A 57671-nucleotide genomic window follows, 5' to 3' on the forward strand; every position below is an offset into this window, starting at 1 on the left:
GAAGCCGCCGATCCCGACCGCCAGGAGGGCAGCGGCCGCGACTCCGAGCAGGAGACGCTTGCGGCCGCGGCGCGCGGGAGCCTCCTCTGAGGTCTCCTCAGGGGCGGTGTCGGGGAGGGGCGCCTCCTCCGCGTCAGGCAACTCGACGTCGCGCACCTCCGCGATCGGCTCCGCGTCCCTCGTCATGTCGGTCTCCTCGGTTTCGGGACGATCCCAGTCGTCGTTCCAGGAGGTGTCGGATACGCGTCCGTCAGCCACCACCACCGGATCCGAGATCACCTCATTCCAGCTCAAGGTCGCCGGGTCGGCGGGCGAATCAGGTTTGCGCGCGTCGCTCAGGTCCCCGAGACGGGGGCCCGCGCCTGGACGCAGGAAGGCCGGAATGCCCGACCAGTTCCTGGCGGCCTTTTCGGGCGCATCCTCAGGGTCGGTCGCCGTCGTCGCAGCCTGCGGCGCCGCCTCCTCATCCGGCAGATCTGTCAGGATCCGGTCCTCCGTCTCGGGGACCTCCTCCCGGGGCGGGGCGGCGGCCTCCTCGGGACGTGCGCCCCCCCAGTTCAAATCCGCCATCAGCGCGTCGAGCACGGACTCCTCGGAACGCGGGGTCGCCACACGACGCGGCGCCACCGGGGGGTCCCAGTCCTGGACCTCATCCGAAACGGCATCCGTCTCCTCAAGGAGCGGGAGATCGAGATCGCTCTTCAGCTCTTGCGCAGGATCACCTGCCGCCGAAAAATCCTCCTCAGGGAAGAGCCCGCCCATCCCGGTCGGATCCCCGAAGGGAGTCGGCTCGGGGAGCGCGTGGTCATAGCCCGCACCGGCACCGGCGGTCTCCTCCTCCGGATCGGCATCAAGCGCGTCCTGATCGAAGGCGTCAAACGGGTCCGTCTCCGCCGCCGCGGCCGTTTCGGGCAGGTCGTCAGGGTCCTCATCCGGGTCAAACAGGTCCGGATCGAAGTCCCGCATATCCTCGAGCGGGTCATAGGCGTCCGCCTTCGCGGTGGTGACGGTTTCCGGGAGGTCCGGACCGTCCTCGTCAGACCCTGCGGCGCCGTAGATCTCCTCTTCCAGGCCCGGATCATCGTAGAAGCCCGCATCAAGCTCCGAGACGCCATCCGTCGTCCGGGCCAGAATGTCGGCGATCGGGGAGATCGGGGCGCTCGTGATCTCCAGACCGTCCTCGGAACGGGCGTCCAGATCGAGAAGGCTCAACGGCCGCTCGTCCGGACCCGTCTCCGGCGCGACCTCCTCACTGTCGAGACGGTCCAGGATCCGGTCAAGCCCGTCAGCCGCGTCCAGATCCTCCTGATCGACCGGATCTGGATCGGAACTGTCGGTCTCGGAGAGGATCGCCTCCTCCTGCGGGGCCGCGGCGGTCTCCGCCGCAGCGGTCCCCTGCCGCTCTTCCTCCGGGACCTCCTCCGCGCCGAGGCCGAACGGGAACGGGTCCTCGTCCGAGCTGTCGGTGAAGGCGCCCCCGACGAAGGCGTCGAGTTTCGCGATCGCGGTGTCCAGCCCGGCTCCGGTGAACAGATCCACCTTGCCGATCAGCTTCGGGTCATTCGGCGTTCCGAGAAGGATCGGTTGATCGCTCATGACCCCTCCCGTTCTCCTTTGATCATTGCTCATGTTTCCCCCTGAAATATCAAGCAATTACGGTTATCTGGTGACAGGTTCGACAAACATCACGCCGATCGGCCAGCCGGACCGGAGGATCACCTCGGGTCCTTTCGGGGCATTGCGCACGAGGTCCTGGCCGACCGCGTCGCTCGCCGCGGCGACCCCCGCGAAGAGGTTCTGGCGCGCGTCCGACGGCTCGGTCACGACGGAGTTCCCGTCCCCGAGGCTCACCACCTGCTGGCTCGGCTGTGCGGCCGAGGCCGCGTAGCCGGTGATGAAGGCGGCGGCGAGGATCGGCGCGTAGCGGCTGATGTAGCGACGGTTCACATCGCTCGCGACCGCGGTCTCCGCGCTGACTCCGTCCACCGCGAAGGCGGCGACCGGGACGCTGGTCCCGTCGGGAAGGGTCATGGAGCTGAACTCGACGACCATCTTGTCCACGCTCTCCGCGGTCGAGAAGCGACCGACCAGTCGGCTCCCCTTGAAGGGTCCGGTGGTCACCTCGACCAGAACCGGGCCCGGAAGATCGGAGCTCGAACTGGTCAGGGTCTCGGCGTAGAGGATGGCTCCGGCCGCGATCACCTGCTCCGCGGCGGGCTCCGCGGGCTCGGAATCGCCGGACCCGCCACGCGCCAGGGAGGTCTCCTCCAGCTGCGGCGGCGGCTGATCCTGAACCTCCATGAACCCGGTCTCCGTCATGGCCTTGGTGATCGCTCCCATCTGCTGGATCATCGCCTGAGAGTAGGGGTTCTGCTGGTTCTGCGGCGCTGTCGTCTCGATCCGGGGACGTGAGACGGTCGAGCCCGGGGCCGGGATCGCGCGCTGCTCGATCACGCGCGGCTCGATCCGCCGCTGCTCCGTCGTCTGCGACGGGGGCGCGGCGATCAGGCTCGGATCCGTTTCGGGGGCCTCACCGGCGTCGGCACGGTCGAACCGGTTGAGCGGCTCAAGCTGACCCTCTGGGACCGGGATGAAGGTCTCCCCCCGGTTCAGCGCGTCATCCGCGCGCTGGTCGTTGGCCTGTTCCAGAAGCTCCCGGAACCGGGGGTTCTCGGCCTGGACCGCACCGCCGGGGGTGGCGTTCAGGTTGGGCGCGCTGCGCATGGCAGATTCCGGATCCACCGCGCTCCCGGACAGGAAGAAGGAGGCGCCGAGGATCGTGAAGACCCCGCCTACGAGGATCCCGAGTTTCAGCCCCGGAGACATCCCCTTTTTCGCACGCTGATCCGCGAAGCTCTGCGGCTCCGCCTCCGGGATGTCGATCTGATCATCCGGGGTGTTGGTGTCGCTCATCGCATCCCCCTCAAGGAAGTTTCAGTTCTGCACGCACGATCCGCCCGTCCACGCTGAACAGGGCGACCGAGGCGGGCTGGATCCGGTAGACCCGGACCCCGTCCGGTCCGGACATGGACTCCGTCCAGGACGGGGAGAGGAGCGCGTGTCGCGATCTCACGTAAACACCCCCGTCATGTAGCCAGGCGCGGGCGTCCACCCCCTCAACCGGAACCCGGACCGCGCTGGGCGGGATGTCGACCCCGGACAGGGTGGCGAGCAGGAGGGAGTTCCCCGCCTCCTCAACCGTGCGCGAGGAGGGGCTGACGGCGTTGTTCAGTTCCGCGTTCGGACCGACACGCATTACCTGGATGTCATGCCGATAGTTCACCTGGGATTCCGAGATCCGGATCCGCAGCGTGACCGGCTTGTCCTCCCCCTGGAGAAGCGCCACGATGTTGGTGTGACCGATCCGCTTTTGCGGGCTGATCGTGAGGTTGTTCGAGTTCTCCCCGAGACGGACGGTCCGGAAGCTCTGACCGTCCCCGACCACAAACTGGTTGATCGGCCAGGCGGCCCCGGTCGCGTCATAAAAGCCGATCACGGAGGCGACGGAGGGGGAGACGTAGATGACCGGGGAGGCCTCTCCGGGCTCGAGTGAGACCAGGCCGGTGGTGTTGAGAACCTCCGGTTCGGGACGATCGAGGATCGCGCGCTGCTGTTCCTCATAGATCTGACGGTAGCGCAGGATCATCTCCGGTGTCATCGGAAAGATCTGCTCGATCGACTCGTTGAACCCCTCGATGCGCAGCGGGCTCATCTCCCGGTTGGTCGACAGCGGGTCCGACAGGGCCGGCGCTTCAGCGCCGGCCCCGGGACCCGACCCCGTGGCGGGGGGAGCGCCAGAGGGGGCCGGATTGCGTTCCGTCTGGGTCTCATAGCGGGACAGGATGTCCTGCTGAGACAGTGACGGCAAAGCGGTGGTAAGCAGCAGGAGGGCGGCGAGCCCGGATGCGATGGCGGGTCTTTTCTGCATGATGGGGTCCCCCTCCTTAGCGGCCCGTGCGCATGGTGATGCGGGTGATGCCGATGGCGCTCGGGCTCTCCCAGGTCGGGACCCGGGAGACGATCACCTCGGCGAGCAGCTCCTGGGTGGTCCGCTCGCTCGCGGACTGGTAGGTCACCCGGAGCGGGATCTGGAGCGTCCAGCTGTAGCGCCCGCGACTGTCTACGCCCCGACCGGTGATCACCGCCCCGTTGGCGATGGCGGTTGAGACGAGGTTGCGTTCCTGGATGAAGGTCAGGATTTTCGCATTCTCGAGGGCGAGCAGGAAGTTCTCATAGCCCTCCGGACGCTGGAAGTAGCGGCTCGCCGCCGCCAGGTCCTGACGCCAGTTCGCGAAGTCCATCGTCATGGCGGTTGTTACCGCCTCGACCGCGAAGTTCGTGACCTGGCCGTCCTGAAGGAAGGGCTGGTTGACGGCGACGAGCGGGATGATCCCGCCGTCCTCCCGTGTTGCGAAATACCGGGGCTCAGGCTTGCTCGTAAAGGCCCAGTAGGCCATCGAGACCGAGACCAGGGTCACGACCCCCATCACGCCGAGCGCCAAGGAGGCGAGATGGAAGCCGCGCTTGTAGGTCTCATACCGGTCAAGCTTGGCCTCACTCGCCCCGAACCTGTTCGTCCCCGCCATTCGTCACATCCCCGCCAAGCGAAAGAATTTCAAGAGGCACCTCGACAGAGCGATAGGTCCCGCCCGGGAACCGGATCGATCCGCCTTTTCGCACACCTTTCGCCTGGACCATAACATCAGCGTAGTTCCCCGCGTAAGGTGTCTTCTCCAGATACTTCTCGATATGCGTCGACTTTTTGTGGATAAGCAGGCAGTCCGGCCTCTCCCCGGGCTGGGCGGCCCGACCGAAGACCTTGGCCCGCTCCTTGTGCGGCATGCGGGCCCACTCGTCCGGCGGTATCGCGGCGATGACCCGATCCTGGGAGATCCCGAGGCGGATCCCGATCCGGTGCAGGCTGCGCACCGCCTCCTCCGCAGCGATCGTGTCCTCATAGGGGTAGGTCCCGAGGGCGATCTCGATCAGCTCGATCAGGCTGAAGGTCCTGGTCCCGAAGGAGACCGTTTCAACCTTGATGTCGGTCGTGAACAGGTGCTGGAACAGGCGGACATGGTCCTTGTCCTCGCTGACCTCGGAGGCCTGCGCGACAAGACCGTCGAGCATGTTGAAGGTTTCACGGGCCCAGGAGATCGCCGCCGCCTCGTTCTCCGGCAGCCCGTCGCGCAACAGGACCCAGGCCCCCGCGAGATAGGTCCCGTAGACGTCGATCAGACGACGTTCCAGCCCGTAGCCCGAGAGGGCGTTGAACATGATCTGGCAGGTGTCGAGCATGCGCCGGCCGCTCATGATCATCCGGGCCATGAACCGACGTGAGAAGTCCTCGGTCAGCAGGCGTTCGGCCGGCTCCTGGAGCCGCTCGACGAAGTCGTAATGGTTCAGGCCCTGAAGCAGATGCGCACGGCCGAAGCGGGTGTTGTCCGCCGCCTGGGTCAGCTGCGGCGTGATCGAACACATCAGGAAGGTGGAGGCGATCGCGTATTGACGCTGTCCCTTCCCGCCCGGGACCCCCTGGGCGACGACGGACTTCCCGGGGTCGGCGGAGTGACGTGCGAGCCGGATGATCCGGGTCATCCGGTTGCGGTCCTCCATCGTCTCCCCCTCCGCCTCATCAAAGATCAGGGGGAAAGCGTGCATGTTCAGCAGGTTCCGCAGGCCGGACTCGGTGCTGTCCGCCTTCACGTTGACCCCGTACTCGCAGAAGATCCGGTTGATGATATTGTTGATGATCCAGCTCTTGCCCACGCCACGCTCGCCGCTGAGCCACAGGTGGGGACGCCAGGGGAGGATGCCGCAGAGCGGACCGATCGCGAGCCAGCCGAAAAGGTTCAGGATCGACACGGCGCGGGTCTCGGGGGCCCAGTTCAGGTTCTCGATCAGCTCGAGCAGAGCCCAGGCCTCCGGGGAGTCCGCCGGAAGCGGGTTGTCAAAATCGGGCATCCCGCAGAACCGGCCGGAGATGTAATTCTTTTGGCCCCGGAAGGCGCGGATGCTGACCGGGCCATCGCCCTCGACCCAGAGTCCGCGACCGTTGTTGAACACGATCCGGTTCCCGTCCGTCCAGGCCCCCTGACCGGCCTGGTTCTCGGCCTTGTACTGGCCGACCCGGTAAGTGGTCTTCACCAGGGCGTTCACCGCGGACTCCCAGTCCGTCTTGATGATCCCGTTCCGATCGGCCGCGGTCGGGAAATGCCGCACCCACCATTCGCTCGGGGCCAGGTGAATGAGGAAGTTCGGGCGCATCGTCGAGGGGTTCAGGTCGAACACCTGTCCCGACAGCATGGACATGAAGTAGCTGACCCCGCTCTCATAGCCGAGGCAACGGAAGAACGGGTTCTCCATGACCATCTCGACCTGCGGGTCGCGTACGAGATCATCATTCCCCCCCTCGTCGGGGAGGACGACCTCCTCCTCGGTCAGATCCGTGACCGGGTGAGGCGCGTCCGGCGCACGGGCCGGCAGCGGATCCTCGGCGTCAAGGACGAGCGGGGCGGGGCTCGTTTCCGTGACCGGCAGGAGATCCAGAGGGTCCTCGTTGACACGGCTCTCCGCGGTTGCGTCCTGACTCATCTCCCCCATCTCCCCTCTCTCGTTCTCGCGCATAAGATCGTCCCAGATTCGGACCTGGACCGCCGTCTCGTCATGGTCAAAAGGGACCGGTTCGTCCGCCTCCTCGCGGACCGGTCGGTCGGTCTCGAGGTATTGAGGCTCCGGGGTCAGCGGGATGCCTTCATCCTGAATTTTCGCAAAAACGCGATCAGCCGACCAGCCCTCCGCCTCCGCGTCTGCCAGGTCCCAACCGTGCTTGACCCCCTCGATCGGGGTGATCCGGGCGAAGGAGATACGGGACGGGTCCGCCCCGGCGCGCATCAGCGCGTAGCCCAGGCCGTTGACGATCTCGCGTCCGTATTTCTTCTGCCGGTCGATCACCTCGCCGTCCGGCCTGCTGATCGGCGTGTCCGCGTCCGGCCAGACCCGCACCCGGACCGGGCCCTCGATGCCGGCGATCGCCGTGGCAAGTTCGGTCCAGTCCGCGTGCAGGGCGCTGCTGCCGCCCCCGAGCGGGGAGAGCACGATCCAGCGGTCCGCGTCCGGGGCGCTGCGGAGCAGGCGCCGCGCCGCGTCGGCGGTCTTCTCCCCCTCGACGATCAGGATGTCGCGCCCCCCGGCGCCGGTCCAGCCCGTCAGACATTCCATCCCGTAGACGGGACGCCGCGAGCCGACCGCAACGGAGCGCACCAGCCAGCCCATGCGACGTTCCGGATCGATCATCAGCTCGCGCGGCGCGGCCTCGGGCAGCTCGGCCAGACGGAAGGGCATGAACATCTTCACCCGCTTCTCCTGACCGTCCTCCTTCTTCATGAACTCAAGACGCAGGATCGAGAGGAGGAGCTGTCCGGAGGCGTTGCGGTATTCATGGACCATCTTCGGCCGATAGAACCGGGGTCCGGCGGGGGTCTCGCTGTTCCCCTCATGCCAGCCCTTCGCCACAAGGTTCGGGCGCGGTCTGCGCGCCCGCTCCGGGACCGGGAGGAGACCGTGATCCTTCAGATCCGCCGGGTGGGTGCTGCGGTCGCTGATGCGCGGACGGGGGCGGATCGAGGGGGCGGGCTTGGTGCCCTTGCGGGGCGCCTTCCCGTCCGGCTCCGGCATCTCCATGCCGACCTGGCGACCCGCCATGGCGAGCGCCTCCATGAAGGGGACGTTGAAGAAGTCCATGATGAAGGAGAACAGGTCCCCGTGGGCGCCACAGCCGCTGCCGAAGCAACGATAATAGCCCGCTTGCGGGTTCACGCTGAAGGAGGGGGACCGCTCATTGTGAAACGGGCAGCAGGCCATCCGCGCGACGGATCCGGCCCGCTTCGTGAAGGAGACCCCCGCCATCTCCTCGATGGCCCGGTCGATCGGCAACATGTCGCGGACCTGGTCCTTGAAGGCGCGGAGCTGATCGCGATAGCTGACGAGTTGGTCGGGTGATTTTTTCGCAGGACTCGGCATGCTCATCTCCCCGACAGGACGTGGTAGTAGTCGGACCCGCCGCTGCGCCATTCATGGGACGACTTGCAGGTGTCGCAGATCCGGTTCCCGGCCCCGTGCGAATGAAAGCTCGTTGCGCAACGCAGGCACTTTCTGATTTTCGCACCTTTCGCCTGCTCGAGCTCGCGCCGCTGCGGCAGGGAGAGACGGGACGCCTTGATCGCGACCGCGTTCTCCGCCCGGTCCAGGACATCCGCGATATCGGCGTTCGAGTGACGCAGGTGCCACATCTCGATGAGGGTCTCGATATCCTCCTCGGACCAGGGGCCGGTTCTGATTCGGGCCTCGTCCTCCTGATCCGCCGGGTCCGTTTCACCAGTCTTTCCCGAAAGATGTCGGTTCGTACTCAGTGTCATGCGGGCCTCCCGGTCTACGACGTGCGAAAAGCCTTATGACAGAGAAAGGCCGTGACATGCAAGCCCGTCCGTTCGGCCAGGCCATAAAGTTTGCGAAAAAAAATAACATCCGACGACCCTGATGAGCATCCTCCATGTCATGCAATCTCGGGAAAAGGATAGGATTGCCGCTCCTCCAGATGTCCAGACGTCCCAGAAATATGCGGAAGAGGCCTGTCACAGCGTCACGGCTGTCACAGCCTGTGTGACACCCCACTGTGACACCCCTAACCTTTTGAAAAACCTTATATTTATTTATATTTATGAGACGTGTCACAAAAAGAAAGATATATGTTCACGCACATACACGCACCCGCCCCTCACAGGCGCGCATACAGGCCCGCATACAGGCCCGCGCTCATGACAGACATATTTTCGAATTTCGGTGTGACGCTGTGACGGATTGAAAACAAAGGATTTTTCCGTCACACCATCAGGGATTTGGTCGGTTTTGTGACGTCGCGAGACGGATTTCGGGACTCTGGTGGGGCGAGAGCGGTCCGATCGACCCGGATCCGCCGCAGCCCTGGGGGGCCGCGCGGGCCGCCTGCGGATGCCGGCCAGGGACTGCGGCCCCCGACGGGGTCCCGGAGAGGGGGCGTCCCGTTCGCAACGCCCCCGGCGCCGGTCCCACCCGGTCGCGACCGTCATCCACATATTTGACATCCAGCGCCGGCGCGACATGTTGCGAAAAACGGGAATGCGGTGTATTTCTTGAGCCGAAGGCCGGATCTGCGCGCCTTTATCAACCAGGATACGCCCCGCACGGGCCCCTGAAACAGGAAGTGGGAACGGGAAAATCTCATGCACAAGACTCTTCTGAACACCCTGTCCGGCCGTTTCGCACGTCTCGGGCTCGTCGCAACCTCCCTGATGTGCTCCGCCTCCATGGCGATGGCGCAGAACAGCATGGGCGATATCGCGACCCGCCTGCGCACCCAGACCGGCCTGCTGACCGAATTCGTATCGGTCGTCGCCTTCATCCTCGGCGTCGGTATGGCGATCGCCGGGTTCCTGAAGTTCAAGCAGAACGCACAGAACCCGAACGACCCGTCTGCCAAGGTCTCGACCGCCTTCATCCTGATCTTCGTGGGTGCCGGGCTCGTCGCCATCCCGGCCGCGCTCGGAACCGGGATCGCCACCATCTGGCAGGGTGCCCAGCAGACCGACGCGAACAGCGGCTTCCGCGCCGTCGGGAACTGACAGGAACGGGGGCGGGATTCACCCGCCCCTTTCATTTTCTGGGGGGGGCCATGTTTCGAGACGTCCTGACCGGGCATCCGCGCCTTCTCAACCTTGGTGCGCGCGACCACGCCCTCATCAACGCCACCATGACCGCGGAGATCGCGACCGCCCTCAAATCCGGGGATTGGACCTGCCATGTCTGCGGTGTCCGCCTTGAGGGGCTCATGGAGATCGACCACCTGAAAGGGCATCGAAAATCGATCGCCGCCGAGCTCGCTCCGATCTGTCAGTTCTGTCATGATCTGCGACATCCGATGTGGGCGATGGCCCGAAAGAGGGCCTTCCCGGTCTACGCTCCGGACCTCGCCCAGAAGGAGCTGAGCCGCATGGCCTGGGCCCTGCTCGGGGAGATGACACGCGAGGAGGGGGGCGCGGTCTTCGAGGGGGTCCTGGGGGCGATCAGTGAGCGCGAGTCCGCCGCTTTCGACCTGCTCCAGGGGGAGAACATGGAATCCGCCCTCGAGGCGATCCTCGTGATCCGCGACCGGGAGGGGGCGGAGAAAGCGAAGCAGGTCGCAACAACCCTCGATGAGAGTCTGCGCTATCTGCCGGTCTGCGTCCGGGACGGCGAGCCGCTGACCCGATGGACCCCTGAGGGGTTCCGGCAGGTGCCGCTCGCGCTCTTTCACAAGGCGATGGGGCCCGCCCCGGACCTTGATCGGCTCGCCTCGGCCGCCGCAGAACTGCTCTCCGCCTGAAGGCGCGCGAACGGCGCTGTGGAGAACCCCCTTTTTCGTATTGGTCGCCCTGCCGGCTCAGGCTAGTGTTGCCGCGACCTTACGTTTTTTCGCAAGAGCCGGCTACATGAACCTTCGCCTCACCGATCTTGATCAGGACGACGTCACACCGATCGAGATGATGCGGGACCCGATTGGGGTTCTGCTCATCGACGACAAGGGCTGGTCCGCCGTCTCCGTCAAGGCGGGGGTATCGGAGACCGGGACCGGAACCCCGTCGGATCTCGCCGGGGGGATGAGCTGGGTCACGAACTGCGCCTATGAGACGATGCGTGCGGTCAGTATGGCGATCGGCCGGTCGGACGTCCGCCTCAAGACCTCGGACTGGTTCAAGCCGGATCTCGCGGAGATGCTGGACGACTGGGGCGCTGATCGTTACCCCAGGACCCAGCGTGCGGAGTTTCTCGCCCGCCTGACCGATCGGGTGATGCGGCTCAGCTTCGAGACGATCCGGGCGCACGGGGCGACCAGCGCGGCGCGCGAACAGGCGGTGTTGAGCCAGATCGAGCGGTCCGCCAGTCTCGCGACCGGGTTCCGCACCACGCTCGCCACCCAGATGGAGAAGGGGGCTCCGACCGACCGCAAGGTGGTCGCGGCCACCGTAGGCGCGATGAAGTTCGGCGCCTTCGCCCCGGAGGAGGCCTCGGTCTCGGACGGGGAGGTGCTGATGCGCCTCAGGCCGCCGCGGCTCTCCTATGCGGAGATGGTCCTGTCGAAACGGGTCCCGGCCGCCGGGAAATGGCAACAGGCGCATCTCGAGAGCAAGGATCTGATCACCGATCAGATGTTGTCCGCCCTGAAGGCGCTGGACCGTCCGGTCCTGATCTCCGCGCGGATCGTTCCGATCCGGGGCGCCGAGGACCCGATCCTGGCGACCTGGACCACCCCGAGCGGTCCCGGCTACGTGCGCAAGGCGTTCCCGCTCGAGGAGGTGGAGGTCCTGTTCGGGTCCTACCGGTTCCATGACCCGCTGGTCATGGTGGGTCCCGCCTGGAAGGAGCCGGCCGGCAAGGGGCTTCTCGACGCGCTGGTCAGCGCCTGCGGCGCGGCGGAGCTCGCGCATGCGAGCTGGTCCGCCGGTGTGGTGGCGGAGAACGTCCTGTGCGGGATGATGCGTCTCGGACGCGCCCCGAAGGGCGGGAACGAGGGGGTAACGGTTCCCGAAAGCGTCTGGATCGGCGCCCATGACCGGATCGCCATGCTTCCGATGATCCGCGCCCTGAGCGGCTTCGGCCTCACCCTCGTCGGCGGATACGCCGGAGGGGTCCGGTTCAAGGCGCCGGAGGATCCGGAGATGATCAGCTCCGCCGCGAATGCTGCCTGGGAGCTCGGGATGCACGCCCAGATGGGGCTCGCCCGCCGGATCAGGGAGATGGGGTCGAGCCTGAACGCGGACCGCGGCCTTTACGGGGGCGCCCCGGAGCGGATCCTCCTGCCCCTGCTGATGCAGACGGGCCGGACCGGTCAGCTGTGGAAGATTGACGAGATCATCGAGACGGACCCGGAGGGGCGCCCTGCCGCCTTTCTGGCCCTGTTCAGCTGAGAGGAAACATGAGCATTACCAGCAGCTTTGCGCGTATCATCAGCACCTTCATGAATGAGAGCCTCGCGGATATGATCCGCGTGGAGAGCATGGAGGATGACCGCACGCTCGTGCTCAAGGACGGGACCCTGCTGTCCATGATCCTCCTTGAGGGGGCCCTCAAGACGCCGGGTCAGGACGAGATCGCCGACATGGTCGAGCGTCTCCGTATCGCCCTCTCCCCCTATCTGTCGAGCCCGGGTCACGTGATCAGCCTTACCTTCATTCGCGACCCGAGCGCCGCGAAACGGGAGATCTCCAGCCTCGTCGAGCGGACCGGACGGGCGGCCCGCAGTCTCGGCCTCGATATCGAGGACGTGCTCGCCGAGCGGGAACGGGTCCTGTCCCGCAGGATGGTCTCGGAGACCTGTCTCGTCTCGATTTTCTCCCGCCCGGACGTGATGAGCGGGGAGGAGGCGGATGACGCGCGCAAGAAGGCGGGGGAGGTCACGAAAAAGTCCCCGGTCATGGCGCAGGCGCACAGCTTCACGAAGGTGATGGACGCGGTTTTCACCCGTCACCAGGCGCTTGCTGAGGCGGTCAACCGCTCCTTCCGGATCGTCGGGCAGCTCTCGCGGATCCTGACTGTCACCGAGGCGCTTCAGGAGATGCGCGCGGCCCTCTACCCGTCCACCTCGCCCCAGAAGGCGGAGTGGCAGCCGCGCCTTCCGCGCTGGGCGGGTGAGACCGTGTCGGCCCCGGCCGCCGTGATGATGCCGGAGACGGAGGCACAGATGAGGGGGCGGGACTTCTCTCACCTTTTCGCCCCCTCCTTCGACCTCCAGCTCGCGACAGAGGACTGTTTCGTCGAGAACTCCCGCACCGTCCGGATCGGGGACCGGATCTTCTCCGCCTTCGACATGACCCTGGCCCCCGAAACACTTCCGGACTTCGACGAGCTGGTGCTGGACGTCACCTCGAAGTCGAACGAGATCCCGTGGCGCTGCACCCTTCAGATCGAGTCCGGTGGGATGCACAGTCAGGCCCTCAAGGCGACCTTCCTGTCGATCTTCACCTTCGCGAACCCGATCCATAACCGGCGTATCCGGGAGGCGATCCTCGCGTTGCGCGAGATCGACGGGCAGATGGACACGGTGGTCAAGTTCCGGATGAGCTTCGCCACCTGGGCGGAGACCTCCAAAGGGGATGTTCTGCGGCGCAACGCCCAGATCCTGAACGGGGCGGTTCAGCGCTGGGGGAACAGCAGGGCGGACGGGGTCTCGGGGGATCAGCTCGCGACAACGCTTGCGACCGTTCCGGGGATTTCGATGGCGTCGACCGCCCCGGTCGCGGCGGCCCCCCTCTCGAACGCGCTCGCGATGGGGCCGATCGCGCGCCAGGCGAGCCCCTGGAAGCACGGCTCCGTCCTGTTCCGGACCGATGACGGGAAGACCTGGCCCTATCAGCCGGGCAGCTCGAAACAGACCACCTGGGTCACGCTGCTGGTCGGCACGCCCGGTTCGGGCAAGTCCGTGATGATGAACGCGATCAACTTCGCCTCCGCCATCTCCCCCTCCACCGCGGGCGGGAAGGATCCGGTCCTGCCCCGGATCGCGATCATCGACATCGGGCCCTCCTCGTCGGGCATGATCTCCCTGATCAAGGAGGCCCTGCCGGCCAATCGCCGTCATGAGGTCCTGTTCCGCAAGCTCCGTATGAGCCGGGAGGACGCGATCAACGTCTTCGACACGCAGCTCGGGATGCGTGAGCCGACCGCCAACGAGCGGACCTTCCTGATCAACTTCCTCACCCTGATCTGCGGGGACGGGACGAAGCCCCCCTCGGTCGCGATGCGCGGCCTGATCACCGCCTGTATCGACCGGGTCTATGAGGACCTCAAGGACGACAAGTCCCCGCGGCGCTACCTGCGCGAGGATGAGCGGGAGGTGGACCGGGCGCTGGACGAGATCGGGTTCGAGGCGCATTCCGAAACGGTCTGGTGGGAGGTGGTCGACGTCCTGGCGGAGAACGGCCGCCTCTATGAGGCGTCGATCGCGCAGCGTCATGCGGTCCCCACGATCGCGGACCTGGTGACCGCCTCGCAGACGGACCAGGTCTCCTCGCTCTACGCGAGCGCGCGTGACCCGGAGACGGACCAGCCGATCATGAACGCGTTCCAGCGGATGATCTCCGAGGTGGTCCGCGATTTCCCGATCCTGTCCACCTATACACGGTTCTCGATCGGCTCCTCGCGGATCGTCTCGCTCGACCTGATGGACGTGACCGCCTCCGGCGCGGGGCCGACCGCGCGCCGCCAGACCGCGATCATGTACATGCTCGCGCGCCAGATCCTGACCCGCGACTTCTTCCTCGACGAGGCGGAGTTCCGCTCCAAGGTGAACGTGGGGGTGCTCCCGTCCCTTTATCTGGAGTATCACGTCGAGCGGGCGCGCCAGAACCTCCAGCTGCCGAAGATCCTGTGCATGGACGAGTTCCACCGGACCGGGAAGATCGAGATGGTCTGTGACCAGATCCTCCAGGACGCGCGTGAGGGTCGAAAGTTCAACGTCGACATCAAGATCGCCTCACAGCTGATCGAGGACTTCCCGCAGTCGATCGTCGAGATCGTCTCCTCCCTGATCGTCTGCAACGCGGGCTCCGAGAACTCGATCAACTATTTTGACCGGATGTACGGCCTGTCCGAGGCGGAGCGCTATTCGATCCGCAACCACCTGACCGGACCGAGCGCGCGCGGCGCCCCGGTCTGGGCGATGTTCCGGCTGAAAGATGAGGGGACGGTCCGCCAGCGCCTCATCCTGACCCTGGGTCCGGCGGAGATCTGGGCCTTCTCGACGACCGCCGAGGACGTGGTCCTTCGCAGCCGGCTCTATGAGGAGATCGGACCGAGACTGACCCGTCAGGTGCTTGCACGCCGGTTCCCCGGGGGCTCCGCGAAGGCGGAGATCGAGGCCCGGATCGCCCAGATGGAGGAACAGGGTCAGCGGGTCGGGGAGAACGAGCGCGGCGACGTGCTCGGCGCCCTGGTCGAGGACCTGAAACGTCAGGCGTTCCTGATGGAAAACGTGTGATCCCGAGAACGGGACATGGGGGAATACATGAAGAAGATCATCGGGGCGGCGCTCCTGTTGCCGCTCCTCTCCACGCAGATTTCGGCGGAGACCGCCGCAGCCGCCCCCTCCGAGCCGCCCCGTGCGGATCTCGTCGTGACGGGGCAGGGGGGCACGCTCCGGGCGGCCGGATACCTGCTTGACGCGGAACAGGTCCGCCACCCGGAACAGGGCGGGGTGATCCTGTCCGGGGTCACCCTGACCCGTCCCGGACGGGACGGTCTCGTCCTGATCCGGCAGGTCGAGGTGTCAAACCTCGCCATCGCCGCAAGGCTCCTCGACCCGACCGGGCCCTGTCTTGCGACCGACGCGATGTCCGGGACCGTCACGGCCCGTGAGATCCGTTTCAGGCCCGACCAGGACCTCGGGGTCCCGGATGGACGTGAGGAGGTCCGCCTCCCGCTCCTGCGCCTTGAGGCGACCCAGATCGGATGCTCCCTTCAGGTCAGCGCCGAGGCGGACGGGGTGAGCGTTTCCGGTGTGGACGGGTCCCGGATCGATCTTGCGACGATCGAGGCGCGCGCCCGTCTCTCGGGCCCCTCGATGCACAACGTAGACCTGCGCGTCGACCTTTTAGGGATCTCCCTCAACACGGTTGAGGGCCCGGGCGGGCTCGCCGCGGCGGAGGCCGGGTTCAGCATGGTCGCCGACCTGGCCCCGGGCGGCCTTCTCGACCAGATCCGCTCTGACGCCCCCCTCCCCGACCTGATCAGCGCCGGACGGGACGGGGTTCTGCGGGGCGGGGCCTACTTTCGCGGACTCGAGCTCACCCCGGACCGGTTCCTCCCCGAAGGCGACCTCAAGCGGGTCAGGCTGGACGGCAAGGGTCCGATCCGCGGCGACTTCGATCTGACCGGATCGGTCGAACGCGGGGAGCTCCGGTTCCGGATCGCCTCCGACCTGTCCGGTCTCGCGGCCGGGGAGATCGCCCTGATCGGCGGACTCCCGGGCCCGAGCGCACCGGTCATCCCGGAGGCGATCAGCGCCTCCGTGCCGATCCCGGCCGATCTGATCGGGTCAACCCTGAGCCGTCTCTCCCTCAGCTGGCGCGACGACGGGGTCTCTGATCTGATGCGGGAGGTGCTCGGCCGGGACCCGGAGGGGGCCGCGCAGGCCCTGATCGGGGAGCGGGTCGAACGGGTCGCCGGACGCCTTCCGGGGGGGCTCTCCGCCACAGCGCTGGGCGCCTGGGGGGAGATTCGGAGAATTCTTCGGGACGGCTCCGGCACCGCGGGTCTGCGCCCGGAGCAGCCGGTGAGCCTGCTTGAGCTCGGCGTCTCCGGCCTGATGGGACCGACCCTGGCGGCCAGCCGGGCCGGGGCCTTCACCGGCCCCTGATCACGGCGCCGGGAACCCGATTCCCGGGTCCTTGCAGGGATCCGCCCCGCCAAACCTCCGGGTTGACGGGGTTCTTCGCGTTGCTGCGCGAAAATCGATCATCCTTTTCTTGCCAGAAGTGCAGAAAATGTATATCTGTTCACCATATCTAGTGGTGAGGCGCGGGAAGAACCCCATGAGAAATCAGGTTTGCGAACTTCCTCAGGACGGACCGGCCTGGTCCTGCTGCTTTCAGACGGAGCTGGCGCCCGACCTGCCCTGGACGGACCCGTTCTCCGGCTTCGCCCTGAACGAGACGGACCTCTCCTGGTGGCGGCTTCCGAACTCCGCCCGGATCAGCCGGGCGCTGCGCTCCGGGGCGGTGCGCAGCATCGGCCCCTCCCGGCTCGCGGACCCGATCGGCCTCATCCTGCTGATCGGATCTCACGCGATGGCGGCCAGATCCCTCATCTACCCTCTGCGTGAGCCCGCCTTCTGGGTGCGCCGCACCGCCGAGGGGGGCTTCTCACGCTATCATCGGCCCGCGCTCCCGGAGACCCAGCTCTCCGAGCTGCTCGAGGTGCCGACCCGTCAGATCGGGCCCGCCCTCGCGCCCCTCCTGGCGGACGGGGCGATTGAGCTGGTCCGCTCCCCGAGGGGGGTGCGCGCGATCCTTCTGCGGGAGGACATCGTCGATGAGGGGCGGTTCCGGACCCGGCTTCGGGCCTGATCAGTAGGTCCGGAACACCCCGCCTGACCAGTCCGGTTCCGCCTCCCGTGAGAACGGGTCCGGATCCTCGACACGACCACCCCAGACCTCCTCTTCGGGCTCCGGCCGCGACTCGATCCGCTCAAAGAGGTCCTGCGGGTTCTTGAACGGGTCCCCGCCCGCCTCGATCGCCCGCCGACGCGCCTCCGGGTCCGGTTCGAAGATCAGCGCCCCGTCCTCGGTGGGGGGGAGGAGCGCGGAACCGGATCCGACCTCCAGGAGCGCGGGGGGCCAGACCCCCTCATCGCTCGTCCGTCCCGGGCGAGTCGTGAGCCCCTCCCGCTGCGCCCCCTCCAGGATGCGGGCGACGATCGGGGCGGCGGCGGAGGCGCCCGTGGTCTTCTGGGGGAGTGGTCCGTTGTCGTCCCGGCCGACCCAGACCCCGATCACCAGGTCCGGCGTGTATCCGATGAACCAGGCGTCCCGGTGCGCGGAGGTGGTCCCGGTCTTCCCCGCGATCGGGGTCTGCCCGAAGGCGCGCGCTGCCGTCCCCCGCACGGTCACCCCGTAAAGCATGGAGGAGATCAGCTCGGCGGTACGTTCCGTCACGACCGGGGAGTCGGAGGGGTGCTCCGGGACGAGGAGCGCGTCGCCGGAGCTGATCAGGTCATGGGCGTGCGGGGTCACCCGCATCCCCCCGTTGGCGAGCGCGGCGTAGCCGGCGGTGATCTCGATCAGGGAGGTCTCGGAGGCGCCCAGGGCGGAACTGGGATGCAGACGCATCCCGCCCGGCGGGTAGACCCCGGCCGCCTCGGTGATCTCGGCCAGCGCCACGGGCCCCAGCTGATCGATAAGCCGGGCGGCCACGTTGTTCGAGCTCTCCTCAAGGGCGACGAAGAGGGGGATCCAGCCGGTCTCCTTCCGGTCGTAGTTCTGCGGGGACCAGATCTCCCCGGTCCCGGTCATGTAGGATCCGCGCGTGTCCGACACCATGTCGTCCGGGGCGTATCCGGCCTCGAGGGCGCGCGCCCAGAGGAAGGGCTTGAGCGCGGAGCCGACCTGGCGACGGGCGGCGGTCCGGTCGAAACGGGACGTGTCCGGGTTGGCCCCGCCGATCACCGCCAGAATCGCACCGCTGCGCGCCTCCATCACGACCGCGGCTGCGTTCACCCGCGGCGCGGGGATGAGCGTGATCCCGTCCGGACCGCGCCGATAGGCGAAGACGTCGCCGATCCGGGGCTTCCCCTCCGCCTTGACCCGCTCCTCCGTCTCGAGCGGACCGAAGCCCCTATCGATCAGGACCCGCAGCGGCTCCGTGGAGAGGATGACGGCACGTCCGATTTGCGTGTTCGCGTCCACGTAGCGTGCCATCTCGCGGCGGATCCGGTCCTGATCCCGGGTCGCGAGGAGCGCCTCCGGGATGTTCCCCGCGGGACCAACCCCGTCGATCCGCTCCGCCCCCCAGCTCACCGCCTCCTGGGCGATCCGCTGCCAGGCGGGGGAGATCGTGAGCGATGCGCGCGCCTGATCGGAGGCCGGTAGACCGGCGGTCCGGATCTCGCGGAGGACCGCTGCCTCAGCCCAGGGGTCCGTCGGGGCCGCGGCCGCGCTCGCGGTCTGGATCGGGGTCGTGCGGGCCGCCTCCGCCTCCGCCTCCGAGATCACCCCCTCGGCGAGCATCCGTCCGATCACCGCGTCCCGTCTCGCGCGGGCACGTTCCGGGTTGCGGGACGGGTCGTAGAGGCCCGGACCCTTAAGGAGGCCGATCAGCATGGCGGATTCGGCGATGCCGACCTCGCTCCAGGTCCGGTCGAACCAGGCCCGCGGGGCGGCCACCGTCCCGAAGGCGCCACGTCCGAACCAGGACCGCGCCAGGTAACCGTCCAGGATCCGCTCCCGACCGATCCCGTGGACCGCGCGGACCGAGACGATCGCCTCGAGGACCTTGCGCTCCAGGGTCCGGCTGTTGCCGATCAGCTCGTTCTTGACCGCCTGCTGGGTGAGGGTCGATCCGCCACGAACGCGTCCCTCCCCGGAATCGGCAAGGGCCGCGAGGATCGCGAACGGGTCCACCCCCGGATGCTCATGAAACCGCGAATCCTCGGTCGCGATCAGGCCCGGAACGAAGCTCGGATGCAGAAGGTCGGGCCCCGGAGAGCCGCCGCGGGACGCGTCGATACGGCCCATCTCCCCCCCGTCCTGGGCGACCAGCTCGATCACGATCCCGGGTCCCTGGGCCGTTAGGGCCTGCTCAACGGATCCGGGCGGGAGGTCCAGGGTCCCGAACGGACCGGTCATGAGGGCTGAAACCCCCCCAAGAACCGCCTTGGTGAGGGCGTAGATGCCGGCCTCAGACATGATGTCCTGACCCTCTTAAGGAAACGGGATGAACGCGCGAAGCTCTTCGGGCTTCACCCCCATGATCACGGCGGCGCGGAGGAACTCGCTCGGGGTGATCTCCTCAGCGCCGAAGATCCGTTCGACGCTCAGGACCATCTCACGCGGCAGCCAGACGATCGCCTTCACCCAGTCGACCGAGGTCGCGTTGCGGATCATCCGGCGCTGGCGGGGTCCGCTCAGATCCACCACGCGCCGAACCTCCGGAACGATTTTCGCATTTCCGTTGTCATGTGCGGTGATCAGGATCGAGGCGAAACGGCGAACCGCCTGACTGCGGTTCTCGTAGACGCCCCCATCAAGGACCGCCCGGCAGGGGGAGGTCATGAAGATGTTCACGGACTTCATGGCGAGCCCGTCCTGAACACCTTTTGATATTTTCATTTTTCGCATCCTGGGTCTCCTGGGTCTGCGGGGGCGTTGTGCGGGGCGCACCGGTCACCCGGTGCGCTTGACGCTCAGACGGACAGGGCCGAGGAGGGCTTGAAGTTAAGGACCCGCTTCTCGGGGACCTCGATGGTCGCGCCGGTCGCCGGGTTGCGGGCGCTGCGCGCGGGGCGGGTCTTGACCTTGAAGGTTCCGAAGCCCGCGATCGCGACGCCGCCAGCATCCGCCGAGCCCCGCGCCACCTCGGCGAAAAGCACGTCGATGACCTCGCCCGCCTGCTTCCGGTTCAGACCGGTCTTCTCCGCTACGCTCGCGATGAGCTCACTCTTCTTCATGTTGTTCCCTTTCTTTATATGCGAAGGACATGAGCCCTTGTCGCAAAACAATATGTGATCAATAGCCGCTTTCACCTCGGTTGTCTTGACCATGTTAAGCGGAGGTCTTTTCATTTTTGGGGATAACCGGATCCATTTTTCGCTTTTTCCCCCATGGCCCGAGCCCGCATCGCGAAGGACTGTATGAGTTTTCGCACACTCCGCATAGCTCTAGGCCAAAGGACCGTTTGCGGGAGGGGCAGGGATGGATGTCAGAGGGTTTGTGAACTCCCTCTCGGAGGAGCAGCGTGCGGCGGCCCTGCACACCCGTGGTCCCGTCATGACCCTCGCGGGGGCCGGTTCCGGAAAGACCCGGATGCTGGTCGGCCGACTTTTGCACCTGATCGGTCCGGAAGCGGACGGCGGCCTCGGGGCCGACCCCTCCTCCGTGATGATGGTGACCTTCACCAACAAGGCGGCCCGCGAGATGCGGGAGCGGGTCCTGCCCGTTCTCGAGGAGCTCCAGGAGCGCGAGCCGAACCGGCGGATCGGGGAGCCCTGGATCGGCACCTTTCACGGCCTCTCATTGCGCATTCTGCGCGTTGAGGCGTCGCGTGCGGGTCTCGGTCCTAACTTCTCGATCTTCGACGAGGCGGACGCGCGCAGCCTCCTGAACGACGTCATCGAGGAGATGGGGATCGACCAGTTCGACGCGGACGAGTTCTTTCGTGATCTTGAAACCGCGAAGGCGCGGGTCCTCTCGCCGGACTTCCTGATGAAGGGGCGGGTCGCTGCGGAGGCGGGCGGTCCGACCGCCGACCGGTGGCGCTCGGTCCTCGCGCATTTCCGCTCCGACCGGTTCATCGAGGTCTATGATCGCTATCAGCGCGCGCTCGAGGAACAGAACGCGGTCGACTTCTCGGACCTGCTCAACCGGACCACGCGGCTCTTCCGGGACGTCCCGGAGGTCCGCGACAGCTGGCGCTCCACCTTCCGTCACTTCATGGTCGATGAGGTCCAGGACATCAACCGCGCCCAGGTCGCCTGGCTCATGGAGCTGACCGGGGGCGGGGAGGAGACACGGGTCGAGGACGCCTCCCGCGGTCATGAGCACGCGGAGGCCGGGGACGGTCTTCACGAGATCAACACCTACCGTCTGCGTCGCTTCCCCCGGCCGACCATCGCCTTCGTCGGTGACGATGATCAGAGCATCTACGGGTTTCGCGGCTCAGAGGTGGCGGTGATGCACGGGCTTCGGGACCGGTTCGCCGATCTCGACCTGCGGTTCATGGGGACCTCCTATCGCTGTCAGCCGATGATCCTCGACGCCGCCAACGCCCTCGTGCGTCAGAACTCGGACCGGTTCGGGAAGGACCTGACCCCGCACGGGAAGGCGGAGCGGTTCGGCAAGGTCCGGTTTCGCAAGGCGGCTGACCCGGCCGCCGAGATCCAGCACCTCGCCAAGGAGGCGGAGGCCTATATCCGGGACGGGGGCGAGCCCTCCGAGTTCGCGATCCTGATCCGGACCCGGGACATCGCCAAGCAGGTCGCCAAGGAGCTGCGTGCACGCGGTCTCCCCGTCGTCGAGGGGAAGTCCTCCGACATCCGCAAGACGATGGAGGTCAAGGACGCGATGTCCTTCGTCACCGCTCTGGTCAACCCGGACGCGGAGGTGCCGGTGCGCCGGATCATCAACAAGCCCTCCCGCGGTCTCGGGCCGACCTCCCTGCGCAAGGTCAACGTCAACGCGCGGCTGAAGAACGTGACCTTTCTTCAGGAGCTGCGCTCCGTCATGATGGGTCGGGTCGAGGTTCCGGACGGGGGGGAGCCCTATCCGACCCGGTTCACCCGGGATGTCCGGGACTTCGGGCTCCTGCTTGATCGGGCCCGCACGGAGGCGTCACGCGCCCCGAACGCGGGCGCCGCGATCGTAGCGGCCCTGAACGCCACGGGTTACCTTCCAGACCTTTACCGCAGCGCCCTGAAATCCGCCGGTCTCGTCCGGCATGAGGCGGAGACGGCGGATCTCGGCCCGCGCGAGTTCCTGTCCTGGATCATCGCGCGCGAGTCCGCCGAGAAGGACCGGGCTGCCACGCAGATGCGTCTCGGGGAGATGTCCGGCGAGGACCTCGCCGACCGGGCCGGACAGCTCTCCGAGGTGGCCCGCCGGATCGGCAACATCTCCCTTCTGATCACCGAGGCCTCCGGCTTCCAGACCCTCGAGGCCTTCGCACAGGAGAGCGTTCTGGAGATGAGCCAGACCCAGGCCTCCGCCGGCATCCAGGTGATGACCGTGCACGCCTCGAAAGGGCTCGAGTTCGACCACGTGCGGCTGCCGTTCTGGATCGAGGGGGTCATGCCGCACGGCCGCGCCGTGGAGGAGGGGGGGGAGGCCGTCGAGGAGGAGCGACGTCTCGCCTATGTGGCGATCACACGTGCCCGGAAGACGGTCGGGGTCTCCGCCCCGATCTCGGTCCGGGGTTGCGGGTTCATCCGTCAGAACGGTGCGGAGACCTCCCGCTTCGTGGACGAGATGGCCGGGAACCGTTCCGTGCATTTCATCCGGAAAGGGGAGAACCCTCCCCACCTTTACCTGTCGGCCGGATCCCCGCAGCCGAGACCCGAGCCCGCCCCCGCGGCCGCGCCTTCGACCCGCGCTCCGATCCCGACCCCCGTACCCGTTTCGGTGATCCTGTCGGAGCCGCCGCAGCTCTCCGAGGGGGAGCGTTTCCATGCGGAGGATCCGGGCTGGGCTCCGGATGACCTGTTCCAGCCGGGTGACCCGGGCTGGTCGGAGGCGGACGCTGACCTGATCCCGGATTTCGGTCCGGACGTTCCGTACGAGGAGGAGGGGATGGAGATCCCCTTCTGAAAACCACAAGGAGAGACGAGATGAGCCTGTTTGAGGCCTTTGGGCGGGTCAGCCGTGAACATGATGACCAGTTCCTGGAGATGATGGCGAACCGGCCCGAGCCGGAGCCGGACCCGGACGAGGAGACGGCCGAGGTCGCACCGGCCGTGCCGGCGGCGTCCGATCCGGTTACTGCGCGAGAGGGCGCTCCCGATCGGGAGGCCGAACCGGCCCCGGCCCCTAATGCGGCAGACCCCGCTCCCACGGGGCCCGGGCCTTCCGATGCGGTTTCCGCAGCGCCCGATGAGACGGTCGTTAAGGAGGGGGCGCCCGTTCCGGCCCCCGTCGAGGGTCCGGAGGCGGGGGCTGCGGTGACCGCGCGCCCGGAGGGGATCGCGGCCGCGGCGGAGGGGCTCCTTCAGACGGAGGCGGAGCGGGCCGCCGAGATCGCCGATATCCGGATCCGGGGCAGCGTTGTGGACGGCGGGTCCGCGCAGGACATGCTGGACGGGAAGCACCCGAGGCCGTCCGTGATGTCGCAGCGGGAGATCGACCGGATGAACCGGTTGCGGAGCCTCGGCCTTGAGCTGGAGCAGCCCTACCCCTGGCCGGACTTCATGCCCTATCCGACCGAGGCGGAGCTTCGGGAGCTTCTCAACCCCGACACGACCCCGGAGATGATCCGCGCCTTCGAGATCAACAAGCAGAAGGAGGCGGATGACATGGCCGCCCGGGCGGCCGAGATCAACGACTGGATCTTCCGCTCCGGGACGATGCGGCTCAACGAGGAGGCCCAGATGCGCCGGGCCGCGCGCCGGGACGCGGCGATCACAGAACGCAACCGCGGCAGACGTCCCGAGGACCGGCTTCAGAACGAGACCACCGTGGAGGACGTCTCGGATCTCGACCTTTACGGGGACCACTTCTACGGGGTTCGGTTCGCCATGCTGCTCCGGCTAGATTCCGCCAACGTCAGCCGCCTCGCGACCGCTCCGGTCGCCGCCTGGGGACATGACCGGCTGATCACCCTGGACGGCGGGCGCATCCGGGCGCGGGACGGGGAGCTCGTCGTGACATCCGTCTCCGCGCAGGCCGCGCAGATGCTGGTGATGGAGGCGAAGGCGCGCGGATGGGAGACGCTTCGGGTGTCCGGTGACAACGAGTTCTGCGCCGCGGTAAAACTGGCCGCCAAACAGGCCGGGATGGGGGCGATCATCCACCGGCGCGGCCCGCTCGGGATAGGGCCCTTCTCGCGTCCGGAGGTGATCATGCCCCTGCCGCCACGCAGCCGGGTCCCGGTCGGGGTTGACCAGGGCGCGAAGCCCGACCAGGCCCGCAAGGAGGCGGAGGCGATCGCACCCCCTGAGGACGTCGAGGCCGCGAACGCGCTGGGCCAGCTCCAGCGACAGAACCGGGAAAGACAGACGGACCGGAAACGGCTGACGGTATCTGACCCGCTGGTACGGCGGGAACCCGCCCCCGAAGCCCCGTCGCCGAACTGAGGTGCCTGATGCGCGTCAACGCCAAAGCGCTCATGCGGGTCGGTGAGATCCGCTGCCATCATCAGGACCCCTCCGGTCACAGACGACCGGCGCGCGCCTGCCTGATCACGGAGGAGACCGTTCGCCAAGCCCGCGAGATGGGGGAGGCGGACCCGTCCTTGCGGTCGAGGGAGACCTCCCCGGACGTGCGCTACGGGGGGGTGCTCGCCTATATCTCGGACGCCGCGGGCGCAGCCAGGTGCGTCTTCCTGCCCCCCGGTCAGGACGGGGGTCTGACCCTCACGGACGGGACCCGCTTCCTCGGCCCGGACATGTTCTCGGCCGAGGCGGCGCTCGCCGCCACGCCCGGACCCGATCCGGATCGGGTCCGGGCCCTCCTTGGGATCCGGTCCGTCTTCCGGATGGTCGCCGCCGCGCCCGACGAGGAGCGGTTCCCGGTCGGCCTGATCGCTCAGGCCTACCGGTCCGCGTTGCGCTCCGCCTTCGGACCGGCGCTCCTGCCCGTCGGGGAGGAGGGGCTCGTGCGCAAATGCCAGGCGGACCTGGTGCGGGCCCGGATCGCGGAGCTGGACCCGTCAAGCCCGGACGCGATCGGTCAGTGCGAACCGTTCCTTCGGGTGCTCGATCGGGCCGGAGCGGACGCCCGCGCCGAGGCGGTCCGCCTGCCCGGTTCGGAGCGGATCACCCGGGAGGAGGCGCGTCTCCTTCTTAACCGCGCCCCGTTCCGGGACCGTCTCTTCGGGGCCCTGGCGCTGACCCCGACCGAACGGATCGAGGCGGCGGTCCTGCCGATCCCGGAGGTGGAGGAGATCGAAAGGTCCCTCGCGGGGTCCCGTCTCGGCGGTCTCTGGGCGGACCGGATCAACCGGATCGCCTCCGAACTGACCGGATCCGGCGCCGGGTCCGGCTGGTACCGGATAGAGCTCACCCTCTTCGTCTCAGGCGGTCGGGACCTGATGATCCTGTCCGACAGCGTCGGCCGCGAGGCGGGGATCGCGCTGGCCTATTCCTGGCCGAGCGCGGAGCGGCGCCCGGTCCTTCAGGCCCCCTCCGGGCCGGTCTACGCGATCAGTCCCCAGGAGGTGCCTGACGAGGAGGAGCTGATTCGCCTCAGGCGCGTCCTGTCGGAGCTGGAACAGGCCAGAACCGCGAAACCCTCCCTGCGGGAGGCCCTCGACGCCTGAATCCCCCCCCTTTTTCAAGGGGAGAGCATGTGTCGTCGTGCGTTTTTCACAAAAAGTGTTGCGAAAAAGAATTTCCATACCATATCTAGTGTCAGTCTTAACGTGGAGGCAGAGATGTCCAACCGTTCTTTCGTGGTCAAGGGGCTCAAATACGCCTCCGGCAGGGAGATCACCTTCGAGGTGCAGTTCTTCACCTATCTGGTTTGGACCGCGCCGGAGCGGGGGATGACCGCACGCGATCTGCGAAAGGCCTTCAAGCGGGTCTGTGAGGTGGTGGGGGAGCGTCCGACCTGGTTCGCGACCCAGCGGTTCGCCTGGTCTCTGATGAGCAGCTGCTATGTGCGGGCATATTGGCTCCGTCCTGGGTTCTACCTGGATGATGAGGCGATGGAGCTTCGACAGCGCTGCGTCTTCCAGGAGCTCCTGCGGGACACCCCCTTCGACAAGATGGACAGGATCCGCAAGCGCTATGAGACCCCGGGGGTCCCCTACGCCCGTCAGGGGCGTGAGACCTGCGAGCCGGAGGAGCTGATCCGGTTCCTGGGCGGTCTGAAGGAGGGGGACGTGGAGCGGATCAGACGAGCCGCAGCCGCGATTGCCTGAGAAGGATGTCCATGCTTGACCAGATCCCGTGATAGTCAGAGTCGTTTGCGATCCGTTCTGACTGGTCCAGCGTCCCCTTCTCCGTCTTGCGTCGGAGGTCGACCTGGCTCACCCCGTTGATGACGGAGGTGTGGTCCTTCCCGCCGAGGTGCTCCCCGATGACGGAGAAGGAGGTCCCGCTCACCGTACGCAGGACCCACATCGTCATGAACCGGGCGTTGACGATGTCTTTTGACCGTCTCTTCGAGATGATGTCCTTCACCGAGATCTTTGTCACCTCCTCGGTCACCTCGAGGACCTGCGCGGCGGAGGGGGTCGTCCCTGCCGGCTTGAGCGCGCGAACGGGGAGGCCTTCATCGATCATTCCAATTTTTCGCAAATGATCGATAACGCTCCGGCGGGTGGCCGGGATCGCCACCCCGTCCTTGTTGCGCAGGCGGGGGATATCGTTGAGGAGCCGCAGATAGGCCTGCGCCTGGCAGGACAGGACCCCCTTCTCTTGAAGCCGGAACACCATCGTCCCGATCCCGTATTCCAGAACCCCGCCCGCCTCGGCGGCGACGGACATCTGGGACGCGCCCGCAAGCAGCCGATCGGTGACCTCACGGGCGCCGAGAAGGACTTCCTCCGCGTCATGGCCGCTCATGGTCTTCAGGGGAGGGCAGGAGGGGAAGGGCAGGGCCCCACGTTGGGTCGGTCTGAGGTCCTGTACGATCGCTTTCGCCTGCATGTCAGCTCCAAATGTGATATGATTTTTCGCAGATCGCGGGTAGATGTAACGCTGACCCCGGAGTCCGGAACAGAAAAAATGATCTGAGACGGAAAAATCCGGAATTTTTTCGCAAACCAGTAAGGGCGGAGCGAGACATGAGCGCGAAACAGGACAAACGGGACCGCTACCAGGCCTTCGATGCGGCCGCGCTGGCGGAGGCGGCGGCCCCTGCGCCGACCGATTTCCCTCAGATGGAGCGGCGCCTGCGCGCGCTGATCGACCTGCTCCCGCAGCGTCCGGTGATCCAGGATCACCACGTGAACCGCTGGCTTGACCGCACCATCGCGATGTCGATCGGCCGGGTGGAGATGGAGAACGGGGAGGGGAACGCCTCCGTCGGTCACGTCCACGCCCACGCGCTCTGGCACGTGCGCCGCGCCTCGGCGATCGGCGGGTCAGAGATGGGGACGATCGTCAAACACTTCCGGGGCGACCGCGGAAACTTCACCTCTGCGAAAAACCTCGCCCTCGAGAAGCTCCTGATCATGTCTCCGCAGCGCTCCACCCCGGAGATGGCGCGAGGGAACCGGGCGGAGCCCTGGCTCCAGCGGATGTATCACGAGGAGCACGGGGTCCGCTCGGACGAGCAGGCGCTGGGTCTCCTCAAGGGCTACCGCTGGTCTCGCCTGCCCCAGATGGTCGGAACCCCGGATGACATCGTCATCCTGCCGGACGGGCGGCGTCGTCTCGTCGACTACAAGTGCCCCTCCGCTGACGTGAACGCGGATTACGAGAAGAACGGGGTCAGCTTCGACTACGTCTGTCAGGTCCACCACTACGGGATCCTCTCCCAGTCCGCCGGCGGCCGGTTCGACGAGATGGAGGTGGCGGTCTTCGACCCGCGTTACTTCGTGATTCACCAGTACGCGGTCCCGCGGGATACGGACCTCATCCAGGAGATCATGAAGTCCGCCCGGGCATTCTGGGACGATTTCGTGATGAACGGGCTCATCCCGGACGACATCGCCCCGGACGCGCTCGAGATCCGGGAGGGGGAGATGTACGAGCTCGGGATGCAGGCCGCGATCCTGAAGATGATGGCGGACGAGGTCGATCTGCGCAAGACGGAGCTCCTGTCCCGGATCTCCGCCATGGGGTCCGAGTGGCATGAGCTCGCGACCGGCAAGCTCGATCTCGGCTTCGCCTCCTTCACCCGGGCACGCAAATGGGACGAGGCGGTCCTCTCCGAGCTCGCCCAGTCGGTCGGGATCGATCCGCAAGCGCATCTCAAGGAGACCGGAAAGCCGGATACGGACAAGGCGGTGGCGCTGCTCGCCGCGCTCCACAAGCGGATCGTTGACGGTCAGGACCCGGGGCAGATCCTGGCCGATATCGCGCGTGACGGGGTCCCGATGAAGTCCGCGGTGGACCTCGACGCGCTCGAGGCGGCGCTGCGCGAGGCGGGCGTTAACACCACCCCCGCCGCCGGTCTCAGTGAGAAGTTCCTGATCTCCCAGAAGAAGAAGGGCCCGGACGCGGATAACGTCCGGGCCATCAAGGCGCAGGCGATCGATCTGGCGGACACGCTGGAGGAGGTGGTCCGCAATGAGGGGAACAGGATCCTCCAAGGCGATCCTGACGAGGACCCGAACCCGGTCTGAGGCCGGGCTCGCCCCGTCAGGCCATTTGGCGGGGCCCGCTCGAGGGCTGGACCATCGGGGAGAGGGGGGCGATCGCCGCCCGCTCCGCGATGAGCGCGCCCCCCGACAGGAACCCGATCGCGCCGATCAGGGCCCGCTCCGGGATCCGGGACTCACCCAGCGGCAGGGCGAGCTTCACGGGGAGGAGGCGGGCCTCGTCCCCGTCGACCATCATCACCCCCTCATCGGCCACGCCCGGGCTCATCTGGATCGGGCCGCGGCACATCATGGCCCGTCCGCCGAGCGCGGAGATCTTGTGGTCGCGCTGGTGGCGCAGGTTGTGCAGGAGCACGTCCGCGTCCTGACGGTTGCGGACCTCAACGCGGCGCCGGTCGGCGCTGTCGGTCGCGCTGATGAAGTCGATCGAGGCGACCCGGTCCCCCAGGGTCAGCGTTTCGGGGTCGTAATATCCGATGGGCATGCTTTGCTCCGAAGGGGTTACATTTTTCGCATCATATCAGGGGATCAGAAACCGGCAACAGGTAATCCCCAGCTTTTCGCCACGGGCTCATTCCGGGGCGGGGGCGGTCTCCTCCGGACCCTGCTCCGGAGCGCTCCGGGTCGTGTCGGTACCGAAGGCGGCCTGAAGTCTGCGCGCCACCGTCTCGTCACAGCCGGGGACCCATCCGCCCGATCCGGATCCGGAGCGGGACTGACGGGTGCGGGTCTTCCCGTAGCCCTGGGTCGACCCCCGGGACGTGTGGCCCATCAGGGCGGCGACCTTATGCATCGGCATGACCCGGCGCGCCCGGGTCGCGAAGTCGTGGCGCAGCGCGTAGAGGTTGATCTGGACGGTCCGGTCCGCCAGCTCCCGCTCGGCCGTCGTCCGGACGTGCTTCGTGATCATGCTGATCAGGTCCCTCTTGCGTGCCTCCGTGAGCGGGATCCCGTGAAGCCGCGCTGCGAGCGAGATCAGCCGGAGATCCTCGTCCGGGACCCCGGTCAGGACCTGGGCCCGGAACGCGCGCACCAGGTTCGGGTTCCCGTTGCGAGTCTTGGCGTTCCGGATCATCAGGACCGGGTCGATCCGGGTCGCCGTCCGCGCGTCGATCACCGCACGCACATGTCCGATCAGCTCCGCCCCGTCGAGCGCCTCCTGCGGGATCAGGAGGCCGGACATCGCCGCCTTCTCCGGATTGGTCCGGATCAGGCCGATCTGTGCGTGGGTGTACTCCCGTTTCGGATCGCCGCACATGAGCACGCAGTCGAACACTTCGGTGGGACGCATGCCGGTGAGCCAGACTACCCTCAGGAAGATCCTGGTCAGGGCGAGGACGTTGGCCCGGCCCGTCGCGAGGGAGGAGACCCCGTCCTCATGCGGCTGGTCCATCATTGGGAAGTCGATCCGGCTGAGGTCGCTCTCGGTGATCGGGACGTGCTTTTGCCGGTCCGGGCTCGCCTCTCGTGACCGGTTCGGATAGACCCCGCTGAGCGACTGCGCGAGGTCCTCCTGGCTACCCGGATATCCGGTCTGGGTGAGACGGGCGGTGATGTCCGAGATCAGCCAGGTCCCCATCTCGATGAGCTCGCTGACCGGCAGGGTGACGAACTCCAGCAGTCGGGCGATATCTTCGCGACTGACCTCGGTGATCGGTGGCTGCTCGAACACCCCCTCCGGCCAGACCCCCTCCTCGACGAACCGTCGGCAGATCGCCCGGATCGCGGTGACCTCGCGTCTGGCGGAGCTGACGTTGAGCAGGACGGTCCGGATGGCGATCTGGTTGCCGATCTCTGACGAGGAGGGCCTCGTCCCCTGGATCTTCAGACGGGCGCTCATGCTTTTCAGGATGCGATTGAAGTCCCCGATATAGGCGGGGTTTACGGGGTCCGGGGTGATGTCGTTCATATCTTTATTCTGGGCTTTCGTCGGTTATTGAACGTGTTTCCATAGCGGGGGCCTCATGGGGGGTGGGGCGACGTCACGCCTCATGGCGAGGACGTGGAATCCCTCTTGGCGGACCCGTCGACCGCGCGGCACTCAGCGCGGCGCTACACCGCAGCCGGCTGTCTTTATCCCCTCTCCTGGCTGAGGCCGCCGGAAACGCATCCTGCCCTGTCTGATATATGTTCAGGGAATCGGATATTGAACAGTTTTTCGCAGATGATGATTCATGTTGATGGGGATATCTTCCCCGAAGAGATCAGAAGGATGGCCTGCTGAAGGAAGGATGCGTCCGGACCCGTAGACTGCCAAAATCTCCCAGGACGGCCCTCTGGTGAGATCTGAAAACACTTGGGTTTTCCACAACTAAACGCGCGATGGTCAAGCAATCCCCTTTTTCGCAAAGACGCCAGTTGATAGGGTGCGGAAGAGAACCCTCAGCGGAAGTGACTGCCATGAGATTCAAACTGATCCTGTTGACCCTGGCGACCGCCACCATCGTTTCGGGCTGCGCCGCCGGCCGTGGCGACACGGAGGGTCCACCGATCGACGAGGTGGACGCGAAAATCGCTGAGGCGGTTCAGATCTCCGCGAACGCGAACAAGGCGATTTCGGAGGTCGAGGTTGCGACCGCGGGTCCGGTTCGCGCCGGCCCCGCCCAGCATGTGCCTGAAAATGTCGTGCTGCCTCCGGAGGCGGTCCAGCCGATCACGGTCGACTGGAACGGCCCGGTCGAGACCTTCCTCCAGGCGATCTCGCAGCGCGCCGGCTACACGCTGAAGGTCACGGGACGTGCCCCCGCGAACCAGGTGATGATCTCCCTTCGCGCCGAAGAGGAGCCCCTCTTCGGGGTTGTCCGTCGGGCCGGGAACATGGTGCACGGCTACGCCGATATCGCGTTCAACCCGGCGAACGGGACCATCGAACTCCGCTACGGGGGCTGACCCATGAGACACCGCACGCTGATGATCGGACTGATGGCCGGGGTGGCGCTGACCGCCTGCGCGCCGGTCCCGTCCCGGATGGAGCCGCCAGCCGCGCCGGCACCGCAAGCGATCGGCGGCGGTGAGGACCTGCGCCGTGGCCAGGAGCCGGTGGCCAACCCGTCACAGGTCCGGATCGACCTGCATGACCCGAAGGACGAAAAGGTGGAGATCACCGAGATCCGGCGCCGCGCGCTCATGGAGGCGGCCCAGGGCTACGGGTCACAGATGGGATACGCGCGTCGGGTCTGGGAGATCGAGGGGCTCCTCGAGGCGCGTGCCCCGTCCCTGGACGAGGTGTTCAGCTTCGGTCGGGTGGTGACCGAGGCCCCCGTCAAGGCGGGCTACATCATCCCCCCCATCGTGAGCCGCTCCTTTGACGCGTTCCGGAGCGACAATGAGGGCCGTGAGGCCTCCGTCGCGGACGAGTATCTCACCATCGTCGCTCCGGGCCGGATCGTTCCGGTCACGCCGACCTGGCGGGACTACCTTCTCTTCACCGCGGCGCAGCCGGAACAGCCGGCACGCTCCCTGCTGCCCTCGAACGAGATGGAGCGGAAGCTCTTCACGGAATGGTTCCGGGACGGCTGGTCCGCGGGGGTCTCCCTGGCGGATGAGGAGATCAACCTGCGGCTGACCCGGTTGCGGCGGGATTATGAGGGGATGCTTCAGTATCGTCGGCTCGTCTCGATGGGGATGATGGACCGGATGGTTCTGGCCCAGGCGGACTTCGGGGTGACCGGCGGGGGTGATGAGCTCCGGATCGGGTCCCGGACCGTTCAGATCGTCTCGGACGCACAGTTTGATGCGAACCCGCGCCGTTGGTCCGTTCGCGAGGTCGGCGCCCGAGATCGGGGGATCGTCGAACTGGGGGAGATCCCCGCCCTCAGCACGCTCTACTGAGGTGATCATGAGCGAGCAGGCGGAGATCAGGCCCGTCAGAACCCGCCGGGTCTCCCCCGGTGTCGAGCAGGCCCGCAAGGTCCCGATCATCGTCGGTTCCGGGGAGGCGTTCATGCTCGATCAGGACCCGCCCCGGATCTCCATGGAGGACTTCCGGGCCCTCCTGATGTCCTGTGTCCTCTCGGGCGCCTCGGACGTCACGATCCAGTCGGACCAGCAGCCGCGTGCGGAGATCCACGGCCTCCTCTACCGGACGACCCGCCGCCCCTGGGGACCCTCGGAGGTGGACCAGGTCCTCATGGAGGTATACGGGGGCGCCAACGCGCGCACGGAGATCAACGGGCAGAGGGTGCTGGATTTCTCCTATGAGCTGAACCTGCCGGACGGGTCGCGTCAGCGGTTCCGTTGCAACGCGATCGGGATCTTCGGGCGGGACGGGCAGGGGGTTGAGATCACCCTGCGGGCGCTGCCCTCCGTGACCCCGTCCCTGCCGGGGGTCGGGCTCTCCGAGGGGGAGACCCTCGCGCTGTCGCCACGCGACGGGATCGTGATCATCGCGGGCGCGACCGGCTCGGGCAAGTCGACCACGATGGCGGCTATCACCCGTTCCCATCTTGAGAACCTGTCCAGGCCGGTGAAGATCGTCGATATCCAGGCGCCGATCGAATACACCTACCGGGACGTCACCAACGGGCTGACCGGTTCCCCCTCGGTGATCGGTCAGTCCGAGGTCGGCAAGCATATCCGCGGCTTCGCTGACGGGGTGCACGCGGCGCTCAGGCGAAAACCTCACATCATCAACGTCGGCGAGGCGCGGGATTTCGAGACGATCCAGGCCTCGATCGAGGCGTCTCTCACCGGCCACCTGGTCTACACGACCACCCACGCAGGATCGGTCGCGGACGCGGTGCGCCGGCTCCTCTCCGTCTTCCCGGCGAACGAACGGGAGAGCCGGGCCTATGACCTGATCTCCGCGCTCCGTTTCCTGATGGTTCAGCATCTCGTCCCGCGTATCGACCGGCCCGGCCGGGTCGCGATCCGGGAGTACATCCGGTTCACGCCGCGGGTCCGGGAGGGGCTTCTTGACGCGCCGATCAACGACTGGCCGCTCAGGATCACCGATGAGGTCTATGGCCGGACCCAGGGGGCAGGCGCCGAGGACATGCGGCTGAGCCTTCTGGACTCGGTCGCCCCGCTCTTTCGGGACGGGGTGATCTCACGTGATGACGCGTTGCGTCTGGGCGGCCTCGCCGTCATCCGAGGAGGGGGGAAGGCATGATTTTCGGAACCCCCCTGTTCTGGCGTGAGACCCACAAGCCCGGAAAGTTCCTGATCTTCGAGGGGAGGGTCGTGATCGTCCTCCTTCTGATGGTGATGCATATCCGTCCCTGGACGATCACGCTCGCCCTCTTTGTGATGGGGGTCCTGTGGTATTTCGACCGGAAAGGGGTCTCCGCCGACTCCATCCTGCGCTACCTGCGCGCCCGGATCGTGGGTCGTAAACGGTCCGCCCGCGGCGTTCATGCCGAACGGGTCGCGGTCGACTTTCATTTCGAACCGGTCCGGTTCCGCCAGGCCGAGCGTCTGCGTCTGGCGCGCGAAGGGGCCGTGAAGGGGGCGACGCCGCCGGCCACGTCGAAAAAGAGGGTCGGCCTTTTCGGCGGAAAGAGGGAAGCCCCCGTGAAGACGAACGGGAAGAGGGGTTCAGATGCGTGAGGGGGCGGATCGTCACCGGTTCAGCGTCATCGAGAAGCCGATCGGGATCTTCGCGGAGGAGGTCGCCGCGCCCGATTTCGAGACACGGGACGGGGAGACCCTCGTCATGGTGTCGATCGGGGTCGGGGAGACTCATGTCACCGTTCTGACCGAGGAGGCCCGTAGACGGGCGCACTGGACGGCCGTCTTCGGCTGGTCCTCCCTCTGCTACGTCCCGATCGGGTCCGGGGAGGTTCGTCACCCGCTTGAGGGGGCGGAGCAGATCTCCCGGGCCCTGCGGGGGACGTTGCGGCTTTACGGGCGTCCGGTCAACACGGACGGGTTCCTGGAGGCGGCGCGGGGTCATTTCCGCAGTGCGATCGGATATATTCTCGATCGCACCGTCGGGGACGGGTCCGGCTATGACCGGATCGTCATCGCCGCGCCCGGATGGACTCATGAGGCGCTGCGCGGCTGCCTCGATCTGCGGCCCCATATGTGGCCGGACATTCAGGACCTTTGAGGAGGGTCATCATGCGAAAACTGATCATCTTTTCCGTTCTCGTCACCCTCCCGCTCGCGGCGGTGCCGGCGCAGGCGGGGTTTTTCCTGGAGGGCCTGAAGGCCTTCACAGAGGAGCCGAGATGTCCTGACCCTTACGCGATGGACAAGACGGAGTGCGAGCGCCCGGACCGGGCCTATCCGGTCCCGCCCAAGAAGACGAACGAACCGAAACCGGAGGTCCGGACCCGCACGCGGGACGGGCTCGAGCGGAAATGACGGATCGGGTCGCGGAGTTCCTCCTCTCGGACATGGGCGGCGTGACCCTCTCGGTCCGCCCGCCCCTCCCTTTCGTGCCGGACGCGGTCCGGGTCCGCGGGGGGCAGGTCGAGCTCTACGGGGAGACGAAACGGGTCCTCTTCGCCGCTGATGCCGAGGTGATCAGCGCGCTGGGTCAGGCGTCGGGCCTCCTTCTGATCGAGCACCCGAGCACCGGACCCGACACCCCGCGCGAGCTCGAGCTCCAGCTTCTCGACTAGAAGACCTTTACGATTTTCACAGGTTCGGTCCATCATGACCCGGACCGAATTCTCATGTCTATAGGAGACCCAGATGCGACCAGATCAGGAGGAGCGGATTCGCTCCCTTATCGGGACCCTGACCGGAACGGATGCGGGGCGTGAGCTCCTCTCCGCCGCACTCCAGGCCTCCGGTCACGCCCTGATGCGCCAGGCGACGCTGGACGCCTTCCCGACCTGCACGGATCCGGACCGTCTCGCCCTGGCCCGGACCGGGATCATCCTCGACAGCGAGACGACCGGGCTTGAGAGCCATGACGAGGTGGTCGAGCTCGCGATGCTCCGGTTCCGGTTCGACGCGGGCGGGATCCTTGCCCTGGACGCGGTCTTCAACGAGCTGCGCGAACCCTCCGTCCCGATCTCCGAGGAGGCGTCCAGGGTGACCGGGATCACCGCGGAGACGGTGGCCGGATGCCGGATCACCGATGAGCAGGTTAGTGACTTCATGCGGGGTGCGGAGCTGGTGATCGCGCATAACGCCGCCTTCGATCGGCAGATGGTGGAGCGGACCTTCCCGGGTGCGGGGTTCGATCAGATTCCCTGGCACTGCTCCTTCGCCCAGGTGGACTGGTTCTCGCGGGGCAAGAACGGGCGCAGCCTTGAGGTTCTCGCCCTCTCGGAGGGCTACGTCTACGGATCCCATCGGGCGGACGCGGACGTGATCGCGACCGCGCTCGTCCTGAACGGGGGCGGGACGGAGACCGCCTTCGCGGAGCTGCTGCGCAGAGGGGAGATCGACACGATCCACGTGATCGCGAAGGACAGCCGGTTCGAGGCGAAGGACGCGCTGAAGGCGGCCGGGTTCCGCTGGTCGAACGACGGGTCTGACGCCTACGGCCACAGGGCATGGCACAAGGAGGTCCCGGCCACCCCCGATGAGCTGAACGCGCTCGCGGAGCTGATCCGCAGCCGGGCCGTTTATGGCAAGGAGATGTCCCTTCCGGCCTTCCGGCTGGACGCCAGAACCCGCTACTCGGGGCGCAAGCCGGGCGTTCAGGAGAACTTCCGGACCGCCGAGTTCAGGAACCTCAAGGAGGAGTTTGAAGCGCGCTCCCCGGATCAGCCCTGTCTGTTCTGATCCGTACCCGCCGTCCCGGGCAGATCGCCGTCAAACGGGACGTCCCGTCCCGGACCTGACAGGAAATACCACCGCGCCATCAGGGCCGCCTCTGCGAGCCCGTGGTTCTTTTTTACCCGGAACAGGGGCTTCTGGTCCGGCCAGAGCTCCGTCGCGAGGGCCCGTGCGGCGTCCTTCGCCTCGTCCCGGCCGAGGCCGCCGAGGCGGGACGCCGCCTTCCAGCGCTGGGGGGAAACCGGCTCGATCGGTACGTGGCGGGCGGAGACGGCGCCGAGGATCGTGCCCACGCACATGCCGAAGGTGAAGACCGCGCTCGCCCCCTGGTCCGGCCGCGCGCCCACCTCCTCGATGATCGCGCAGTCCGTCCCGATCATCAGCTCTGCGATATGGACCGGACAGGGGCGCCGGAGCCGTCCGGATCCGATCAGATCCACCTCCCCCACCTCGATCCGGTGCGGGGTCTCCGTGTTCAGGATCGCAAAGGAGGTGGCCCGGCCCGGGTCGAAGGCGACGATCCGCATCAGTCCTGCCCTCGCATGGCCTGTTCCAGGGTCTTCTCGATGCCGGACAGGCGTGATCTCACCTCGTCCTCCCCCGCCTCATGTGGCAGGACGGTCGGCCGCATCGGGGCGGCCCGCTCCATGATCTGAGCGGCCAGGTCCCCCTCGGCGACCTCGGAGATGAGGAGCCGGTGCATCTGCTCCATCTGCCGGGACATGGTCCCGAACATGGCGGCGACCGTCTCCGTCCGGGTGGCCCCCTTGAGCCCCTCCCGGATGTCTGGTCTGAACCCGGACTCGGCCGCCTGTTTGCGGACCTCATCCTCGAACTCGAACATCCCGATGATCCCCATATGGCGCGCGTTCGGGGTCTCCCCCCGCATCGCCATCTGGATGCTCTCCGTGACCCGGGAGGGGACCTCGTTCCGGGTCCCGCTCGGCGGCGGCAGATCGGGGACCCGGGCGGGAGAGGCCGGGGGGCGCGCCGGCTCGGTCCGCGGTGCGGCGGGCCGGGCCGAGGTGGGGCGTTCCGCCCCCGACCCCTCTGAGGGGGGTACGACCGGTTCAGGCCTGATCGGGGCCGAGGCGTGACCGCGCAGGTTTCCGAGCCGACCCGCCTGCGCCTCCCGGAGGTCCGCGCCGGGGATCTCCGTGGCGACCGCCCGTTTCCGGATCCCGGCCATCTCGCGCAGGTCGTCGAGGTCCGGACCGGAGATCCCGTCCTCGATCATGTCCGACCAGCCCTCCGGCTCCGGGTCGGCGGCGCCCTCCCCGTCCAGGGTGGCCGCGAGGCCGATCAGGTCCGCCGTGCGCAGGGCGGCCGGGGTCATCTTCCCCGCGCCGGCCCGGGCACGGAACCGTTCAGAGACGGAGAGGGCCAGGGCGAGAGGGTCCTCGAGATCGATCACCGGGGGCTTCAGGCCGGCCCCCATGGCGGTCGTGATGTCGATCAGGCCCTGAACAAAACTGTTGTCGACGGACTGGTCCAGGCCCGGCACCTTGTCCGTCGGTCCCCGCACCTTGAGGAACTTGTTGACCGAGAAGTTCTCGCCGAACTCGTCCCCGATGAAGAAGGTCGCCGCCCGAACCAGCTTCCCGTTGAACAGGAAATAGAACTGGCCCTCCCCGAGGCTCTGGAGCTCATCGATCCGGACCTTGTCCACCTCCTGAAAGGTCGCGTCCATCCGGTCCACCCAACGGTTCCCGAGGATCCCGGGCTGGGACTGGAATCCGGAGGCGACCGAGACGGTCGACTTCCCGATCAGTCGTTGTACGAAGCTGATCGTCTTGTCCCCGTCCACCGTCTTCCCGACCGCGAGGATCGAGGCGTTCGCGGCCGCCGTCTCCGCTATCTGCGGGGAGGTCTTCTGCATCGCGGCCATGTCCTGGCCGGCGACGATGATCATGAAGCCGAGCGAACGCGCCTGGGCCATCATGACGTCGATCCCCGGAACCATGTAATAGCCCGCCTCGTCCAGGACGACGATATACGGGGAGGGGGCGCGGGTCTGTTTCGCCTCGACGATCTCCTGACGGGTCCCCTGAAGTTCGAAGCCGGCCGCGTTCCCCATCATGATCTTCGCAAGGGTGACGACGATCTTCCCGCAGTTCTGCATCTCCTCCGGCGCCTTCTGGAGGGCGGGAAGAAGCACGACCAGGATCCGCCGGTTCAGCACGACATCGTCCATGTCGATCTCGCCCAAGGGCGTGCGGAAAATGTGTCCGTAACCGTCCGCCAGAGACCCCAGCGGTTTGGTTAACTGCATGGAAAGAAAGCCATATTGTTCGTTACACTTGGTTTCCTGCGGGTCCCCGGCCATCGCCTTTTCGAGCGAGAAACCGGGCAGGGTGTCGAAGAAACCCCGCAGCGCGAGCAGGGTGGTCTGTGAGAGTTCCCCCTTCATGGCGCGCAGATAGAGCTCGATGAGACCGGCCCGGGTCCGCATCTCGTCCCAGGCCTCCTTGGGGATCTCCTCCACCTTGGTGGGCTTCTTGCCGCGGAGCTTGGCCTTGTCGACCCCCTTGCCCAGGGCGAGGAAGTCCCGGACCGTCTGGACGTTCAGGAGGATCTCTCCGCTGTCGCGCAGCTCGCACAGCGCCATCATCTGGGCGGTGACGAGCGAGATCGCCCGGCTCTTCCACATGTCGTTGCCGGAGCCTGCGTCCCCCATCAGGGAGACCACGATGTTCATCAGCTGGTCCGGGGACCCCTTGGAGAACGGGTTGAGGGTGTTGGACTGGGTGGAGGGTCCGCCGGCCGGCGCGTCCGGGTCCCCGCCCGGGTCGGTGAAGTTCAGAACCCGCAGGTCGTCCTCCCGGCCGAACCGTTTGCACAGGGTCCAGGCGCGTGCGTAGAACTCGGTGGTCCCCTTCCCGTCGATGAACAGGAACCCGGAGGACCACATCAGGGTCTGGGAGACGACCCCGAGCAGGAGCTCCGTGTTATGGGTGGTGACGTGACCCTCCATCACATAGAGACCGTCCTCGCGGTCCACCTTGATGCAGGACATGCGGGTCAGCCCGTCAACGGGTTCCACGCCCACGATCGGCAGACCGGTCTCATGAGGCCAGCGGCAGGTGCTCGCAGCGGGATCGATCAGCTCGACGCCGCGGTACAGGAGGGTGACGTCCGTGCGCCCCTCCGCGGTCAGCCAGGAGGTGGCGAACCCGCCGAGCGACCAGGCGATCTCCTTGAGGAGCCGCGCCTCTCCGGGGCGGACGCCGATGAGGCGGACCCCCTGAGGGTCGATCCGGGACTCGAGCCCGCGCGACCGCACGAACCGTGCGAGGAACCGGGACCGCTCCTGCGGCGTGCCGATCACGGAGGGCATGACGAGGAGACTGTCCAGACCGTCCCGGGCGGCCCGATCAGCCGCCGCGTCTGAAAGGCGCTCGCCCGCGTCCGGCCCCGTGAACGGGGCGGCGAGCGGAACGGTCATGTCAAGGTCGGCCCCGTAGAGGCCGAACAGGATCCCGATGTCGCGCGCCTCCATGACACGCCCCTCCTCGGGAAGCGCCTGAGGGCAGGAGAGGCCTGGCTTTGAGGTGGCGCGCACGTGCCAGAGGTGATCCTCGGAGCAGACCGCCTCGCGTCCGTCCGCGAACAGGAGCCGGATCCCCGGGATCGCCCCCTGGGGATGGATGGAGAGGACCCGGGAGACCCCGCCGTCCGGGTGCGCGACCAGGTCGCCCGGGGCCAGATCCCCGTTGCGGACCCAGCCGCCCGGGGTCAGGACCGGGGTGTCGAGCGGGAGCGCCTTGCCGGACCCGGTGGTCCCGATGAAGAACCCGTGACGTCGCGCGTCCCCGTTCTCGATCCAGAGCTCCTCGAGCCCGGACTCGTCCTGGCCGAAATAGAGGATACCGGCCGCCTTCCCGAACCGGCCACGGCCGCCCGGCTTGGGCGCCCCGTAATCGGTCCCGCCCCAGGTGATCGGGGTCTTGAAAGGGAGCCGGTATTTTTGGCGCGCGGCCCAGACGTAATAGGTCAGCGCGCTCGGCACGACCAGGAGGAAGACGGCCGGGATCAGAAGGGTCAGGAGTCCCGATCCGACCATGATCATCATGACCGTGTCCCGGTGGGTGAGACCGTCACGAACCCGCTCCCCCATCCCCTTGACGGGGCGCCGGATGTAGCGGTTCTCGACCGCCTCCGAACTGGTCGGAAGGGAGGGCTGGGACTCCTTGAAGATGGCCATGCGCGCGTCCTTTCAGGTGTTCGGCTTTTCGCCGCTCACCGCTCGTTCAGGGAGGCGAGGATCAGCGCGTTCACCACGGCGTTGCGGTTCTCGAGCTCCAGGCGGATGTAGTTGATCCGGGCGTTGATCGCCATGATCGTGTGAAGCTCCTGAAGCCAGCCCTTCTCGTTCATATGGACCAGCCCGTTCTGCTGACCGTTCGTCCCGTTCACCCGGTTCGGACCGGGCGCGTAGTGATAGACGGTCCGGATATCGAGCTGCTGAAGCTCTGAGAGACGTTCCGGGACGGGCCGGTTGTAGGCGCTGTCATCCGCCATCGACCGGAACGTCCCCTGATTGTCGGTCAAGGCGGGGGTCCGCATGTTGAGCGACATGTTGATCGTCTCGATCGCGGCCCGCTGACGGGCGATCCGCTTCTGGGCCTCCGCGGCCATCGACATCCCCTCCGGGGTGTCAAGTTCGGCCGCTGTCATCTTCGGCTCCGGCAGTGGGTCGACGGAGTTGGTCACGACCCAGCCGAGCACGTCCTGCATCTGCGGGTCCGACAGGTCGATCGTCGGCTCGTTCAGCATGAAGGACCAGTCCGTCGTCGCGTTCTCGGACCCACGGAAACCGGAATAGGTGTCCCTTGCGTTCACGACGCTGACCGCGATCTGGGTCCCGCCCGCCTGTACGTCCTCATCATCCCCGCTGAGCCGGCTCACGGCGCGTTGTGTGACCCCGTCTCCGGTCATGGGCGCACCGGACCCGCGGCTCGACTCGAAGATGTCGAGAAGTGAGCAGCTGAACGGGTTCGGGTCGAACTGACCGGATTCCGCGCTCGCGCGGACCTCCTGACGCATCCGGTCCGTCGCGTTGAGCTCCTGCGCGTCCGCGACCCGCCTCTGGGACTCCGTCTGCTGGCGGATATGGGCGGAGTTCTCCTTCGCGGCGAGGGTCAAGGCCTCGATGATCCGGAGGGTCGTTTCCTCCATCTTCTCGGTCAGCGCCTCGGTCTGCTCCTCGATCGCGTCCATGATCGCGTTCCGGGTCGTCTCATGCTCCTCCCGGATCACGTCCCGCGTCCCGCTATGTGCGTTGGAAACCTGGGTCGGGGAGGCGCAGTTTGCCCCGCCGCCGAACAGGGCGAAGGCGGGGCTCGCGGAGACGAGAAGCAGCGCGGTGGCGCCTGCGAGAGCGGTGCGGGTTCCGGGTCCGGCCATGATCAGTTCCCCCCGTTGAGGCTGTTGTAGATCTGGTTGATCGTGTTCTGGACGTCAGAGTTGACCGGTGCGGAACGGGGGGCTGAGCTCGGTTGCGGGGTGGTCCCGCCGCCGTTGATCACGATCCCTGTCCCTGGCGCCCCCTGGGTCACGTTGATCAGGGCGAAGTTGCTGGTGAAGGAGGGGGAGATGTCCCCCAGAAGGTCATCGACGGACAGGTTCAGGGATTTGGTCACCTCCCCCCACTTCTCCGCGGCGAACTCGCAGATCTGCCGGGTGACCGCCCCCTGGATCCCCTCAAGGGTGACGTTCTGCAACCCGCTCATCAGGTCGCCGAGGATGGAGCTGATATCGAACATACGCCCCGACAGGAAATCGATGTCGATGTTCATCAGGTCATTGAGACAGGAGAGGTCGCCGACGGGCGTGGGGGGCTGGATCGATGCCTCCGCCCGGGCGACGCGGCTCTCCACGTTCAGGCGGGCCGCGTTCGCGACCGCGTCCCGGGAAGCGGCGGAGCACCGCTCGTTGGTCATGGAGCGGAAGATCTCGGTCTGCGCGGTGGCGGTGATCGGGGTCAGCCCGACGAGGGCCGCAACCGCGACGGCCGAGAGGGCTCTGGTCCTGGAGGTTTTCATCGGGGTCCCTGCGCTTGACGGGTTTGCGAAAAAATAGACGGTTTCCGGTTTCAAATCAATCTGAGATCCGGATATCTGGTCGGCTGTCCACAAGTCTCATGTTGCGGGACCTTTCCGGAGATCGGGGGCGGGCGGCTTGCCTCGGGCCTCCAGGGCGCGGCGGATCCGCTCCTCGGGGGTCATCGCGAGATCCCGCTTGATGGCGCGCATCTGAAGGCGCGCCTCCGTCACGTCCAGATAATCCTCGCGCAGGGCTCGGGCCGCCTGGAACACGGCCGGGCGACGGATCGGAAGTCCGATCTGGACCTCCGCCTTGAAGTGCGACATGGCGCCGGCGGATTCGATCATGACCGCGTCTGATCCGACGTTGTCGAGGATGTACCACAAAAGCCGGTCCTCCCCCTTGAGCCAGAGGAAGGCGGCCGCGGGAAGGACTCCGCGGTCCTTGCGGGCGACCTGAAGCATCGCCGGGAAGGCGGTCTCGACCCAGGCGTGGCGGGCGGCCACCTCCGCGAGCGCCCTTCCGGGCTTGCCGTCCAGGATCTTGCGGATGCGTGGCATGAGGCCCTCCTCGGCCAGAATGGCCTTGTCCATGCCGCCGGGCTTCGCGCCGATCGCGTCATATACCCCGCCGAGATCGTTCAGAAGGGCGTTCCCGCCGGTGATGTCGAAACTGTAGAAGCTCGCCATGACGGCACAGATCGCCTGATGGCCGGGGCGCAGGTCCTTGAAGCCGGTCCAAGGGGTGCGCAGCTGTGCGGCAAGAAGCTCGCACAAGGATTCGATATCTGTCTCCGGCCAGCGGTCACGCGCCTCGAGAAGGCGCGACGGGTACTCCCAGTCCTTTTTTTCGGCCGCAGCCGCGTGCTCGGGTGAGAAGCACATCCCGGCCCCGAGCAGCCACTCCTCCGGGCGGAGCGCGCGTTGCCAGGCCCCCTGGCGTTGCGCCGGCTGATCAAGGCTGATGAGCGCACCCACCTCAGGGACCGTCTTCGTCTTTCTGCGCTGCGCGAGGACCCCCTTCGCGAGAGATGTGGCGGAGACCTCCGGGACCCTGAGCGGGTTCACGTGACGGCTCATTCGGGAGGTGAGCCAGTGCTCCGACTGGGCCCGGATCATCGTCTCGAGCGTGTAGCCGACCCGGTAGACCACGTCGGGACGAAAGCTCCGTCCCAGGGTGCCCGCGATCAGCAGGAGGGGGACGTAGAGCGGGATGGCGCAACGTCCCGCGATGGTGAGAAGCATCATCCGCTGTTCGGGGGTCATCGCGACGTAATTCCCCTGCTCCAGGAAACGCAGCGCGTGATGCGCCTCCTCGAAGACGGAGGGTCCGATGAGCGGGATCGCCCCCAGAACGGGCAGGGCCCGGTAGGCCATCGCATAGGGGAGGATATGGGCCCAGGAGATCACGCCGGAAATCACGTTGATCTCCGGTTGAAGATAGGTCCATGCGAAGAGGGTGATCAGAAGGAGCGCGATCGAGATGAAGAGCCAGCGCATCGACTCCTGGTCGGCGTTCGGCCCCTGTCCGGCGTTCGGGTTCTGGCTCACCGATCCTCCCCCCCCTGCGGCAGGCCGCTCTGGACCGGACCCTCGATCTGGTTGATCCGGACCTGAGCCAGAACACCGATCATGCGGACGAGCTCCGGATCAAGCTCCGGATCGACGAAACGGGTCGTGAGGTATTTCGCATGGGCGATCACCCCGCTCGCGTCGATCACCCGATCCTCCCCCTCAATGCGGGGGGAGACGTCGATCGCATAGGCGGTCGTCATCAGGAGCGTCTTCGGAAGCGCCGGGACCTCGACCCAATCAAGAATGCCCGGAGCCGCCTTCTCCAGGCTCACGAGCCCGATCTTCAGGAGAGAGCTCATGAACTCAGACGACCGTGCCGCTGACGGGAGGTCGACCCGGATTCCGTTGTACTCTACCATCCCGCCCTCGTCGATCAGCAGGTTCAGAACATGTTCGGCGCTCATCAGGTCAATCCCCCTTGCTGTCCGGTCGACGGGATCCGCCCTCCGGCGGCCACCCCCTCTTTGACGGGACATATCGTAAAAGAGAAAAAATCGCAAATCCGCAAAGAGGATAAAGGGGGGGCGTACCGCATGTATCCCGGTCCCTGTCCACAAAAAACTGCACGGACACGCTCTCCTCCGCGACTGAATGGATTGCATAGACGGTTCGGCTGTGGCACATCAAGATTTGCGAAAAAGGATAAAACCGGAGATCTGCGTTGCGCCCATTCCCGATGAACGTGACCCGGGCGATCATCCAGGCGTCGGAATGGCTCAAGACGCAGGAGCACTGGGTCGTGCGCGGACAGGTGGCCGATCTGGGCGACCGGCTCCAAAGTGCAACCTCGCTGGCCTTCCAGATCGGCGCCGGAACCCGGATCGGGCAGATGCCCGCGAAGATGCGCCGGGACCTCCTGTTCGTCCTGGCCTATCTGCCGGCGGATATCCGGATCGGTTTTCTGATCTCCATGTCGGAGCGGGATCCGGAGGCGCTCGAGGCGCTTCTGAACAGCCCCTACGATCCGAAGTCGGAGCCGGCCCTGCACAACATCGTCTCGACGATAGGAGGGCTCGCGCGACACGGGCTGCTCGCGGACATTTTCACCCAGGAGCGCATGGAGAGGGTGGAGCGGATCGTCAGGGAGGGCGTCGTCACGCCCGAAAGAAAAACGGGGGAATAACGGTATGTTGCTCAAGAGGATCGGAAACGTCGTGATGGTCGGATGTGTCCTGTCCGGACCCGCCATCGCGCAGACGACCGCCCCAGACCCGGTGCGCGACCGGATACGGGCCCTTGCGCAGGCGGTCCCTTTCGAGGCGGTCAACGCCTCGCCCCGCGAGGATATCATCGCCCATATCGGGGGGATGGGGCAGCGCAATACCGATGGGAGCGCCTTCGCCGTTCCCGATCTTGATCTTGAGCTGATCATGAGCTCCGGGTCCGGTTCGGACGTGCTGATGGATCCCCGCATTCTGGACGCGATCTCCCGTATGCCGGCGGAACGCGCCGCGCAGGTGCTGCGCCTGATCGAGGATCGCCGCAACGGGGTAACCCCCCTCCAGGACATCCCGTCCCTTTCGGGCCGGGACGCACAGGGGGGAGAGCGGGAGCCGCAGACCCTCGCGCTTCGCGGCTGGGCCTTGGATCGGGACCCCTCCGGGGCCCCGTTCATCCAGAACGGGGCGGACACCACATCACGGATCATGATCGTTCCGAGTATGATCCTCGGGGACCTCGGACGGGTCCTGTCGGTCCAGGATGACGAGACCGCGTTCCGGGTCACGCTCGAGAGCGGCGACGTCCTCGAAGGGCCCCTTCTGATTGCGAACTCCGGCGAAGAGACGGAGGATGAGGCCTCGGCCTCGGCGTCGACGGAGGCGGCCGCCCCCGCTGAAGTGGCCCTGCCGACCTCAAGCGCACCAACCCGATCTCTGCGTCCGCTGCCGCGCCCTGAGGGGCTCGGCGCGACCCGTGCCGCCGACCCGCTGCCGGTGGCCGCGCCGATCATCGAGGTCACCCCCAAAACCGCTGCCGCGCGTAGCATCCGGCCGCGTCCGCGTCCGGCCGAACTCGCCGTGGCCCCCAATCCCGCCCTTGAGGAGGAGAAGGAAGATGCGAGTTAAGACGCGCGTCAAAGGGGTCTGCTCCCCACTTGTGATCACCCTCTGCGCTGCCGCCCTGATGACCCCCGCCGGGTTTTCGGCCGTGCGCGCGGACCCGCCTCCGGTCCCGCAGGTCGAGGATCCCGTCGCGCATCAGGAGGTATGGGCGGTGATGTCCGGGGCCAGCCTCAAGGGGACCATCGAGGGTTGGGCGCGGATCTCGGGCTGGACCGTTGTCTGGGATAACCCGCTCGACTACCGGATCAGGGCCTCCGCCACCTTCCACGGGGGGTTTGAGGAGGCGGTCGCCCGCCTTGTCGACGCGATTCATCAGAACAGCCCGGACATGACCGTCACCCTCTATCGCGGGAACCGGGTCCTGCATGTCGAGGACGCCGCGGGCGGCTAAGTCTTCGTCCTTGACGGGAGGAAGCGAAAGTAATAATTTTTCGCAAATTCCTATGGGGCCATGATGACCGTGACGAGACGAACCGCAATTCAGCGAAAAACGAGAAGCCCTGAGCTCGAGCGTCTCATCCGCACGCTCGAGGTGGTCGCGACCGACCTTCCCCGGATCCTGCGCGAGGAGAAGGCGGTCGCCTTCACGCGCCTGGAGAGCGTTGAGGCCTTCGAGGCGCATATGCGGCGGATCTCGCAGATCCCGGCCCAGCTCGAGACCCTCTCGCGCACGATCGGGATGTCCCTTCAGGTGGAGGGGGCGACGGATCACCTCTCCCGCATCTTCCGGGCGATCGCCGCGGCGCGCGGCGTCACCTCGCCGGAGGTGGAGGCCGCCCAGGTCGAGGTGGCGAACCCCTCGGCCCCGGTGATCCCGGTTCCGGCGGCGGTGCCGGAGCAGGCGCAACCGAAAGCGCCGCCCCAGGCGTCCCAGCCCCCGCACGTCCATATCGACCAGAACCCCGTTCGCGTCGACGCGACCGGTCACGTGATCGCCACCGTCGCGTCGACGCGAACGGGGTTTCACCCGATCGACCTCAATCTCCAGAAGGTGCGTGACGCGCTCGTCCCGGGCGGGGAGATCTGTGGCCGCAGCATGTATGAGAGCTCCCGCGTCCGTCTCGTGACCGCCCGGGCCTCCGGGGAGGGGCCGTGGCGCTTCCAGTTCCGGCGCGGCTCCCTCGAATGGGCTGCACAGGGGGAGGAGAGCGGCCTCAAGGCGATCGCCGCGCTGATCTGTGCCGATCGCGGCTATATTCAGGTTCCCGCAAAGCTTCTGCTGGAGAAGGGCCAGTCACATCTCATGCGCTCAACCAAGGGGAACCCGATCCTGCGCCCCGGCGTCGCCGTCTACGGGTCCGAGGCGATCCTGCATCCCGGCGCGATGGCGAAGACCAGGCCCGGAGATGCGACCAAGCACGTCTTCGTGGAGTTCTGACCCTTGCGAAAAGGGGTGTTCATCACCTTTGAGGGTATCGACGGGTCGGGCAAGTCCACCCAGTCCCGGCTCGCGCACAAGGCGCTGATCGCGCGTGGTCATGAGGTGGTGCTGACCCGGGAGCCGGGCGGAAGCCCCGGAGCGGAGGAGATCCGCGCCCTGCTCGTCCGTGGGGAGAGCGACCGCTGGTCCCCCGAGACGGAGCTCATCCTGTTCAACGCGGCGAGACGGGACCATGTCGAGAGGACCGTCCTGCCGGCCCTGGACCGCGGAGCGATCGTTCTCTGCGACCGTTATGTGGATTCCACGCGTGGTTATCAGGGCGGGGATCCGGCCCGTGCGCGCCTGATCGACCTGATGCATCGAGAGCTGATCGGTCTCGATCCGGACCTCACGATCCTGATTGACCTTGACCCGGCGCTCGCCTCCGCGCGGGACGCCTCCGTCAAGGGGGCGGAGACCCGTTTCGAGGGGCGCGGAGATCCGTTCATGGCGGCGGTGGCGGGGCGCCTCAGGGCCCGCGCCCTTCAGGAGCCGGACCGGTTTCGGGTCCTGGACGGGGCGATGACGGCTGAAGCCCTGTCGGAGAGGGTGGTCGCGGAGATCGACTCCCGACTACAGGAAAAAAGGGGCGGGCCGGGACATTCCGGGCCGTCGCTGTAGACAGTTTCAATCCGTCTGTCTATAATCTGCGAAAATCTGAAAAAGGCTCGGGGCGGTCCCGTCTCGTCTTTTGCGAAAAAGAAGGGTGTCCATATGCTCAGACTGCTGACCGGGATCATCGTCGGAACCGGCCTCGCCGCCGGGGCCGTCTCGGCCCAGACGACCACCTCGACAGTTCTGACCGGAGAGGCGTTCGGCTTCGTCGCGGCAGACAGCACCATGCCGGACCCCTTCGCCTTCGGCCCGGTCAGCGGGGTCACCCCGGACGGTATCCCGGTGGTCTCCAACATCATCACGATCAGCGGGATCACCGAGCCGGTCGAGGCGAGCGTCTCGGACCTCGGGACGGGCGGGGACCCCAGGATCAGCGTGAACGGCCAGATTTACGTCACCTCCGCCACGGTTGAGGATGGGGACTCCATCAGGGTCTCCATCCTTCCGACGATCGGCGGCTACAGCCAGACCTATCAGGCCGAAGTGACGGTTGGCGAAGGTTCGGCCATCTTCCAGGTCACCACGCGTGCGGCGGACACGATCCCTGATCCGTTCTTCTTCGCGGCGGCCGCGAACCAGGACCCGAACACCCTCATCGCGTCTCAGCCCGCCACCATCACCGGCCTTGAGGCCACCGCATCAGTATCCGTCTCCGGCGCAGGGACCCCTCAGGTCAGCCTTGACGGGGGGGCGAGCTGGGTGAGTGCCGGATCAGTTGCGAATAACGGAACGGTTCAGGTTCGTCTGACCTCTGGCTCTTTCGGGGAGACCCGCACGGCGACCGTCACCATCGGCGGTGTCCCCTCGACCTTCGAGGTCACCGTACGCAGCTCGAACGACACCCCGGTTCTGACCGCCTTCTCGGATCAGACTGGCGTCAACCCGAACGTGGTTGTCGTCTCGGACCCGATCACCGTGACCGGGATCGAAAGCGAGGTGACCGGGTCAGTGTCGGGTGACGGTCTGCCCGAGCTGAGCGTCAACAACGGCCCCTGGGTCAGTGCGGGGAGCTCAACCCCCGTCGCGAACGGCGCGCAGGTTCGGATCCGTCTGACCTCCGGGGATTTCGGTGAGACCCGCAGCGCGACGCTCAACGTGAACGGGGTCACCGGTGCGTTCAGCGTCACAACGCGCAGCGCGGATACGACCCCGGACGGGTTCACCCTCGCGGCCGTCACCGGCGCCGACCCGAGCAGTCTTGTCGCCTCCGCCCCGGTCACCATCGCCGGGATCGAGGCGGCCGCTTCCGTATCCGTCTCGGGTGACGGGTCGCCGGAGTTCAGCCTTGACGGCGGGACCACCTGGGCGAGTTCGGGAACGGTCAGCGCGGGGCAGGAGATCACGGTCCGCCTGACCTCTGGCGGCTTCCTTGAGACCCGGGTTGCGACACTGACGGTCGGCGGGGTCAGCGGGGAGTTCTCCGTGACGTCGCGCGCACAGGACACCGCACCGGACAGCTTCCTCTTCGCCTCCCGGCTCGCCGCGCCCGGCGCGACGGTGGCGTCTGACCCGGCCACCCTTTCCGGCTTCGAGGGGTCCGTCGCCATCAGCGTTTCGGGTTCTGGCTCCCCGAGCTATCGGATCGACGGGGGGGAGTGGACCACGGAGCCCGGAACCGTGACGGTCGGCCGCCAGGTTCAGATTCGTCTGACCGCGGCGGAGACGGAGTCCACCTCCCGCAACGCGAGCCTGACGGTCGGGACGACGAGTGGCACCTTCACGGTCACGACACAGGACCTTACCCCGAACGTCTTCTCCTTCGCGCCGGTGACCGGCGCCGAGGTCGCCACGCTCGTCACCTCCGCGGACGTGACCGTCAGCGGGGTGACCGGTACCGTCCCGGTCTCGGTCGGCGGGGTGATCGGGGCTGAATACCAGATCGACGGCGGCGCATGGACCTCCACCAACGGCTCCGTCGAGGCGGGTCAGACGGTTCGTGTCCGTTTCACCTCCTCCGGCTCTTTCGGGACCGAAAGCGTCGCAAACCTGACGATCGGAAGCGTTTCAGCGCCCTTCTCGGTCACGACCCGGACCCAGAACGCGACCCCGGACGACTTCACCTTTGCGGCCGCTCTCGTCGGACCTGGTGGGGAGGCGGTCTCCGATCTCGTAACGCTGACCGGTTTTGAGGGTTCGGTGGCGATCAGCGTTTCCGGTGACGGGTCACCCGTCTACAGCATCAATGGTGGCGCCTACACGTCAGATCCCGGTCTTGTCACGGCCGGGCAGACGGTACAGGTCCGCATGACCGCCTCCTCCACCGAGGGGGGCACCCGTACCGCCTCCCTGACGGTCGGGACGATCACGCGGGACTTCGTTGTCACGACCCAGGACCTCTCGCCTGACGCCTTCGCCTTCAGCGCCGTCACCGGCGGTGCGCTTGGCGCGCAGGTCAGCTCAGATCCCGTGCAGGTTGCCGGGGTCACCGGGGCGGTCGCGGTCTCCGTCTCCGAGGGGAACGGCGGCCAGGTCCGGACCGGAACCGGGCCGGTCGGTGAGGTCGTCTGGTCCGACTGGACGGATCACACCGCCCCGCTGACCGTCACGAACGGGGGATGGGTGCAGGCGCGCCTGACCACCGCCTCCGCCTATGAGACGGAGCGTTCGGTGACGATTGCGGTCGGGACCGCCTCCGCGAGCTTCAGCGTCACGACCGGGTCCGAGCCGGTCAGTCTCGAACTCGGCACCGCACAGATCCCGGACGGGGAGGAGGGGGTCGCCTATGTCGGTTTCGACCTCAAGACCCTGATCGCCTTCACGGGTGGCGGGTCCGGCTCGCCGCCGAGCGCGGATGAGCTGACCTGGGCCGTGACCTCCGGGGCTCTTCCGACCGGTCTCGGCCTCGGTGCGGGGACGGGTCTGATCTCCGGGACCCCGAGCGCGATCGGCGCCTACAGCTTCACCGTGACCGCCACCTATCCGGGCGGGGTCGCGGCGTCCCGCGCCTACACGATCATCGTCAACGATCCGGAAGGGTCACTCGTTCTTGAGGGAGGCTAAGATGCCCAGATCACGTCAACCCGGACCCCGGTCCCTGACACTTCGGGCCGCCCTTCTCGGTGCGGCCCTCCTCGCGGCCCCGGCCGTGAGCGCACAGACCACCATGACCCTGCCCCTTTACGGGGACGGGACGAACGGGGTCAACGCGATTATCGACTGGGGGGACCCGGCCGCGAACGCGTCCTGCCAGCGGGTCGTCACGACGGAGGGGCAGGTCAGCTGCACCTACCCGGCAGAGGCGGGCCCGCCCCCCTATCAGATCCGGGTCTCCGGGACCGTCCCCCGTTTCGGGAACGGGGACGCGGGTTATCCGAACGCGGACAAGATCACCCGTCTGGTCCGTTTCGGGGACGTCGGTCTGACCTCGCTGGCGGGGGCGTTCCGGGGGGCGGAACGGCTGACCCAGGTGGCGGCCGACTTCCCGGACACGGTCACGAACATCTCCTATATGTTCAAGGGTGCGGTCTCGCTCGATGACGCGAACGTCCGGAACTGGGGGATGCGCACCCGCAACGTCACCAACATGGTCGGGACCTTCCAGGACGCGCTCTCCTTCTCGCGCGAGCTCGACACCTGGTGTGTGAAGCGGATTTCTGACCTGAGCGCGGTCTCCGCTTTTCGAGACAAAACGATCGACGGGGGATCTCTGACCCAGATCCGGAACCGGCTCGGCCAGATGGGGAGCGCTCTGACGGATGAGATGAAGCTCACCCAGGAGAAGGAGCCGCGTTGGGGTCAGTGCGGCCTCTCTATCGCCGCCTCCGCTCCGCCGGCCGCACAGGCCGGCGCGGCCTATTCGCTCGACCTGCGCTCGCGTCTCTCCCTCTGGGCGAACGCGCCGGCGGAGGCGAACATCAACGCCGTCACCTTCGAGATTGCGGCCGGGTCCCTCCCGCCAGGGATGACCCTGAACCCGACCACCGGTCTGATCAGTGGGACCCCGACCACCCCGGGGACCTACAACTTCACGGTCCGTGCGGCCCAGAACTGAGTACGTGGAGATTGACATGAGGAAGTTCCGGAACGGCACGATCGCAGGACTACTGATCGGTTCAGCTCTTATCGGTGGCCTGGCCATCCCTGCGGTTTACGCACAGGTGGTGGTCGGCTCCCAGGACTTCTCAATCACGGTGGAGAACCCAAGTGATACCCTGCCGAACACGTTCACCTTCGCGAGCGTGACGAACGCGGAGCCCAACACCCAGGTCATCTCCAATCAGGTGACGATCACCGGGATTGATACGGTCGTACCGGTCACGATCTCCGGGTCCGGTACGCCTCAGTTCAGTCTGGACGGCGGGACCACCTGGGTCACCTCCGGCGAGATCGAGAGTGGCGGAACGCTCCAGGTCCGTCTCACCTCTGGTCCGCTTTTCTACTCCGGATCCCCTTTCAACACGACCCGGACCGCGACCGTCCAGGTCGGGACCGGCTCCGCGAGCTTCTTCGTTCAGAACCGGGTCGGCGACACGACGCCGGACGCCTTCGTCTTCGCGAGCACCACGGGTTCCCCCATCAACACGGTCGTCGCTTCAGGGGTCGCCACGATTACCGGGATCGAGTCCGCCTCCGCCGTTACCGTGAGTGGCGCCGGGAACCCGCAGATCAGCATCGCCGGCGGCTCCTGGGTGACGAGCGGGGTGATCGAGAACAATCAGGAGATCAGGGTCCGCATGACCTCGCCGCGGACCTATGAGACGCTGCGCTCCGCGACGGTTACGATCGGCGGTGTGCAGGGGACCTGGTCGCTGACCACCGCGGATTGCGTGACGGGTGACCTCTTCTCCCTCGCGGTCGGGCAGGGGACCTGCTACAATAATCTTGAGGTCGTCAACGCGGGCCCCGGTCTCATCACCGTCGGCACGGTCGGGACCGAGTATCCGAACTGGGCTGAGGCGACGGCGCTCTGCGGTGCGCTCGGCTCTGAATGGGGCCTCCCGCCGGATTCCGTCATGACCGGAACGGGCTCGATCAACGTCAACCGGGACGTGGCCGGCGTGAAGGCGGTACTCGACCAGTCCAACTCGAGCACCTACTGGACCTCCACCTCCAGCCGGACCGTGACACTTGGGCTGATCCCGCAGATCCTGACCGGGGTCAACAGCAGCGCCTCCGCCTTCTGCTTCACGCAGCCCTGGCTGACCTCCCAGTTCGTTCCGGAAGATTACGTCCCTGACGCATTCTCGATCGCCTCCGCGAGCGGTGAGCCCGGCACGCTCGTCACCTCCGCCCCGGTCACCATCTCCGGTCTCGCCTCCGGACGGACCGTGCAGATGAGCGTCGCGGGTGATGCTGCCATCACCCCCACCTTCTCGATCAACGGGGACGCCTTCTCGAACGTTTCCCGACCCGTAAAAACGGGTGACAGCGTCGTGTTCCGGGTCGCCGCGAGCCAGTTCAACGGCGCGGATGTCGTTCTTACCGCGGAGACGCGCGATCCGGCCGGAACCATTACCGGCTCCGCGACCTTCACCGTGACGACGGTGGCGCCGGCGTCGCAACTCGTCGACACCTTCGCCTTCAACTGGCAGTACTTCCCGCAGACCTATTTCGGCACCTTACCGGGGGACATCTACCAGTCCGAGATCATTACCCTGTCGGGCGGATCGGGCACCCGTCCACTTCGGGTCCTGGGCAGCTCCGGTTACTACAACAGCGGTTCGCTGAATCGCTGGCCCCGGGTCTACGGATCGCGGATCTTCTACAAGAACACCAACGTGACGATCACCACCTCGCTGACGGATGACGCCAACGCGGTGATGTGGTCGACGGCGAACACGAATTATCCCAACATCGTCACCGATGTTGGCCGGACACTCAGGTTGAAGTTCGCGCCTGCGAACCAGAGCAACGAGGGCTACTCCGTCCTCTGCGTCGGGGCGACCTGTGCGGAATACATCTGGACGAACTCGGCCACCCGGTCCGACCCGCGTGCGGCCAACCCCTTCGACATCGTCGACGTGACCGGTGCGGAAAACAACACGCTCTACACCTCCGCCCCGTTCACCGTCTCCTGGGCGCCACGCACGGCCGGGGTCCAGCCGCCGAACATCCCGATCTCCGTCTCGGGGACCGGCGCTCCGGAGTACCGGATCAACGGCGGGGCCTGGACGACCGCGGCCGGCTGGGTCCGGTCCGGATCGACCGTCGAGGTGCGGCAGACGAGTGCCGCCACGAACGGGACCGACCGGGTTGCGACCCTCAGCGTCGGGACCACCACCTCGACCTATGTCGTGCGGACTCAAGACATCCTGATCCCCGACGCCTTCGCGCTCGTGGCCGCCACCGGTTCCACGCCGAACACCCTTGTCACGTCCGCTCCGGTCACGATCACCGGGATCTCCGCGGCCGTCCCGGTCAGCGTGAGCGGGGAGGGCAATCCGCTCCTCTCCGTGAACGGCGGCGACTGGGTGAGTGAGGCGACCGTCGGGCCGAACGCGCAGGTTCGGGTTCGCCTGACCTCCGCCTCCGCCTATGAGGCGACACGGACCGCGACCCTGGACGTGAACGGGGTGACCGGGAACTTCGCTGTCACGACCGCCCCGTTCAGCTTCGCGGTGGCGCCGGTTACGGACGTGCTCATCAACGCGACGGCGACCTCCGAGCCGGTCACCATGCCCGCCTTCCTGCCCGCCTCCGCGATCAGCATTGTCGGTGACGGTTCCCCGAGCTACAGCCTCAACGGGGGTGCGTTCACGGACCAGGCCGGGACGATCACCGCCGGTGACGTCCTTCGGGTTCGCCTCACCGCGGCCGGCACGAAAGATACGGCTCGTCTTGCGACCGTGACGATCGGGTCCGCAACGGCGGGTTTCAGCGTGCGCACCGCCCCTCCGGAGGCCTGCGAGACCGGAGCGGTCGGCTCCGTCTGCTCTGACGGGGCGGTCTACGCCGGGCTCGTCAACGGGTACAAGATCTTCGCCGCGCCGAGCTCTGACATCGGGGTGATGCTGAAGTCGACCGCGTCTGTGACGATGGGGTCGATCTCGAACGACGGGCTCATCAACCATCACGCGACCACCCTCGCCGGGATCTCCAACCACCCGGCCGCGGCCGCCTGCGCGGCGCGGGGGCCGGAGTGGGTGGTCCCCTCCGCGACGGAGCTCCAGACCATGTATACCAACCGGGCCTCCGCACCGGCCGGGACCTACGTCCTGTCCGGGTCGACCGCGTCCCGTTACTGGTCCTCGACGGAGTTCACCACGGATCCGCGGCGCGGGACCTACCGGATCTTCGACGGGGGGACCACCGGGGACGCATCCAAGAACACCGCCTACCAGGTCCACTGTGTCCGCTACTCCCGCGAGGAGCCGCGGGTCTATCAGGACCCCTGCGCCTCCGGGGCCCCGGCGATCGGGACCATGTGTGCGGACGGGGCTGTCTATGCGGGCGCGCTTGACGGGAAGGACGTCTACTTCGAGAGCACGGTCAGCGCGAACAACGTCGCCTACAAGACGGCGGCCACGTTCACGACCGGGACGAACACCATCGGGGACCCGGTTCAGGCCAGGCTCGCGATGGAGTTCGCCGGGCTGTCCCAGTTCCCCGGCCAGCAGGTCTGCGCCGCGAAGGGGGTGAGCGCTTACGGGTCTGAATGGTACCTGCCGACCCGGCGGGATCTCCAGCACCTGATCACCAACCGGAACTCCGGGGTGCTGCGTCAGATGACCGACTCGAACACCCGTGGCGCGACGGAGGTCCCGCAGTACATCATGGCGGCGACCCAGGAGGCGGATGCGCGTTATGCGGAGTACCTGGACAAGGGGACCTCCGGGGTCCCCGCCTTCGGGACCTCGACCATCTACCGGGCCAAGAAAAGCGCGAACAAGGGGGTCCTCTGCATGCGCTTCGACTCCCCGCAGACCTATGCGGACCCCTGTGCGGGGACCCCGGCGGTCGGGGCGTTCTGCGCGGACGGGACCGTGTACGCCGGCAACGGGTACTACCTGCCGAACGTGGGGACCCTGTCGAGCGAGCTTCAGCTGAGGACCACCGCGACCTCCCTCGCCGGGACCACCAGCGCGTCGGACGGGATGGCGAACACAAACGCCATGATCGCCGCGGGCAATCACCCGGCGGCCCAGGCCTGTCGCGCGCTGGGGTCCGACTGGTTCCTCCCGGCGATCGATCAGCTGACCTACCTGTCTTCTGTTCGGACCATCGGGGAGATCAACGGGATGTATGGTCGTAACACGAGCAGTACCACGCCCGGTGGGGAGTACTGGTCCTCGACCCAGTCAGTCACTCCAACGGCGAGTCAGACCCGCATTCTTGCGTCAACGACGATCAACAGCAGGCTTAAATCGGGGGTTGAGGGGGTCATCTGTCTCCGGCAGTGACCCGCGGGGCGCAGAAGAGAGACGGGGCGGGCCTTGGCCCGCCCCGTGTCATTTCTGCCGTAGGGCCGTCCGATCCTCATTTTTTGGGTTGCGAAAAAAAATATGCAATCCTAATTTCATGAAATGGACCTCAACCGGGAGCGGAAGGTGAGCCGGCGATTCGTGACCCCCTTGACCGCTTGCGGGCGCCGGATCGGCGCGGGTCTCCTGTCGGCCCTGCTCGCCTGCGCCCCGGCGCTCGCCGATCCGGCCCTCGGGGAGACCTGGCTCATCGGGGTCTCCCTCGGGTCCGACCTCTCCCCCCTCCCGAGCGAGACGCGACATCTCGGCTACGAGCTGTCCGGCGGGGAGCGGGTGAGCTTCGAGGACTGGTACCAGGTCCGGGTCCCGGACCTGCGGCTGGATTTCCTCACCGAGCTGACCCCGGATCTCGGCCTCATCTGGGGGGTCGGGACCGGGGAGTACGGGGAGAAGTACCGCATCGACCCGAGCCTTCGCGTGGGGCTTCTCTACACTAGACCTGTGGGGCGCAACGGGGTCCTCTCCCTGCGCCTCACGACCCGCGTCGGCGGGCGCCTTCGGGAACGCGCCTGCACAGCCGATTACGGGGATATCGGCGGGGTGCAGCGGGTCAACTGCCGCCTGGCCGCCACCCCCCTCGAGCCGAGCGAGACCCTCGACTATCTCTGGGACGAAAAGCCCGGAGATCGCCTTCAGGCCTCCGTCGGCCTCATCTTCCGTTTCTGATTATCATGCGAAAAAGGAGAACAGCATGACGTTTCGCAAAATCGCCGCCCTGGCGGCCGCTCTCACCGCCTGGACCGGGTTCGCCCAGGCCCAGGATCTGACCTTCGGGACCCTGTCTACCCCGCCCGTCCAGTCCTGGATGAGCGCGGACATCGGGGCCGCCTGGTCCCAGGGCTATCGCGGGAAGGGGGCGACGGTGACCGTGATCGACGATTTCACCTCCTCCTCCTATCTGGTCGGTCGCCTTTCGGGCGGCTGGACGGTCGGAACCCACGGGACGATGACCTATCTCCAGTCCTCGCTGGTGGCACCTGAGGCCGCCTTCCGCATTCGGGACTTCTCGAACACCCGTTCGGTCGCGCTGGCCAAGGGGTTCAACGTGATCAACCTGAGCTACGGTATGTTCGCGGAGGCCGGTTATGACGTCGGCAACATCTGGTGGGGAGCCCGTGAAGGGTCCGTGATCAACCACGCCCGGACCGGCAACGCCCTC

General features: G+C 66.8%; 47 protein-coding genes (2 of these 47 cut by a window edge). 29 read left to right on the forward strand and 18 right to left on the reverse strand.

What is annotated here, in order from left to right; translation table 11 throughout:
- The 6 genes from C8N34_RS04060 to C8N34_RS04085 all read right to left on the reverse strand — a co-directional run.
- Window positions 1-1596, reverse strand: partial view of a coiled-coil domain-containing protein gene (locus C8N34_RS04060; RefSeq protein ID WP_108127914.1) — the 5' portion only. It extends 1155 nt beyond the left edge of the window; only the first 1596 of its 2751 coding nucleotides appear in the window; its start codon is at window positions 1594-1596; its stop codon lies off the left edge, out of view.
- Between the two features lie 63 nt (window positions 1597-1659).
- Window positions 1660-2913 carry a TrbI/VirB10 family protein gene (locus C8N34_RS04065; protein ID WP_108127915.1) on the reverse strand — a complete coding sequence of 418 codons (1254 nt, stop codon included), beginning with the start codon at window positions 2911-2913 and terminating at the stop codon, window positions 1660-1662.
- 10 nt (window positions 2914-2923) lie between these two features.
- On the reverse strand, window positions 2924-3928 hold the full coding sequence (locus C8N34_RS04070) for a DotH/IcmK family type IV secretion protein (RefSeq protein WP_108127916.1): 1005 nt from the start codon (window positions 3926-3928) through the stop codon (window positions 2924-2926).
- Window positions 3929-3944: 16 nt separating this feature from the next.
- The gene (locus C8N34_RS04075; RefSeq protein ID WP_108127917.1) at window positions 3945-4586 is read right to left on the reverse strand and encodes a type IVB secretion system apparatus protein IcmL/DotI; all 642 of its coding nucleotides are present in this window, start codon (window positions 4584-4586) and stop codon (window positions 3945-3947) included.
- Window positions 4555-8019 carry a CHC2 zinc finger domain-containing protein gene (locus tag C8N34_RS04080; protein WP_158640506.1) on the reverse strand — a complete coding sequence of 1155 codons (3465 nt, stop codon included), beginning with the start codon at window positions 8017-8019 and terminating at the stop codon, window positions 4555-4557. The genes C8N34_RS04075 and C8N34_RS04080 overlap by 32 nt, the downstream gene beginning before the upstream one ends.
- A gap of 2 nt (window positions 8020-8021) precedes the next feature.
- The gene (locus tag C8N34_RS04085; RefSeq protein WP_108127919.1) at window positions 8022-8414 is read right to left on the reverse strand and encodes a hypothetical protein; all 393 of its coding nucleotides are present in this window, start codon (window positions 8412-8414) and stop codon (window positions 8022-8024) included.
- 843 nt (window positions 8415-9257) lie between these two features.
- Between C8N34_RS04085 and C8N34_RS04090 the strand changes: the two genes are divergently transcribed.
- The 6 genes from C8N34_RS04090 (at window position 9258) to C8N34_RS04115 (ending at window position 17132) form a co-directional block, all read left to right on the forward strand.
- Window positions 9258-9656, forward strand: coding sequence for a hypothetical protein (locus C8N34_RS04090; RefSeq protein WP_108127920.1), 399 nt, complete (start codon window positions 9258-9260; stop codon window positions 9654-9656).
- A 50-nt stretch (window positions 9657-9706) separates the two neighbouring features.
- Window positions 9707-10396 carry an HNH endonuclease signature motif containing protein gene (locus C8N34_RS04095; protein WP_108127921.1) on the forward strand — a complete coding sequence of 230 codons (690 nt, stop codon included), beginning with the start codon at window positions 9707-9709 and terminating at the stop codon, window positions 10394-10396.
- 106 nt (window positions 10397-10502) lie between these two features.
- On the forward strand, window positions 10503-11978 hold the full coding sequence (locus tag C8N34_RS04100) for a hypothetical protein (RefSeq protein WP_108127922.1): 1476 nt from the start codon (window positions 10503-10505) through the stop codon (window positions 11976-11978).
- 8 nt (window positions 11979-11986) lie between these two features.
- Complete coding sequence (locus C8N34_RS04105; protein WP_108127923.1) at window positions 11987-15046, forward strand: ATP-binding protein; 3060 nt, start codon at window positions 11987-11989, stop codon at window positions 15044-15046.
- A 27-nt stretch (window positions 15047-15073) separates the two neighbouring features.
- Window positions 15074-16423 carry a hypothetical protein gene (locus tag C8N34_RS04110; RefSeq protein WP_145693563.1) on the forward strand — a complete coding sequence of 450 codons (1350 nt, stop codon included), beginning with the start codon at window positions 15074-15076 and terminating at the stop codon, window positions 16421-16423.
- A 175-nt stretch (window positions 16424-16598) separates the two neighbouring features.
- Window positions 16599-17132, forward strand: coding sequence for a hypothetical protein (locus C8N34_RS04115; protein ID WP_108127925.1), 534 nt, complete (start codon window positions 16599-16601; stop codon window positions 17130-17132).
- Here C8N34_RS04115 and C8N34_RS04120 read toward each other — a convergent pair whose 3' ends face one another.
- From C8N34_RS04120 to C8N34_RS04130, 3 genes are all read right to left on the reverse strand, one after another.
- The gene (locus tag C8N34_RS04120) at window positions 17133-19469 is read right to left on the reverse strand and encodes a transglycosylase domain-containing protein (RefSeq protein ID WP_108127926.1); all 2337 of its coding nucleotides are present in this window, start codon (window positions 19467-19469) and stop codon (window positions 17133-17135) included.
- A gap of 15 nt (window positions 19470-19484) precedes the next feature.
- The gene (locus C8N34_RS04125) at window positions 19485-19892 is read right to left on the reverse strand and encodes a hypothetical protein (protein ID WP_145693562.1); all 408 of its coding nucleotides are present in this window, start codon (window positions 19890-19892) and stop codon (window positions 19485-19487) included.
- 74 nt (window positions 19893-19966) lie between these two features.
- Window positions 19967-20230, reverse strand: coding sequence for an HU family DNA-binding protein (locus C8N34_RS04130; protein ID WP_108127928.1), 264 nt, complete (start codon window positions 20228-20230; stop codon window positions 19967-19969).
- Window positions 20231-20474: 244 nt separating this feature from the next.
- Here C8N34_RS04130 and C8N34_RS04135 point away from each other — a divergent pair, with 244 nt between their 5' ends.
- From C8N34_RS04135 to C8N34_RS04150, 4 genes are all read left to right on the forward strand, one after another.
- The gene (locus C8N34_RS04135) at window positions 20475-23081 is read left to right on the forward strand and encodes an ATP-dependent helicase (RefSeq protein ID WP_108127929.1); all 2607 of its coding nucleotides are present in this window, start codon (window positions 20475-20477) and stop codon (window positions 23079-23081) included.
- 20 nt (window positions 23082-23101) lie between these two features.
- A complete protein-coding gene (locus C8N34_RS04140) occupies window positions 23102-24562 on the forward strand; it encodes an LPD7 domain-containing protein (RefSeq protein ID WP_108127930.1) in 1461 nt (486 codons plus the stop codon).
- Window positions 24563-24570: 8 nt separating this feature from the next.
- Window positions 24571-25746, forward strand: a complete 1176-nt coding sequence (locus C8N34_RS04145; RefSeq protein WP_108127931.1) for a hypothetical protein — start codon at window positions 24571-24573, stop codon at window positions 25744-25746.
- A 114-nt stretch (window positions 25747-25860) separates the two neighbouring features.
- On the forward strand, window positions 25861-26349 hold the full coding sequence (locus tag C8N34_RS04150) for a hypothetical protein (RefSeq protein WP_145693561.1): 489 nt from the start codon (window positions 25861-25863) through the stop codon (window positions 26347-26349).
- On the opposite strand, the gene C8N34_RS04155 is transcribed toward C8N34_RS04150, so the two are convergent.
- Window positions 26321-27079: a helix-turn-helix domain-containing protein gene (locus tag C8N34_RS04155; protein ID WP_108127933.1), complete on the reverse strand. Its 759-nt coding sequence runs from the start codon at window positions 27077-27079 to the stop codon at window positions 26321-26323. The genes C8N34_RS04150 and C8N34_RS04155 overlap by 29 nt on opposite strands.
- 137 nt (window positions 27080-27216) lie before the next feature.
- Here C8N34_RS04155 and C8N34_RS04160 point away from each other — a divergent pair, with 137 nt between their 5' ends.
- Window positions 27217-28722: a YqaJ viral recombinase family protein gene (locus tag C8N34_RS04160; protein ID WP_108127934.1), complete on the forward strand. Its 1506-nt coding sequence runs from the start codon at window positions 27217-27219 to the stop codon at window positions 28720-28722.
- A 16-nt stretch (window positions 28723-28738) separates the two neighbouring features.
- Here C8N34_RS04160 and C8N34_RS04165 read toward each other — a convergent pair whose 3' ends face one another.
- Both C8N34_RS04165 and C8N34_RS04170 read right to left on the reverse strand, forming a co-directional pair.
- On the reverse strand, window positions 28739-29182 hold the full coding sequence (locus C8N34_RS04165) for a hypothetical protein (protein WP_108127935.1): 444 nt from the start codon (window positions 29180-29182) through the stop codon (window positions 28739-28741).
- A gap of 87 nt (window positions 29183-29269) precedes the next feature.
- A complete protein-coding gene (locus C8N34_RS04170; RefSeq protein ID WP_108127936.1) occupies window positions 29270-30607 on the reverse strand; it encodes a site-specific integrase in 1338 nt (445 codons plus the stop codon).
- 491 nt (window positions 30608-31098) lie between these two features.
- Between C8N34_RS04170 and C8N34_RS04175 the strand changes: the two genes are divergently transcribed.
- The 8 genes from C8N34_RS04175 to C8N34_RS04210 all read left to right on the forward strand — a co-directional run bounded on the left by C8N34_RS04175 (window position 31099) and on the right by C8N34_RS04210 (window position 36381).
- Window positions 31099-31587, forward strand: a complete 489-nt coding sequence (locus tag C8N34_RS04175; protein ID WP_158640493.1) for a DotD/TraH family lipoprotein — start codon at window positions 31099-31101, stop codon at window positions 31585-31587.
- Window positions 31588-31590: 3 nt separating this feature from the next.
- Window positions 31591-32529: a type IV secretory system conjugative DNA transfer family protein gene (locus tag C8N34_RS04180; RefSeq protein WP_108127938.1), complete on the forward strand. Its 939-nt coding sequence runs from the start codon at window positions 31591-31593 to the stop codon at window positions 32527-32529.
- Window positions 32530-32536: 7 nt separating this feature from the next.
- A complete protein-coding gene (locus C8N34_RS04185) occupies window positions 32537-33808 on the forward strand; it encodes a type IV pilus twitching motility protein PilT (protein WP_158640491.1) in 1272 nt (423 codons plus the stop codon).
- Complete coding sequence (icmT, locus tag C8N34_RS04190; RefSeq protein ID WP_108127940.1) at window positions 33805-34245, forward strand: IcmT/TraK family protein; 441 nt, start codon at window positions 33805-33807, stop codon at window positions 34243-34245. The genes C8N34_RS04185 and icmT overlap by 4 nt, the downstream gene beginning before the upstream one ends.
- On the forward strand, window positions 34238-34747 hold the full coding sequence (locus C8N34_RS04195; RefSeq protein WP_108127941.1) for a hypothetical protein: 510 nt from the start codon (window positions 34238-34240) through the stop codon (window positions 34745-34747). The genes icmT and C8N34_RS04195 overlap by 8 nt, the downstream gene beginning before the upstream one ends.
- Before the next feature lie 11 nt (window positions 34748-34758).
- Complete coding sequence (locus C8N34_RS04200) at window positions 34759-35004, forward strand: hypothetical protein (protein ID WP_108127942.1); 246 nt, start codon at window positions 34759-34761, stop codon at window positions 35002-35004.
- Window positions 35001-35264, forward strand: coding sequence for a hypothetical protein (locus C8N34_RS04205; protein WP_108127943.1), 264 nt, complete (start codon window positions 35001-35003; stop codon window positions 35262-35264). Before C8N34_RS04200 ends, C8N34_RS04205 begins: the two co-directional genes overlap by 4 nt.
- A 73-nt stretch (window positions 35265-35337) precedes the next feature.
- Window positions 35338-36381, forward strand: coding sequence for a 3'-5' exonuclease (locus C8N34_RS04210; RefSeq protein ID WP_108127944.1), 1044 nt, complete (start codon window positions 35338-35340; stop codon window positions 36379-36381).
- Here C8N34_RS04210 and C8N34_RS04215 read toward each other — a convergent pair.
- The 6 genes from C8N34_RS04215 to C8N34_RS04240 all read right to left on the reverse strand — a co-directional run bounded on the left by C8N34_RS04215 (window position 36363) and on the right by C8N34_RS04240 (window position 44398).
- Window positions 36363-36902, reverse strand: a complete 540-nt coding sequence (locus tag C8N34_RS04215; RefSeq protein WP_108127945.1) for a RuvC family protein — start codon at window positions 36900-36902, stop codon at window positions 36363-36365. The genes C8N34_RS04210 and C8N34_RS04215 overlap by 19 nt on opposite strands.
- Window positions 36902-40579, reverse strand: coding sequence for a TraM recognition domain-containing protein (locus tag C8N34_RS04220; protein ID WP_108127946.1), 3678 nt, complete (start codon window positions 40577-40579; stop codon window positions 36902-36904). Before C8N34_RS04220 ends, C8N34_RS04215 begins: the two co-directional genes overlap by 1 nt.
- A gap of 35 nt (window positions 40580-40614) precedes the next feature.
- Window positions 40615-41781, reverse strand: coding sequence for a hypothetical protein (locus C8N34_RS04225; protein ID WP_108127947.1), 1167 nt, complete (start codon window positions 41779-41781; stop codon window positions 40615-40617).
- A gap of 2 nt (window positions 41782-41783) precedes the next feature.
- On the reverse strand, window positions 41784-42419 hold the full coding sequence (locus tag C8N34_RS04230; protein WP_108127948.1) for a hypothetical protein: 636 nt from the start codon (window positions 42417-42419) through the stop codon (window positions 41784-41786).
- Window positions 42420-42515: 96 nt separating this feature from the next.
- Window positions 42516-43970: a secretion/conjugation apparatus DotM-related subunit gene (locus tag C8N34_RS04235; RefSeq protein ID WP_108127949.1), complete on the reverse strand. Its 1455-nt coding sequence runs from the start codon at window positions 43968-43970 to the stop codon at window positions 42516-42518.
- A complete protein-coding gene (locus C8N34_RS04240) occupies window positions 43967-44398 on the reverse strand; it encodes a hypothetical protein (RefSeq protein ID WP_108127950.1) in 432 nt (143 codons plus the stop codon). The genes C8N34_RS04235 and C8N34_RS04240 overlap by 4 nt, the downstream gene beginning before the upstream one ends.
- Before the next feature lie 257 nt (window positions 44399-44655).
- Between C8N34_RS04240 and C8N34_RS04245 the strand changes: the two genes are divergently transcribed.
- The 10 genes from C8N34_RS04245 to C8N34_RS04285 form a co-directional block, all read left to right on the forward strand.
- Window positions 44656-45117, forward strand: coding sequence for a hypothetical protein (locus tag C8N34_RS04245; RefSeq protein WP_146177477.1), 462 nt, complete (start codon window positions 44656-44658; stop codon window positions 45115-45117).
- 34 nt (window positions 45118-45151) lie between these two features.
- Window positions 45152-46060 carry a hypothetical protein gene (locus C8N34_RS26225; protein ID WP_158640485.1) on the forward strand — a complete coding sequence of 303 codons (909 nt, stop codon included), beginning with the start codon at window positions 45152-45154 and terminating at the stop codon, window positions 46058-46060.
- Entirely contained in the window at window positions 46050-46448 is a 399-nt protein-coding gene (locus C8N34_RS26230; protein WP_158640483.1) for a toxin co-regulated pilus biosynthesis Q family protein, read from the forward strand. The genes C8N34_RS26225 and C8N34_RS26230 overlap by 11 nt, the downstream gene beginning before the upstream one ends.
- Window positions 46449-46511: 63 nt before the next feature.
- On the forward strand, window positions 46512-47435 hold the full coding sequence (locus C8N34_RS04255) for a hypothetical protein (protein WP_145693559.1): 924 nt from the start codon (window positions 46512-46514) through the stop codon (window positions 47433-47435).
- Window positions 47436-47438: 3 nt separating this feature from the next.
- Window positions 47439-48098 carry a dTMP kinase gene (gene tmk, locus C8N34_RS04260; protein WP_242013771.1) on the forward strand — a complete coding sequence of 220 codons (660 nt, stop codon included), beginning with the start codon at window positions 47439-47441 and terminating at the stop codon, window positions 48096-48098.
- A gap of 93 nt (window positions 48099-48191) precedes the next feature.
- A complete protein-coding gene (locus C8N34_RS04265; protein WP_108127955.1) occupies window positions 48192-51092 on the forward strand; it encodes a beta strand repeat-containing protein in 2901 nt (966 codons plus the stop codon).
- A 1-nt stretch (window position 51093) separates the two neighbouring features.
- Entirely contained in the window at window positions 51094-52083 is a 990-nt protein-coding gene (locus tag C8N34_RS04270) for a putative Ig domain-containing protein (RefSeq protein WP_108127956.1), read from the forward strand.
- A gap of 16 nt (window positions 52084-52099) precedes the next feature.
- Window positions 52100-56431: an Lcl C-terminal domain-containing protein gene (locus C8N34_RS04275; protein ID WP_145693558.1), complete on the forward strand. Its 4332-nt coding sequence runs from the start codon at window positions 52100-52102 to the stop codon at window positions 56429-56431.
- Between the two features lie 147 nt (window positions 56432-56578).
- On the forward strand, window positions 56579-57178 hold the full coding sequence (locus C8N34_RS04280; protein ID WP_145693557.1) for a hypothetical protein: 600 nt from the start codon (window positions 56579-56581) through the stop codon (window positions 57176-57178).
- Window positions 57179-57203: 25 nt separating this feature from the next.
- Window positions 57204-57671, forward strand: the 5' portion of a protein-coding gene (locus C8N34_RS04285) for a S8 family serine peptidase (RefSeq protein ID WP_199750655.1). It continues 447 nt past the right edge of the window; 468 of the gene's 915 nt are visible here — the first part of the coding sequence; the start codon lies at window positions 57204-57206; its stop codon lies beyond the right edge, outside the window.

Source organism: Gemmobacter caeni (assembly GCF_003054195.1).
GTDB lineage: Bacteria > Pseudomonadota > Alphaproteobacteria > Rhodobacterales > Rhodobacteraceae > Gemmobacter > Gemmobacter caeni.

What these genes read in the sequence shown, in the direction of transcription:
- C8N34_RS04065 (WP_108127915.1), bottom strand. Translation starts at nt 2,913, where the DNA reads ATGAGCGACACCAACACCCCGGATGATCAGATCGACATCCCGGAGGCG.
- C8N34_RS04070 (WP_108127916.1), bottom strand. Translation starts at nt 3,928, where the DNA reads ATGCAGAAAAGACCCGCCATCGCATCCGGGCTCGCCGCCCTCCTGCTG.
- C8N34_RS04075 (WP_108127917.1), bottom strand. Translation starts at nt 4,586, where the DNA reads ATGGCGGGGACGAACAGGTTCGGGGCGAGTGAGGCCAAGCTTGACCGG.
- C8N34_RS04080 (WP_158640506.1), bottom strand. Translation starts at nt 8,019, where the DNA reads ATGCCGAGTCCTGCGAAAAAATCACCCGACCAACTCGTCAGCTATCGC.
- C8N34_RS04085 (WP_108127919.1), bottom strand. Translation starts at nt 8,414, where the DNA reads ATGACACTGAGTACGAACCGACATCTTTCGGGAAAGACTGGTGAAACG.
- C8N34_RS04090 (WP_108127920.1), top strand. Translation starts at nt 9,258, where the DNA reads ATGCACAAGACTCTTCTGAACACCCTGTCCGGCCGTTTCGCACGTCTC.
- C8N34_RS04095 (WP_108127921.1), top strand. Translation starts at nt 9,707, where the DNA reads ATGTTTCGAGACGTCCTGACCGGGCATCCGCGCCTTCTCAACCTTGGT.
- C8N34_RS04100 (WP_108127922.1), top strand. Translation starts at nt 10,503, where the DNA reads ATGAACCTTCGCCTCACCGATCTTGATCAGGACGACGTCACACCGATC.
- C8N34_RS04105 (WP_108127923.1), top strand. Translation starts at nt 11,987, where the DNA reads ATGAGCATTACCAGCAGCTTTGCGCGTATCATCAGCACCTTCATGAAT.
- C8N34_RS04110 (WP_145693563.1), top strand. Translation starts at nt 15,074, where the DNA reads ATGAAGAAGATCATCGGGGCGGCGCTCCTGTTGCCGCTCCTCTCCACG.
- C8N34_RS04115 (WP_108127925.1), top strand. Translation starts at nt 16,599, where the DNA reads ATGAGAAATCAGGTTTGCGAACTTCCTCAGGACGGACCGGCCTGGTCC.
- C8N34_RS04120 (WP_108127926.1), bottom strand. Translation starts at nt 19,469, where the DNA reads ATGTCTGAGGCCGGCATCTACGCCCTCACCAAGGCGGTTCTTGGGGGG.
- C8N34_RS04125 (WP_145693562.1), bottom strand. Translation starts at nt 19,892, where the DNA reads ATGAAAATATCAAAAGGTGTTCAGGACGGGCTCGCCATGAAGTCCGTG.
- C8N34_RS04130 (WP_108127928.1), bottom strand. Translation starts at nt 20,230, where the DNA reads ATGAAGAAGAGTGAGCTCATCGCGAGCGTAGCGGAGAAGACCGGTCTG.
- C8N34_RS04135 (WP_108127929.1), top strand. Translation starts at nt 20,475, where the DNA reads ATGGATGTCAGAGGGTTTGTGAACTCCCTCTCGGAGGAGCAGCGTGCG.
- C8N34_RS04140 (WP_108127930.1), top strand. Translation starts at nt 23,102, where the DNA reads ATGAGCCTGTTTGAGGCCTTTGGGCGGGTCAGCCGTGAACATGATGAC.
- C8N34_RS04145 (WP_108127931.1), top strand. Translation starts at nt 24,571, where the DNA reads ATGCGCGTCAACGCCAAAGCGCTCATGCGGGTCGGTGAGATCCGCTGC.
- C8N34_RS04150 (WP_145693561.1), top strand. Translation starts at nt 25,861, where the DNA reads ATGTCCAACCGTTCTTTCGTGGTCAAGGGGCTCAAATACGCCTCCGGC.
- C8N34_RS04155 (WP_108127933.1), bottom strand. Translation starts at nt 27,079, where the DNA reads ATGCAGGCGAAAGCGATCGTACAGGACCTCAGACCGACCCAACGTGGG.
- C8N34_RS04160 (WP_108127934.1), top strand. Translation starts at nt 27,217, where the DNA reads ATGAGCGCGAAACAGGACAAACGGGACCGCTACCAGGCCTTCGATGCG.
- C8N34_RS04165 (WP_108127935.1), bottom strand. Translation starts at nt 29,182, where the DNA reads ATGCCCATCGGATATTACGACCCCGAAACGCTGACCCTGGGGGACCGG.
- C8N34_RS04170 (WP_108127936.1), bottom strand. Translation starts at nt 30,607, where the DNA reads ATGAACGACATCACCCCGGACCCCGTAAACCCCGCCTATATCGGGGAC.
- C8N34_RS04175 (WP_158640493.1), top strand. Translation starts at nt 31,099, where the DNA reads ATGAGATTCAAACTGATCCTGTTGACCCTGGCGACCGCCACCATCGTT.
- C8N34_RS04180 (WP_108127938.1), top strand. Translation starts at nt 31,591, where the DNA reads ATGAGACACCGCACGCTGATGATCGGACTGATGGCCGGGGTGGCGCTG.
- C8N34_RS04185 (WP_158640491.1), top strand. Translation starts at nt 32,537, where the DNA reads ATGAGCGAGCAGGCGGAGATCAGGCCCGTCAGAACCCGCCGGGTCTCC.
- icmT (WP_108127940.1), top strand. Translation starts at nt 33,805, where the DNA reads ATGATTTTCGGAACCCCCCTGTTCTGGCGTGAGACCCACAAGCCCGGA.
- C8N34_RS04195 (WP_108127941.1), top strand. Translation starts at nt 34,238, where the DNA reads ATGCGTGAGGGGGCGGATCGTCACCGGTTCAGCGTCATCGAGAAGCCG.
- C8N34_RS04200 (WP_108127942.1), top strand. Translation starts at nt 34,759, where the DNA reads ATGCGAAAACTGATCATCTTTTCCGTTCTCGTCACCCTCCCGCTCGCG.
- C8N34_RS04205 (WP_108127943.1), top strand. Translation starts at nt 35,001, where the DNA reads ATGACGGATCGGGTCGCGGAGTTCCTCCTCTCGGACATGGGCGGCGTG.
- C8N34_RS04210 (WP_108127944.1), top strand. Translation starts at nt 35,338, where the DNA reads ATGCGACCAGATCAGGAGGAGCGGATTCGCTCCCTTATCGGGACCCTG.
- C8N34_RS04215 (WP_108127945.1), bottom strand. Translation starts at nt 36,902, where the DNA reads ATGCGGATCGTCGCCTTCGACCCGGGCCGGGCCACCTCCTTTGCGATC.
- C8N34_RS04220 (WP_108127946.1), bottom strand. Translation starts at nt 40,579, where the DNA reads ATGGCCATCTTCAAGGAGTCCCAGCCCTCCCTTCCGACCAGTTCGGAG.
- C8N34_RS04225 (WP_108127947.1), bottom strand. Translation starts at nt 41,781, where the DNA reads ATGGCCGGACCCGGAACCCGCACCGCTCTCGCAGGCGCCACCGCGCTG.
- C8N34_RS04230 (WP_108127948.1), bottom strand. Translation starts at nt 42,419, where the DNA reads ATGAAAACCTCCAGGACCAGAGCCCTCTCGGCCGTCGCGGTTGCGGCC.
- C8N34_RS04240 (WP_108127950.1), bottom strand. Translation starts at nt 44,398, where the DNA reads ATGAGCGCCGAACATGTTCTGAACCTGCTGATCGACGAGGGCGGGATG.
- C8N34_RS26225 (WP_158640485.1), top strand. Translation starts at nt 45,152, where the DNA reads ATGGTCGGATGTGTCCTGTCCGGACCCGCCATCGCGCAGACGACCGCC.
- C8N34_RS26230 (WP_158640483.1), top strand. Translation starts at nt 46,050, where the DNA reads ATGCGAGTTAAGACGCGCGTCAAAGGGGTCTGCTCCCCACTTGTGATC.
- C8N34_RS04255 (WP_145693559.1), top strand. Translation starts at nt 46,512, where the DNA reads ATGACCGTGACGAGACGAACCGCAATTCAGCGAAAAACGAGAAGCCCT.
- C8N34_RS04265 (WP_108127955.1), top strand. Translation starts at nt 48,192, where the DNA reads ATGCTCAGACTGCTGACCGGGATCATCGTCGGAACCGGCCTCGCCGCC.
- C8N34_RS04270 (WP_108127956.1), top strand. Translation starts at nt 51,094, where the DNA reads ATGCCCAGATCACGTCAACCCGGACCCCGGTCCCTGACACTTCGGGCC.
- C8N34_RS04275 (WP_145693558.1), top strand. Translation starts at nt 52,100, where the DNA reads ATGAGGAAGTTCCGGAACGGCACGATCGCAGGACTACTGATCGGTTCA.